The 57136-nt window shown below is 68.6% G+C and carries 54 protein-coding genes and 3 tRNA genes (1 of these 57 cut by a window edge); 18 read left to right on the top strand and 39 right to left on the bottom strand.

Annotated features, from left to right (window positions below):
* The 3 genes in view from U5K29_00300 to leuS are tightly spaced (at most 43 nt apart) and all read right to left on the bottom strand, a layout consistent with a single transcriptional unit that may run on beyond the window.
* On the bottom strand, positions 1-1112 hold the 5' portion of the coding sequence (locus U5K29_00300; protein MDZ7676976.1) for an AMP-binding protein. Its footprint begins 544 nt before the window's first position; only the first 1112 of its 1656 coding nucleotides appear in the window; its start codon is at positions 1110-1112; the stop codon falls past the left edge of the window.
* Positions 1113-1155: 43 nt separating this feature from the next.
* Entirely contained in the window at positions 1156-1728 is a 573-nt protein-coding gene (locus U5K29_00295) for a hypothetical protein (GenBank protein MDZ7676975.1), read from the bottom strand.
* Positions 1729-1744: 16 nt separating this feature from the next.
* Complete coding sequence (gene leuS, locus U5K29_00290; protein MDZ7676974.1) at positions 1745-4210, bottom strand: leucine--tRNA ligase; 2466 nt, start codon at positions 4208-4210, stop codon at positions 1745-1747.
* Between the two features lie 101 nt (positions 4211-4311).
* On the opposite strand from leuS, the gene U5K29_00285 reads away from it, so the two are divergent.
* A tRNA-Ala gene (locus U5K29_00285) sits at positions 4312-4384 on the top strand.
* A 50-nt stretch (positions 4385-4434) separates the two neighbouring features.
* Here U5K29_00285 and rsfS read toward each other — a convergent pair.
* From rsfS to nadD, 3 genes are all read right to left on the bottom strand, one after another.
* On the bottom strand, positions 4435-4770 hold the full coding sequence (gene rsfS, locus U5K29_00280; protein MDZ7676973.1) for a ribosome silencing factor: 336 nt from the start codon (positions 4768-4770) through the stop codon (positions 4435-4437).
* Positions 4771-4835: 65 nt separating this feature from the next.
* A complete protein-coding gene (locus U5K29_00275) occupies positions 4836-5996 on the bottom strand; it encodes an LCP family protein (protein ID MDZ7676972.1) in 1161 nt (386 codons plus the stop codon).
* Positions 5993-6595, bottom strand: coding sequence for a nicotinate-nucleotide adenylyltransferase (gene nadD, locus U5K29_00270; GenBank protein MDZ7676971.1), 603 nt, complete (start codon positions 6593-6595; stop codon positions 5993-5995). The genes U5K29_00275 and nadD overlap by 4 nt, the downstream gene beginning before the upstream one ends.
* Before the next feature lie 289 nt (positions 6596-6884).
* On the opposite strand from nadD, the gene U5K29_00265 reads away from it, so the two are divergent.
* Positions 6885-7715, top strand: coding sequence for a sigma-70 family RNA polymerase sigma factor (locus U5K29_00265; GenBank protein ID MDZ7676970.1), 831 nt, complete (start codon positions 6885-6887; stop codon positions 7713-7715).
* 41 nt (positions 7716-7756) lie between these two features.
* On the top strand, positions 7757-9106 hold the full coding sequence (locus U5K29_00260; GenBank protein MDZ7676969.1) for a 3-deoxy-7-phosphoheptulonate synthase class II: 1350 nt from the start codon (positions 7757-7759) through the stop codon (positions 9104-9106).
* A 1-nt stretch (position 9107) separates the two neighbouring features.
* Here the strand turns inward: U5K29_00260 and U5K29_00255 are convergent, their stop codons facing one another.
* From U5K29_00255 to U5K29_00235, 5 genes are all read right to left on the bottom strand, one after another.
* Entirely contained in the window at positions 9108-9830 is a 723-nt protein-coding gene (locus tag U5K29_00255; protein MDZ7676968.1) for an anti-sigma factor, read from the bottom strand.
* A complete protein-coding gene (locus tag U5K29_00250) occupies positions 9823-10452 on the bottom strand; it encodes a sigma-70 family RNA polymerase sigma factor (protein ID MDZ7676967.1) in 630 nt (209 codons plus the stop codon). Before U5K29_00250 ends, U5K29_00255 begins: the two co-directional genes overlap by 8 nt.
* 56 nt (positions 10453-10508) lie before the next feature.
* Positions 10509-11972, bottom strand: coding sequence for a VWA domain-containing protein (locus U5K29_00245; GenBank protein MDZ7676966.1), 1464 nt, complete (start codon positions 11970-11972; stop codon positions 10509-10511).
* Between the two features lie 25 nt (positions 11973-11997).
* Positions 11998-12888, bottom strand: coding sequence for a MoxR family ATPase (locus tag U5K29_00240; GenBank protein ID MDZ7676965.1), 891 nt, complete (start codon positions 12886-12888; stop codon positions 11998-12000).
* A 73-nt stretch (positions 12889-12961) separates the two neighbouring features.
* Entirely contained in the window at positions 12962-14221 is a 1260-nt protein-coding gene (locus U5K29_00235) for a glutamate-5-semialdehyde dehydrogenase (protein ID MDZ7676964.1), read from the bottom strand.
* 101 nt (positions 14222-14322) lie between these two features.
* Here U5K29_00235 and U5K29_00230 point away from each other — a divergent pair, with 101 nt between their 5' ends.
* A complete protein-coding gene (locus U5K29_00230; protein MDZ7676963.1) occupies positions 14323-15114 on the top strand; it encodes a hypothetical protein in 792 nt (263 codons plus the stop codon).
* A 114-nt stretch (positions 15115-15228) separates the two neighbouring features.
* Complete coding sequence (locus tag U5K29_00225) at positions 15229-16062, top strand: PspA/IM30 family protein (protein MDZ7676962.1); 834 nt, start codon at positions 15229-15231, stop codon at positions 16060-16062.
* Between the two features lie 327 nt (positions 16063-16389).
* On the opposite strand, the gene proB is transcribed toward U5K29_00225, so the two are convergent.
* From proB to U5K29_00205, 4 genes are read right to left on the bottom strand one after another with little or no spacing between them, the layout of a single operon-like run.
* On the bottom strand, positions 16390-17487 hold the full coding sequence (gene proB, locus U5K29_00220) for a glutamate 5-kinase (protein MDZ7676961.1): 1098 nt from the start codon (positions 17485-17487) through the stop codon (positions 16390-16392).
* Complete coding sequence (obgE, locus tag U5K29_00215; protein MDZ7676960.1) at positions 17484-18746, bottom strand: GTPase ObgE; 1263 nt, start codon at positions 18744-18746, stop codon at positions 17484-17486. The genes proB and obgE overlap by 4 nt, the downstream gene beginning before the upstream one ends.
* 41 nt (positions 18747-18787) lie before the next feature.
* Positions 18788-20569 (bottom strand): Tad domain-containing protein, encoded by a 1782-nt coding sequence (locus tag U5K29_00210; GenBank protein ID MDZ7676959.1) that lies wholly within the window; start codon positions 20567-20569, stop codon positions 18788-18790.
* A 14-nt stretch (positions 20570-20583) separates the two neighbouring features.
* On the bottom strand, positions 20584-21129 hold the full coding sequence (locus U5K29_00205; GenBank protein ID MDZ7676958.1) for a TadE family protein: 546 nt from the start codon (positions 21127-21129) through the stop codon (positions 20584-20586).
* Positions 21130-21436: 307 nt separating this feature from the next.
* On the opposite strand from U5K29_00205, the gene U5K29_00200 reads away from it, so the two are divergent.
* Positions 21437-22636 (top strand): HD domain-containing protein, encoded by a 1200-nt coding sequence (locus U5K29_00200; GenBank protein ID MDZ7676957.1) that lies wholly within the window; start codon positions 21437-21439, stop codon positions 22634-22636.
* Between the two features lie 84 nt (positions 22637-22720).
* Positions 22721-23131 (top strand): hypothetical protein, encoded by a 411-nt coding sequence (locus U5K29_00195; GenBank protein ID MDZ7676956.1) that lies wholly within the window; start codon positions 22721-22723, stop codon positions 23129-23131.
* 55 nt (positions 23132-23186) lie between these two features.
* Here the strand turns inward: U5K29_00195 and rpmA are convergent, their stop codons facing one another.
* From rpmA to U5K29_00170, 5 genes are read right to left on the bottom strand one after another with little or no spacing between them, the layout of a single operon-like run.
* On the bottom strand, positions 23187-23441 hold the full coding sequence (gene rpmA, locus U5K29_00190; protein MDZ7676955.1) for a 50S ribosomal protein L27: 255 nt from the start codon (positions 23439-23441) through the stop codon (positions 23187-23189).
* Between the two features lie 3 nt (positions 23442-23444).
* Positions 23445-23753 (bottom strand): 50S ribosomal protein L21, encoded by a 309-nt coding sequence (gene rplU, locus U5K29_00185; protein MDZ7676954.1) that lies wholly within the window; start codon positions 23751-23753, stop codon positions 23445-23447.
* Between the two features lie 45 nt (positions 23754-23798).
* A complete protein-coding gene (locus tag U5K29_00180; GenBank protein MDZ7676953.1) occupies positions 23799-25799 on the bottom strand; it encodes an Rne/Rng family ribonuclease in 2001 nt (666 codons plus the stop codon).
* Between the two features lie 15 nt (positions 25800-25814).
* Positions 25815-26528 (bottom strand): TIGR03936 family radical SAM-associated protein, encoded by a 714-nt coding sequence (locus tag U5K29_00175; GenBank protein MDZ7676952.1) that lies wholly within the window; start codon positions 26526-26528, stop codon positions 25815-25817.
* Positions 26525-28489: a TIGR03960 family B12-binding radical SAM protein gene (locus tag U5K29_00170; protein MDZ7676951.1), complete on the bottom strand. Its 1965-nt coding sequence runs from the start codon at positions 28487-28489 to the stop codon at positions 26525-26527. The genes U5K29_00175 and U5K29_00170 overlap by 4 nt, the downstream gene beginning before the upstream one ends.
* A 67-nt stretch (positions 28490-28556) precedes the next feature.
* On the opposite strand from U5K29_00170, the gene U5K29_00165 reads away from it, so the two are divergent.
* Positions 28557-29045, top strand: coding sequence for an SRPBCC family protein (locus tag U5K29_00165; GenBank protein ID MDZ7676950.1), 489 nt, complete (start codon positions 28557-28559; stop codon positions 29043-29045).
* 21 nt (positions 29046-29066) lie between these two features.
* Here U5K29_00165 and rodA read toward each other — a convergent pair whose 3' ends face one another.
* The 10 genes from rodA to tig form a co-directional block, all read right to left on the bottom strand.
* The gene (rodA, locus tag U5K29_00160) at positions 29067-30209 is read right to left on the bottom strand and encodes a rod shape-determining protein RodA (protein ID MDZ7676949.1); all 1143 of its coding nucleotides are present in this window, start codon (positions 30207-30209) and stop codon (positions 29067-29069) included.
* The gene (gene mrdA / locus U5K29_00155; GenBank protein MDZ7676948.1) at positions 30209-32224 is read right to left on the bottom strand and encodes a penicillin-binding protein 2; all 2016 of its coding nucleotides are present in this window, start codon (positions 32222-32224) and stop codon (positions 30209-30211) included. The genes rodA and mrdA overlap by 1 nt, the downstream gene beginning before the upstream one ends.
* Before the next feature lie 58 nt (positions 32225-32282).
* The gene (gene mreD, locus U5K29_00150) at positions 32283-32792 is read right to left on the bottom strand and encodes a rod shape-determining protein MreD (protein MDZ7676947.1); all 510 of its coding nucleotides are present in this window, start codon (positions 32790-32792) and stop codon (positions 32283-32285) included.
* 8 nt (positions 32793-32800) lie between these two features.
* Positions 32801-33670, bottom strand: coding sequence for a rod shape-determining protein MreC (gene mreC / locus U5K29_00145; GenBank protein MDZ7676946.1), 870 nt, complete (start codon positions 33668-33670; stop codon positions 32801-32803).
* A 16-nt stretch (positions 33671-33686) separates the two neighbouring features.
* The gene (locus tag U5K29_00140; GenBank protein MDZ7676945.1) at positions 33687-34724 is read right to left on the bottom strand and encodes a rod shape-determining protein; all 1038 of its coding nucleotides are present in this window, start codon (positions 34722-34724) and stop codon (positions 33687-33689) included.
* Between the two features lie 124 nt (positions 34725-34848).
* Positions 34849-35259 carry a nucleoside-diphosphate kinase gene (gene ndk / locus U5K29_00135; protein MDZ7676944.1) on the bottom strand — a complete coding sequence of 137 codons (411 nt, stop codon included), beginning with the start codon at positions 35257-35259 and terminating at the stop codon, positions 34849-34851.
* 47 nt (positions 35260-35306) lie between these two features.
* Positions 35307-36635 carry a Mur ligase family protein gene (locus U5K29_00130; protein ID MDZ7676943.1) on the bottom strand — a complete coding sequence of 443 codons (1329 nt, stop codon included), beginning with the start codon at positions 36633-36635 and terminating at the stop codon, positions 35307-35309.
* 20 nt (positions 36636-36655) lie between these two features.
* The gene (gene clpX, locus U5K29_00125) at positions 36656-37936 is read right to left on the bottom strand and encodes an ATP-dependent Clp protease ATP-binding subunit ClpX (protein ID MDZ7676942.1); all 1281 of its coding nucleotides are present in this window, start codon (positions 37934-37936) and stop codon (positions 36656-36658) included.
* 30 nt (positions 37937-37966) lie between these two features.
* Complete coding sequence (locus U5K29_00120) at positions 37967-38596, bottom strand: ATP-dependent Clp protease proteolytic subunit (protein MDZ7676941.1); 630 nt, start codon at positions 38594-38596, stop codon at positions 37967-37969.
* Positions 38593-40005, bottom strand: coding sequence for a trigger factor (tig, locus tag U5K29_00115; protein ID MDZ7676940.1), 1413 nt, complete (start codon positions 40003-40005; stop codon positions 38593-38595). The genes U5K29_00120 and tig overlap by 4 nt, the downstream gene beginning before the upstream one ends.
* 93 nt (positions 40006-40098) lie before the next feature.
* Between tig and U5K29_00110 the strand changes: the two genes are divergently transcribed.
* From U5K29_00110 to U5K29_00080, 7 genes are all read left to right on the top strand, one after another.
* Positions 40099-40175 (top strand) — tRNA-Pro (locus U5K29_00110).
* A gap of 27 nt (positions 40176-40202) precedes the next feature.
* Positions 40203-40277: transfer RNA gene (locus tag U5K29_00105), tRNA-Gly, on the top strand.
* A gap of 375 nt (positions 40278-40652) precedes the next feature.
* Positions 40653-41870: a sn-glycerol-3-phosphate ABC transporter ATP-binding protein UgpC gene (gene ugpC, locus U5K29_00100; GenBank protein MDZ7676939.1), complete on the top strand. Its 1218-nt coding sequence runs from the start codon at positions 40653-40655 to the stop codon at positions 41868-41870.
* 73 nt (positions 41871-41943) lie between these two features.
* Positions 41944-43287 (top strand): ABC transporter substrate-binding protein, encoded by a 1344-nt coding sequence (locus U5K29_00095; GenBank protein MDZ7676938.1) that lies wholly within the window; start codon positions 41944-41946, stop codon positions 43285-43287.
* Between the two features lie 85 nt (positions 43288-43372).
* Positions 43373-44539, top strand: coding sequence for a sugar ABC transporter permease (locus U5K29_00090; GenBank protein ID MDZ7676937.1), 1167 nt, complete (start codon positions 43373-43375; stop codon positions 44537-44539).
* Positions 44536-45501 (top strand): carbohydrate ABC transporter permease, encoded by a 966-nt coding sequence (locus tag U5K29_00085; protein MDZ7676936.1) that lies wholly within the window; start codon positions 44536-44538, stop codon positions 45499-45501. Before U5K29_00090 ends, U5K29_00085 begins: the two co-directional genes overlap by 4 nt.
* Positions 45498-46085, top strand: coding sequence for a hypothetical protein (locus U5K29_00080; protein MDZ7676935.1), 588 nt, complete (start codon positions 45498-45500; stop codon positions 46083-46085). Before U5K29_00085 ends, U5K29_00080 begins: the two co-directional genes overlap by 4 nt.
* A gap of 6 nt (positions 46086-46091) precedes the next feature.
* Here the strand turns inward: U5K29_00080 and U5K29_00075 are convergent, their stop codons facing one another.
* Positions 46092-46769 (bottom strand): MMPL family transporter, encoded by a 678-nt coding sequence (locus U5K29_00075; protein MDZ7676934.1) that lies wholly within the window; start codon positions 46767-46769, stop codon positions 46092-46094.
* 444 nt (positions 46770-47213) lie between these two features.
* On the bottom strand, positions 47214-49610 hold the full coding sequence (locus tag U5K29_00070) for an MMPL family transporter (protein MDZ7676933.1): 2397 nt from the start codon (positions 49608-49610) through the stop codon (positions 47214-47216).
* An 80-nt stretch (positions 49611-49690) separates the two neighbouring features.
* Between U5K29_00070 and U5K29_00065 the strand changes: the two genes are divergently transcribed.
* Positions 49691-50308, top strand: a complete 618-nt coding sequence (locus U5K29_00065; protein MDZ7676932.1) for a TetR family transcriptional regulator — start codon at positions 49691-49693, stop codon at positions 50306-50308.
* A 13-nt stretch (positions 50309-50321) separates the two neighbouring features.
* Positions 50322-51572, top strand: coding sequence for an MFS transporter (locus U5K29_00060; GenBank protein ID MDZ7676931.1), 1251 nt, complete (start codon positions 50322-50324; stop codon positions 51570-51572).
* A gap of 3 nt (positions 51573-51575) precedes the next feature.
* On the opposite strand, the gene U5K29_00055 is transcribed toward U5K29_00060, so the two are convergent.
* The 5 genes from U5K29_00055 to U5K29_00035 form a co-directional block, all read right to left on the bottom strand.
* Complete coding sequence (locus U5K29_00055; GenBank protein ID MDZ7676930.1) at positions 51576-53210, bottom strand: DEAD/DEAH box helicase family protein; 1635 nt, start codon at positions 53208-53210, stop codon at positions 51576-51578.
* Positions 53211-53263: 53 nt separating this feature from the next.
* A complete protein-coding gene (locus U5K29_00050; GenBank protein MDZ7676929.1) occupies positions 53264-53728 on the bottom strand; it encodes a hypothetical protein in 465 nt (154 codons plus the stop codon).
* 41 nt (positions 53729-53769) lie between these two features.
* Positions 53770-54303, bottom strand: coding sequence for a hypothetical protein (locus U5K29_00045; protein ID MDZ7676928.1), 534 nt, complete (start codon positions 54301-54303; stop codon positions 53770-53772).
* A gap of 172 nt (positions 54304-54475) precedes the next feature.
* Positions 54476-55012: a DUF6036 family nucleotidyltransferase gene (locus U5K29_00040; GenBank protein ID MDZ7676927.1), complete on the bottom strand. Its 537-nt coding sequence runs from the start codon at positions 55010-55012 to the stop codon at positions 54476-54478.
* Positions 54993-55310, bottom strand: coding sequence for a hypothetical protein (locus tag U5K29_00035; GenBank protein ID MDZ7676926.1), 318 nt, complete (start codon positions 55308-55310; stop codon positions 54993-54995). Before U5K29_00035 ends, U5K29_00040 begins: the two co-directional genes overlap by 20 nt.
* Positions 55311-55774: 464 nt before the next feature.
* Here U5K29_00035 and U5K29_00030 point away from each other — a divergent pair, with 464 nt between their 5' ends.
* Positions 55775-56017: a YgiT-type zinc finger protein gene (locus U5K29_00030; GenBank protein ID MDZ7676925.1), complete on the top strand. Its 243-nt coding sequence runs from the start codon at positions 55775-55777 to the stop codon at positions 56015-56017.
* A gap of 336 nt (positions 56018-56353) precedes the next feature.
* Here U5K29_00030 and U5K29_00025 read toward each other — a convergent pair whose 3' ends face one another.
* Together U5K29_00025 and U5K29_00020 are read right to left on the bottom strand one after the other, a co-directional pair.
* Positions 56354-56806, bottom strand: a complete 453-nt coding sequence (locus U5K29_00025; GenBank protein MDZ7676924.1) for a type II toxin-antitoxin system VapC family toxin — start codon at positions 56804-56806, stop codon at positions 56354-56356.
* Positions 56803-57054, bottom strand: a complete 252-nt coding sequence (locus tag U5K29_00020; protein ID MDZ7676923.1) for a type II toxin-antitoxin system Phd/YefM family antitoxin — start codon at positions 57052-57054, stop codon at positions 56803-56805. Before U5K29_00020 ends, U5K29_00025 begins: the two co-directional genes overlap by 4 nt.
* Positions 57055-57136 lie beyond the last annotated feature (82 nt).

Below are 57136 nucleotides of genomic sequence, written 5' to 3'. Positions count from 1 at the left end.
CCGGGAACGGGCTTGCCCAGCCTGGCCAGGCGACGGGCACCCGGCACCCCCGGCTCGACGGGGGCCGCGTAGCGCTCGGTCTCGAGGACGCGGAGGTCGACGGCGTCGGTGCGCAGACCGGCAAGAGGCGGCGGGAACGTCCCCGCGATGGCGATCTCGGCCATGCCGAACGCAGGGAAGACCGCGCCTGGCCGCATGTGGTGCTGGGTGGCTGCCTCGACGAACGACTCGACGGTGTCGGGGTCGACCGGCTCGGCACCGTTGAGGGCGATCCGCAGCGAGGACAGGTCGAGCCCCGAGGCGCGCCGCAGCGCGCGGGTGGCGAGAACCCACGCGAAGTTGGGACCGGCCGTTGCAGTGCCGCCGTAGTCGGAGATCCACTGCATCCACCGCAGCGGCGAGGCCATGAAGTCCTGCGGCGCGCCGAGAACCAGCTCGGTGCCGGTGGTCATGGGAAGGGTGAGCAGACCCACAAGACCCATGTCGTGGTAGAGGGGCAACCACGACACCAACACGTCGGACGCGGGGTCGAGCTCGGCTGCCGATGAGATGGCGTCGAGGTTGCTGGCCACCGCCCGGTGCGGCAGCGCGACCCCCTTGGGGTCGGAGGTCGAGCCGCTGGTGAACTGGAGGACGGCCAGGCGGTCGGGGTCGTCGGCGGGTCGCTCGAAGGTCGACGCGGTGGCCCGACCCGCTTCGGGGCGCAGCTCGTCGAAGCGGACCATGGGTGGGTCGCCGGGCTGCGGCTCGACGAAGGGAGCCAGCTCGGGATCGATGGCGAACAACGACACGTCGGCGCGGTGCAGGCGGCGTCGGGTGGCCCCGATGAACTCGTCCAACGACCCCATCCGCATGGGGATGGGCATCACGACGATCGTCGCTCCGGCCAGCCACACCGCGGCGATGGCGGTCACCAGGTCGCGGCTGGTCGGCCCGAGGAGCGCGACGTGATCGCCGGGCTCGACTCCTCGCGCCTGCATGACCGCCGCCATGCCCCTCGCCTCGTCGACGAGGCGGTCCCACTCGACCCGGTCGGGTTCGTTCCCGCTCATGAAGGTGACGGCGCCGCCACGCCCCGCTGACTGCTCGATCCGCGACGCAAGACTGATCATGCCGGTTCGACCTCCACGGTGACAGGCAGGTTACCGCCGGCGGTCACCGGCACAGGCCGGTGGAGAACTCCTGGTGCCCACGGCCGGGCTGGCATCGACTGGCCCACGACGCCGACTCGAGCACCAGATCGCCCGCCTCTCCGCCGATGAAGATCAGCTCGAAGCGCACGGCGGCGACCGAGTCGTCCTGGAGGGGACCGAGCTCGACGGCCACGATCGTTCGACCTCCGTCGGCGGGTCGGGACGAAACATCGGGTTCGACCTCGCCGTAGGCCTCGCCGAGCAGTTCGAGCGCGGCGTCGACGGGCCCTCCGCCGGTCGGGGGGCCGTGGTCGGCGAGGAAGTCCGCGTACTCGGAGACGTCGACCTCGCCGGACTCGGGGTCGACGTCGTAGCCACCCTCGTAGTCGGGTCGGGCATCGACCGGGTCCTCTCCCTCGTCGCCCTCGTCGGCCGGATCATCGTCGGGCGGTGGCGTCGTGGTCGAGGTCGTCGTGGAGGAGACGGTGGCCGACGTCGAGGTCGGGTCGTCAGCGGTGATCGTGGTGGAATCGTCGCCGCAGGCGGCCGCAGCCAGCGCGAGGACCCCGAGCAGGGCGAGCAGGCGCCACATCATGGTGGATCTCCCTCGTTCAGATGACGATGTTCACCAGCTTGGGTGGCCGGCAGATGGTTCGCTTCGGTTCCGCCCCACCCAGTTGTGCGCTCACCTTGTCGCGGGCGAGCGCCACTGCGACGGCGCCGGCTTCGTCGATGGAGGCGTCGACGTCGACCTTGTCGCGCACCTTCCCGTTGATCTGGATGACCATGGTAACGGTCTCGACCGCCGCCTTCGCCTCGTCGGCGGTGGGCCAGGGCTGGGCGTGGACGTCCTCGCCGCGGCGACGCTCGTACAGCTCGGCGGCGATGTGTGGCGTCATCGGCGCCATCAGCATCAGCAGGGTGTCGAGGGCCTCGTCGAGGGTCTCGCGACGGGGGCCGGGCTCGGACTGGGCGTAGCGGTAGAGCTCGTTGAGGAACTCCATGCAGCCGGCGACCGCTGTGTTGTAGGACCAGCGCTCGAAGTCGTCGGTGATCCGACCGATGAGGCGGTGCGTCGCCGACTCGATCGTCCGGTCGTCGGCGGTGGGATCGCGCTCGACGACGTCGGCGACCTGACCGGTGGCCAGGCGCCACAGGCGGGCCAGGAACCGTGAGCATCCTTCGATGCCGAAGGCCTCCCAGTCGACGTCGTCGGCGGGTGGGCTGACGAAGAGGTGGGCCAGGCGCAGCGCGTCGGCACCCTCGTTGTCGAGGATCTCCTCGGGGGCGACGAGGTTGCCCTTGGACTTGGACATCTTGGCGCCGTCCATGCGGATCATGCCCTGGGTGAAGAGCCGCTTGAACGGCTCGCGCAGCTCCTTCGGGGCGACACCCAGATCGGCCAGAGCCTTGGTGAAGAACCGCGCGTACATGAGGTGCAAGATGGCGTGCTCGACCCCGCCGATGTACTGGTCGACCGGCAGCCAGTGCTCGACCGCCGCAGCGTCGAAGGGACGGTCCTCGTTCCACGGGTCGGCGAAGCGCAGGAAGTACCAGGACGAGTCGACGAAGGTGTCCATGGTGTCGGTCTCGCGCGTGGCGTGGCCTCCGCAGCTCGGGCACGCGACCGACTGGAACCCCTCGTGGAGTTTGAGGGGAGACTCGCCGGTGGGCAGGAACTCGACGTCGTCGGGGGCCAGCACCGGCAGGTCGTCGTCGGGGACGGGCACGATGCCACACGATGGGCAGTGGACGACGGGGATCGGACAGCCCCAGAAGCGCTGGCGCGACAACAGCCAGTCGCGGAGGCGGAAGTTGACCGTGCCTTCGCCGATGCCCTGGTCCTCGAGCCACGCGGTGGCGGCGGCGATGGCCTCGTCCTTGCCCATGCCGTCGAGCCAGCGGCTGTTGATGCGGGGACCGTCGCCGGTGTAGGCCTTGCCCTCCCACCCCTCGGGCGGTTGGACGGTGCGGACGATGGGCAGGCCGTGGGCGGTGGCGAAGTCCCAGTCGCGCTGGTCCTCGGCGGGCACGGCCATGATGGCGCCGGTGCCGTAGCTCATGAGGACGTAGTCGGCGATGTACAGGGGCACCGGCTCGCCGGTGAAGGGGTTGTGGACGTAGGAGCCGGTGAACACGCCCCGCTTGTCGATGGGGCCCTCGGTGCCGAGGCGCTCGATGTCGGTCCGGGTGCGGACCTCGGCCGCGAACGCGTCGACCTCGGCCCGGCGGTCGTCGGTGGTGACCTGGGTGACGAGCGGGTGCTCGGGCGACAGCACCGCGAAGGTCATGCCGAAGCTGGTGTCGGGACGGGTGGTGTAGACCCGGAACGACAGGCCGTCGGCATGTGGCGTTCCGCCGGCGTCGACCACGTCAAGGGTGAACTCGGCACCCTCGGACCGCCCGATCCAGTTGCGCTGCATCGTCTTGACCCGCTCGGGCCAGTCGAGGGCGTCGAGGTCGTCGAGGAGCTGCTGGGCGTAGTCGGTGATCTTGAAGAACCACTGTTCGAGGTTGCGCTTGTCGACGGGGTCGCCGGAGCGTTCGCAGGTGCCGTCGGGCAGGACCTGCTCGTTGGCCAGCACGGTCTGGCAGCCCGGGCACCAGTTGACCGGGGCCTCGGCCCGGTACGCCAGGCCCGCCTCGAGGAAGCGTAGGAAGATCCACTGGGTGTACTTGATGTAGCCGGGATCGTGGCTCTTGACGGTGCGCCGCCAGTCGTAGACCGCCCCGATGCGACGCAGCGACGACGACAGCTCGTCGATGCGGGCGTCGGTGAAGGTGCGGGGGTGCTCGCCGGTGCGGATGGCCGCGTTCTCCGCCGGCAGGCCGAACGAGTCGAACCCGATCGGTGACAGCACGGCGTGACCCTGCATGGTGCGGAAGCGGACGATGAGGTCGCCGAAGGTGTAGTTGCGGACATGGCCCATGTGGGCCGGGCCACTGGGGTAGGGATACATCGACAGCACGTAGAAGCGGGGCCGCGGATCGTCGTTGTCGACCTCGTAGGCGCCCGAGTCGAGCCAGCGTTGCTGCCACTTGGTCTCGATGATCCCGGGTCGGTAGCTGTCGGTCATGGGCCGCATGGTAGTGACCGGTCGGTGTGGGCCCCGAACCCGTTGGGACATCGTGGCTTGTCAGCACCCGATCGCACCGCGATAGAGTGGCCCTTCCACTCGGGGCTATAGCTCAGTTGGTAGAGCGCTTCCATGGCATGGAAGAGGTCAAGGGTTCGATTCCCTTTAGCTCCACTCTCCGGGTGTGCGACCAGCTCGCGCCCGTTTCGGCGTCCCGGCCGTTGTCAGGCGTCGGCGGGGGCCCAGGCCAGGCGGGGCACGTCGGACCATAGGCGTTCGAGTTCGTAGAACTCGCGGGTCTCGTCGCTGAAGACGTGGACCACGAAGTCGCCGTAGTCGATCAGCACCCACTCGAGGCCGTCGAGCCCCTCGACCCGGCGCGGCTTGGGGCCACCAGCCTGGACCACGGCGAGCTCGACCTCGTCGACGATGGCCTTGACCAACCTCGAGTTGCCGGCGCTGGAGATGACGAACGCCTCGGTGATGGCGAAGATCTCGCCGACGTCGAGCACCACCGTGTCGATGCCTCCCTTCTGATCGGCCGCTCTGGCCGCGAGCAGTGCCCACTCGGCGGTGTCGGGGAGGGAGGTGGTGTGCGCGTCGATGTCGTGTCCTTCCGGGGCCTTCAGCCCGTGTAGTCCTCGCCGAGCACGATCACGAGCTCGGCGTTGTCGTCGATGTGGTCGACCTCCACCACGTTACCCACCCCGAGCGTCTCGACCACCGATCGCGCGAACGCGTCGAGCTCGGGATCGTCGTAGCGGATCTCGGTCTCGGCCACGCCGAACTCGTCGGTGTTGCCGATCAGGACCACCTGACCGCCGGCGACGGCCACCTCACGCACCACGACCGGGAGCAGCTCGGGTCGGGCCGATCCGTCGAGGACCCGCACGAGGGGCCGGTCCCCCGGTCGGGCGCCGGCGGGGAACGGCACGAGCTCGGGGATGAGCTCGGCGATGGCGTCGTCGTCGGGGTGGACCAGCAACGGCTCTCCGGCCTCGGGGACGACACCCTCGGTGGTCACCGGCAGCGTCTCGACCCGATGGGGTCCGGCTGCGACCGTCGGGGCGAAGCGGGCCAGTCCCCGGTCCTGCTCACCGGCGAAGCGTGGCGCGTCGGGCTGGTCTGCGAGCGCCTGTAACCAGGCGTTCCACACCAGCTCCTGGCGCAGCACGCGGTTGAGCGGGCTTTCACCGGGCGCCAACACCGACAGGTACGGCCCGACCTCCTCAGGGGCCAGGGTCACCTCACCGGCCTCGAAGGTCAGCGCGCCGTCCGCAGTGCTCAGCGCGTCGGGGTTGGTGATGGTGAGGCCCCCGAGCGGTTCCACCGCGTCGGCCCAGGTGTCGTGGTCGATCTCGGTCACCTCGTCGATGCCGATCCCCAGGACCCACTCCATGAGCGACCAGGTGGACTCCGTGCCGTTGATGTTCTGGATGTACTCGAGGGTGAGATCGCCCAGATCGGGCACCGACGCGACCGTGGAGGGCGCCATGAGCAGGACCGAACCGCCGGCATCGTCGTCGTCCTCCCCGGCGAGGGACAGCATCGCCGTGCCCACCAGCGAACCGTCGGGGTCGAGGTGCAGGACCGCCAGCGTCGGCGAGGGCGACACGAGTGCCTGGTAGCCGGGGAGGGTCGGATCGAGCACCGGGTCGATGATCTCGCCGTCGCGACTGTCGAGCAGGGCCTGGACCCCCACGATCGACAGCACGGGGATCGCGATCACCGCGATCGCGAAGGACACGCCATAGACCACCAGGTGGGCGCGGCGCCGCCGGGTCACCGGGGGGCTCCGTAGAGGCCGCGACTGCGGATGCAGTCGATGACCGCCGGCGTGAGCAGGTAGTCGAGTGGCCGCCCGTCGGCCACGCGGGAACGGACCTCGGTGCTGGAGACATCGAGCAGGGGCACCGACACCACCTCGTACCCGAAGCCCTCCGGCGGCCGCCCGCCCTCGGTGCCGGGCCGCTCGACCAGCACGACCCTTGCCAGCTTCCTCACCGTGTCGACACCCTCCCAGGTGGGCAACCCGACTGCGGCATCGCTGCCGAGGATGAGGAACAGATCGCGGGTCGGATCCTCGTCGTGGAGCTCCTGTAGGGTGTCGGCAGTGTAGGAGGGGCCACCTCGACGAATCTCGAGGTCGCTCACGTCCAACCCGTCGGCACCGTCGACCGCGGCGGCCACCATGGCCAGGCGATCAGCGGCCGGGGTGAGGTCGCGCGACCCCGACTTCTGCCATGGTTCGTTGGCCACGACCAGCAGCACCCGGTCGAGACGGGCCTCGTGGCGGGCGTTGACCGCCGCCACGAGGTGACCGACGTGCGGCGGATCGAAGGTCCCCCCGAACAGCCCGAGTCGTTCTGGTCTCCTCGCTCCCACTGCGGCGAGTGTACGGCCCGGCCCGAACCGACGTGACGCAGGACCGCCCTCGGGTGTAGACCGGACGGTCAGGAGTTCCGCTCCACCCTCATCTGACCGGCGTTATCGCCGACTGGTGGAGAACGACAACCTGTGCACGTGATTCGTGACCAAGTTCACGCGTCTGAGCGGAAGGCCTCGCGGGTAAGGGGCGTTGTACCCATCAGACCCCAGTCACCCCCCTATTCTTTCTCTCCCCCCACCCCACCCGGGAATGACGTCGCTGTCATTCTTGTTGGAGCTATGTGCCATGAGTGATTCAGTCGGTCAGTACCTCAACGAGATCGGAGCCGTCTCCCTCCTCACCGCCGAGGAGGAGCGCGAGCTCGCCCAGACCATCGAGCGCGGCGCCGAAGCCCAGGCTCGACTCGACGCCGGCGAGACCGGGCGCGAGCTCAAGCGGGCCGTGCGGGCCGCAGCCGCGGCCAAGGACCGGTTCATCCGGGCCAACCTTCGCCTGGTGGTCAGCGTCGCCCGGCGCTATCCCCTGCCTCCCAGCATGGAGCTGCTCGACCTCATCCAGGAGGGCAACCTCGGCCTCGAGCACGCCGTCGACAAGTTCGATTGGCGCAAGGGCTTCAAGTTCTCCACCTATGCCACCTTCTGGATCCGCCAGGCCATTGGCCGGGCCCTCGACCAGAAGGCCAGCCTGGTCCGCCTGCCCGGCGACCGCTCGGCCAGCCTCCGCGCCGCACTGCGCCAGGTGTCGGGCGATGGCGACGAGCTCGACGACGAGCACGCCCGCCTGCACCGGCTCACCACCCCCACCTCGATCGATCGCACCATCGGCGACGACGACAGCAACGAGCTGGTCGATCTGCTCTCCGATGGTGGACCCACCCCCGAACAGGAGATGGTGGCCCGGGCAGACGAAGCTGCGGTCACCGGACTGCTCGACGTGCTCGACGACCGTGCCCGCAGGGCGGTCGAACAGCGCTTCGGTCTCGATGACGGTCGCAAGAAGAGCTACCGCGAGGTCGGCGAAGAGCTCGGCGTGACCGCAGAGGCCGCCCGCCGGCTGGTCAAGCGGGCTGTCTCGGTGGTGCGGGAGCAGGCCGGCGCCAAGATCGACGCCGCGTAACCAGGTTGCATCAGCGGACACCCGCGGGTGACGCTGGTGAGGTGAACCAGCACATGTGGACCCCGTCGTCGTGGCAGTCACTTCCCGCCCTGCAGCAGCCCGAGTGGCCTGATCCGGCCGACCTCGAGCGGGTGCTCAAGACGATCGCGACCCTGCCGCCGCTCGTGTTCGCGGGCGAGGCCCGCAACCTCACCGAGCAGCTCGGTCGCGCCGCCCGCGGCGAGGCGTTCCTGCTCCAGGCGGGCGACTGTGCCGAGTCGTTCGACGAGTTCTCCGCCGACGCGATCCGCGACAAGCTCAAGATCATCCTGCAGATGGCGGTCGTGCTGACCTACTCGTCCGGGGTCCCGGCCATCAAGGTGGGCCGTATCGCCGGTCAGTTCGCCAAGCCTCGTTCCTCCCCCACCGAGACCGTCGACGGCGTCGAGCTGCCCTCGTTCCGTGGCCATCTGGTCAACGATCCCGGATTCACCGAGGCGTCGCGGCTGCCCGACCCCGAACGGCTCCTGGCCGCGTACCACCAGTCGGCGGCCACCTTGAACCTCCTCCGAGCCTTCACCCAAGGGGGCTTCGCCGACCTCACCCGGGTGCACCAGTGGAACCGCGAGTTCGTCGCCAGCTCGCCGGCCGGCCAGCGCTACGAAGAGGTCGCGGCCGAGATCGACCGGGCCTTGCGGTTCATGGCCGCCTGCGGCGTCGACACCGAGACCGACCCGCAGCTCCACCAGGCCGACCTGTGGACCAGCCACGAGGCGCTGGTGCTGGGCTACGAGGAGGCGCTCACCCGCCAGGACTCGCTCACCGGCGACTGGTACGACTGCTCGGCCCACATGCTCTGGATCGGCGAACGCACCCGTCAGCTCGACGGCGCCCACATGGAGTTCCTCGCCGGGGTCGGCAACCCGATCGGGTGCAAGCTCGGCCCCAAGGTCACTCCCGACGAGGCGCTGGCCATCTGCGAACGTCTCAACCCGAGCCGCATCCCGGGACGCTTGACCCTGATCAGCCGCATGGGCGCCGACCAGGTCACCGACACGCTTCGGCCCATCCTCCGCGCGGTCACCGACGCCGGTCATCCGGTCGTGTGGGCCTGTGACCCCATGCACGGCAACACCTTCACCAGCGAGTCCGGGCACAAGACCCGCCACCTCGAGGACGTCCTGGTCGAGATCAGCGGCTTCTTCGATGCCCACCGGGCGGAGAACACCTGGCCCGGAGGCGTGCACATCGAGCTCACCGGTGGCGATGTCACCGAGTGCCTCGGCGGCTCCAGCGAAGTGCTCTCCGATCACCTCGACACGCGGTACGAGACGGTGTGCGATCCCCGGCTCAACGGCCGTCAGTCCCTCGACCTCGCCTTCCGGTTGGCCGAACTGCTCCGCAAGATGTGAGTCAGGCCTCGACGAGCCCACCGCGCAGCACGCTGTTGCCCGAATGGGTGGGATCGCCGTCGTGGGGCTCGACCGACACGTCGACCACCGAGAACTCGGTGTGGTCGAGACCGTCGGGAAGCTCGTAGCGACCGTCGCCGCGGAGCGGACCGAGCGAGACCAGACCGTCGACCTCGGGGGTGAGCAGCCACACCTCGTAGTAGCCGTCGATCGATGCGAGCCCGTCGACCTCGAGCTGGAGCACCAGGTCATCGTGGTCGCGCACCAGGGTCGCCTCGCCGGCCACCTCGGTGTCGACCAGCACCTCGAGATCGGCGGTGGCGAGCCGTTCGGGACCGGCGACCCGGTTGGCGAAGATGGCCAGCGCGCCCACCGCGACCACCGCGACGACCACCACCGCGGCCGCCGCGCCGAGCCACCATGGCGGCGCCACACCGCGCATCCGCACCACGCGCGCACCGGGTCCACCCGTGCCACCCGCGGCAGTGTCGACGTCGGACTCGTCGCCATCGTGGTCGTCGCCCTCGGACGCGGCGCCCTGGGCGATGGCGTCCCACAGCCCTGGCGGCGGGGTCTCGAGTTGATCGTCGGGCCCGATGGTGTCGAGCAGCTCGAGCAGGCGGTGCATCTCGGGGTCGGCGATGAGCTCGTCGTCGCCGGGCTCGGGTTCGCCGAGGAGGCGGCGCAGGCGCTGGTCGGGATCGTGAGGGTGCTGATCAGACATTGGCCCCCTCCAGGTGTGTTCGTAGCGATGCCAACCCTCGCCGGATGTGGCTCTTGACCGTACCGAGGGGCAGGTCGAGCTCGGAGGCGATCTGGGGGTGGGTGAGGTCGGAGAAGAACGCCCGCTCGAGCACGGTGCGCCGCTCGCTGGGCAGGGTCGTGAGGGCGTCGACGAGCACCATGCGGTCGGCGAGCTGGTCGAGCGGATCGCGAACCGGCCCACCCTCGGTGTTGTTGGTGGCGTCAGTCACCGTGTCGCGCCGGCGACCGGCGGCTCGTTGCGCGTCGATGATCTTGAACTTGGCGATGCCCACGATCCACGCACCCAACGGGGCGCGCTCGGGGTCATAGCGGTGTCGGCTCTTCCACGCGGCGATGAAGGTCTGCTGGGTGATGTCCTCGGCGTCGGCTTCGGCGCTCACGCCCCGCTTGCACAGCGAGTACACCAGCGCGCCGTAGCGGTCATAGGCCAAGCGCAGAGCCTGCTCGTCGCCCGCCGCGAACAGCACGCCAAGCTGGTCCTCCGACACCACACCGGCAGCATACCGACCCGTCGAGGAGGCGGTGGTGGACCCGGAGGCGGTGACCGGGTCGGGCGGGGCGTCCGCGAGGGCGATGCTCATCACCCATGCTTCGTCGTGGCGACCCCGATTGGATGCGTGGCCGGGGCCGTCGCGGGTCAGGCCAGGTTCTCGACGAAGCCCTCGAGCTGGCGCAGGTTGCGCACCTCGAAGGTGCCGTCGCAGTGGGCGCTGTACTCGCCGACGATGGAGTCGCCGGTGTCCCAGTACGAGTGCGGCTCCGGGTTGAGCCAGAACACGTTGCGGGCCTTCTTGCCGATCTCCTGGATGACCCACGCCTGGGACGCGTGGTAGTTGTTGCGGGCATCGCCGAGGACCAGCACCGTGGTCTTGGGACCGATCTCTTTGCCGTAGGTCTCCCAGAACGCCTCGAAGGCGTGCCCGTAGTCGCTGTGGCCGTCGACCCACACCACATCGGCCTCGGTGTTGACCCGGTGGATCGCCTGGGTGATGTCCTCGACCCCTTCGAAGTAGGTGGTGACCTCGTCGAGGCCGTCGATGAACACGAACGAGCGCACCTTGGAGAACTGGTTGCTGATGGCGTAGACGAGGTGCAACGTGAACCGGGCGAAGGCCGCGACCGAGCCGGAGATGTCGGCCACGACGAAGATCTCGGGCTTGGCGGGACGCGGGTACTTGAACTTGGGCTCGGCGGGGACACCGCCATAGCTCAGCGAGTGGCGGACCGTGTTCCGGAAGTCGAGCGGCCCCTTGCGGCCGTGGCGACGCTTGCGGGCGAGTCGCACCGCCAGCTTGCGGGTGAGCGGGTAGATGGCCTTGCGGAGATTGGCCATCTCCTCGCGGCTGGCGTGCATGAAGTCGACGTCCTCGGGCAAGGGCTTGCGCAACGTCTTGGCCATGGCCTCGACACCGCGGTCCGCGACGAGACGGCGTCGGATCTCGGCCTCGACCTCCTTCTTCAGCCGGTCGATGCGAGCCTCGTACTCGTCGCGCTCCAAGCGCTCCTCGAGCGACGTGAGCCCAGGATCGGGAGCCTGTTGACGGGCCTGTTCCATCAGCTTGTCGAGCACGCCGTCGAGGTCGAGGTTTCGCAGCGTGCGGTACAGGTAGTAGGTACCACCGACGGGGCGACCCGGCTCCATGCCGGCGAAGCGTTGCACCGACTGGCGGGCGATGGCACGCATCATGGCGTCGTCACCCCGCATGAGCGCCTGGTACAGCATCTCGGCCAGCTCTTCGGCGGTCATCTGCGACCCGCCACTGCCGTCACCCTGACCCTGTTGGGCGACGCCTTGCATGTCGAGGCTGTCGCTGTCTCCCTCGCCCTCGCCTTCCTCGGCGATGCCGTACTCCTTGCCCCGCAGCGAGAAGTAGACCTCGAACACGGTCTCGAAGGCGCGCCAGTGGCTGTCGTTCTTCACCATGGTGGCGGCCAGCGCGTACTTGAGCGCTTCGCGGTCCTCGAGGGGGATGTGGCGAACCGCTTCCATGGCGTCGATGTTCTCGCTGAGGCTGACCGGGATCCCGGCCTCGCGCAGCTCGCGGATGAACCCGCCGAGCAGTTCGAGCATCGGCGACGGTTCACGGGTGGTGTCGGTCATGGCGACCCCCTCGGCCCCTTCCGGGTCAGGACTGCTGGGCGAACTCGGCACCGTTGGAGCTGAACTCCTTGATGGCCTTGTCGATGTCGCTGCGGTACTTCAACAAGATGTTGATCGTCTCGCTGGCGTCCTCGGCGCTGACCTGGTTGATGTTGAGCAGCATCAAGGTGTTCGCCCAGTCGAGGGTCTCCGACACCGACGGCGCTTTCTTCAGCTCGAGCGCACGGATCGACCGGACGATGCGGGCGACCTGATCGGCGAGACTGTCGGTGATGCCCGGCACCTTGGCCAGCACGATCTCTTTCTCGCGGTCGAGGTCGGGGTAGTCGATGTGGAGGAACAGGCACCGCCGCTTGAGCGCCTCGGACAGCTCCCGGGTGTTGTTCGAGGTGAGGAACACCATCGGGATCTGGGTGGCGCTGACGGTACCGAGCTCGGGGATCGAGACCTGGTAGTCCGAGAGGATCTCGAGCAGCAGGGCCTCGGTCTCGATCTCGACCCGGTCGACCTCGTCGATGAGCAGCACGACCGGGTCCTCGGCCCTGATGGCTTCGAGCAGCGGGCGGGTGAGGAGGAAGTCGTCGGAGAAGATGTCCTCTTCGATGTCGGACCAGGTGCCGTCGGTGTTGCGCTCGGCCTGGATCCGGAGCAGCTGCTTCTTGTAGTTCCACTCGTAGAGCGCCCTGGACTCATCGAGCCCCTCGTAGCACTGCAGGCGGATCAGGCGGGCGCCCATCATCTCGGCGACCGACTTCGCCAGCTGGGTCTTGCCCGTCCCGGCGGGCCCCTCGACCAGCACCGGCTTCTGGAGGCGGTCGGCCAGGTAGACGACGCCGGCGATCCCCTCGTCGGCCAAGTAGTTGACGTTGTCCAGCCCCTCACGGACCGCGGGCACCGACTCGAAGCGATAGTCCATGGGAGCGACCCTAGCGGCCGCCTTGACCGCGGAGTCAATCTGGTCGGGACCCTGGTCGGGGCTCGATGGGGGCTCAGCCCCGGGTCTGGCCCTCGCCTCGAACCAGGTACTTGGCGGTGGTCAGCTGACGCAACCCCATGGGCCCGCGGGCATGGAGCTTCTGGGTGCTGATGCCGATCTCGGCACCGAACCCGAACTCCTCTCCGTCGACGAATCGGGTCGAGGCGTTCACCACCACCGCCGCCGCGTCGACCTCGGCGCAGAAGCGGTCGGCGGCACCCAGATCGGTGGTGATGATGGCCTCGCTGTGGCCCGAGCTGTGGGTCGACACGTGGGCGATGGCGTCATCGAGGGAGTCGACGACCCGCACCGACATCTTCAGGGCGAGGAACTCGGTGTCCCAGTCCGCATCGGTGGCCTCGCCCATCGTCGGGACCAGCGCGCACGCCCGCTCGTCGCCTACCAGCTCGACCCCGGCCAGCGCCTCCGCGACGGTGGGCAGGAAGGTGTCGGCCACCTGGGCGTGCACCACGAGCGACTCGGCGGCGTTGCACACCGAGGGCCGCTGGGTCTTGGCGTTGACGACGATGTCGCGGGCCATGTCGAGGTCGGCGGAGGCATCGACGTACACGTGGCAGTTGCCGTCGCCGTCGATGACATAGGGAACGGTGGCATGGTCGAGGATCGCCTGGATGAGCGACGGGCCACCACGGGGGATGAGACAGTCGATGACACCCCGGAGCTGCATGAACTCCACCGCCGACTCCCGGCTGGCATCGTCGACCATCACGAGGCTGTCGGCGGGCAGGCCGACCTTGGCGACGGCGTCGCGCAGCACCGCGGCGATGGCCAGGTTGGACGACAGCGCACCGGAGGACCCCCGCAGGAACGCGGCGTTGCCCGACTTGAGGCACAGGCCGAAGGCGTCGCTGGTGACGTTGGGTCGGTTCTCGTAGATGATGGCGACCACGCCGAGCGGGACCCGCACCTGGGAGATGCGCAGGCCGTTGGGCCGCACCCAACCGCCGATGATCTCGCCCACCGGATCGGGCAGCGTGGCGACCTGGCGCAGGCCGTTGGCCATGGCGTCGACCTTGGCTTCGGTGAGCCGCAGCCGGTCGATGACCGTCGCGGTGGCGCCGTCTCGTTCGGCCCGAGCCACATCGGTGGCGTTGGCGTCGAGGATCTCGGGCGCGCGGGCGACGAGCAGGTCGGCGGCCGCGACCAACGCCGCGTCTTTGGCCGCGGTGGAGGCGGTTGCCAGCACGCGGGCGGCCACCTTGGCCCGTGCCCCGAGCTCGGCCACCGGCGTGGGGGTGGAGTGCGTGGTCATCGCCGCCCAGGCTATCCGGCGACACCCTCGCGGTTCACCGGAACGAGGCCGATCGGCGGGGTGCTCGTGGCGTTGCCGGGCCCAGCCGCGATACTGGGGAGGTGAACCTTCCGGTCCCTGCCTCTGCCTCCGCGTCCATGCCTGCGGTGTTCAGGGCGTCGCTGTCGCCGCTCGCCGCGGGTGGGGCGTTCGGCGGGTTCGTCGTGGCGCTGCTCGCCGGCACCGGAGTGTTCGGCATCGTGGTGCTGGTGCTGCTGGGTTGGCTCGGCGGGTCCGCAGGTGGGTATCTCCTCGGCCGGCGGGGTACCGGGGCCGGCCGTCAGGACCGGATCGACCCGTTCGCCGTGAACGAGCCGTGGCGGTACTTCGTCCGCGACGCCGTCACCGCCCGCAACCGCTTCGACGAGGCGCTGCGCAACACGCGTCCCGGTCCGCTGAAGGATCGTCTGGTGCACATTCGCGGCTCGGTCGAGTCCGGGGTCCGCGAGTGCTGGGAGGTCGCCAAGCAGGCTCAGACGATCTCCGATGCCCGCAAGGTGATCGACGTGCCGTCGCTGCGTCGCCGGCTCGAGTCGCTCGAGTCCCGCGACGCCGACACCACCGCCACCGAGCGGGCGGTCAGGTCGCAACTCGAGTCGGCCGCGCGACTCGACGCGGTGCTCGGCGACGTCACCAAGCGTCTCGAGGTCCTCGAGGCCAAGCTCACCGAGGCGGTCACCCGGGCGATCGAGGTCAGCGCGCTGGCGGGCCACGACGACGAGCTCACCGGTGTCGGCACCGCGGTCGACCAGGTGGTGATCGATCTGGAGTCGCTGCGCGCCGCGCTCGACGAATCGAGTCAGTCCTCGGCGCGGGGGTCGGGCTCGTGGGAGCTGCCACCGTCGGACGGGTGAGCTCCGATGCGGGCATCGACGACCTCCGGTGTGAGCACCGGTCGCTGGAGGCCGGCCCGCTTCAAGTCCTCGACCCCCCGACCCGTGCCCACCTGGGCCGATAGGCTCACCCCCATGATCAAGCTCTTAAAGCGCTGGTGGCGGTACACGACGACCCGGCTCACCGGGAAGTTCGAGGAACGCGCCGATCCCAAGGTCCAGCTCGAGCAGGCGATCCAGGAGGCCCAGGATCAGCACCGCCGGCTCAAGGAGCAGGCAGCCAGCATCATCGCCAACCAGAAGCAGACCGAGATGCGCCTGTCGCGCACCCTCGAGGACTACGAGAAGGTGAGCAACAACGCCCGCCAGGCGGTGATCATGGCCGACGAGGCCAACCGCTCCGGCGACACCGCAAAGGCCGCGGAGTACACCTCGGCCGCCGAGGCGTTCGCCAACCGCATGATCGGTCTCGAGCGCGAGGTCGACGATCTCAAGGAGCTGCACGGCCAGGCCGGACAGGCCGCCGAGCAGGCGCGGGCCGCGGTCGAGCAGAACTCGGCGGCGATGCAACAGAAGCTGGCCGAGCGCCAGCGGCTGATGGGCCAGCTCGACCAAGCCCAGATGGCCGAGCAGATGAACACCGCCATGGCCTCACTCTCCGAGACCGTCAGCGACGAGACGCCCTCGTTCGACCAGATCCGCGAGAAGATCGAGATGCGCTACGCCAAGGCGCAGGGGATGGGTGAGCTCAGCGAAGGGTCGCTCGACTCGAAGATGTTCGAGATCGAACAGGCCGCCATGAACAACGAGGCCCGGGGGCGTCTCGACGAGATCCGTGGCCAGTTGGGGCTGTCGGCTCCCGAGCCCGCGGGGGCGAACGAGCTGCAGCACAAGATCGAGGAACTCAAGGCCGCCACCGGCGAGGGCGAGGCCGCCGGGTCAGAGCCGTCCTCCGACGACGACACCTAGCCGCCGGATCGATCGGGCCGGATCAGCGTTGGTTGAGCACCGTCGTCTGCGGTGACTTCTTGTCGCGCTTGGCGGCGCGCTTCTCCTTGAGGGACTTGCCCGCCTTCTTGCCGGCCGGCTTCTGTGGGGACTTCTCAGGCATGGTCTGCTCCTCGTGGTGGTGTCCTCACGCGCCCACATCGGGTGCTGCGAGGTTGCATCGCACCAGGAGAGTTCGAGGCGTCGGGCCTGCACGAGGCGACAGCGCTACTGACCGTCCAGCCCAAGCGAGGCGACTCGTCCTCAGCTGATGGACCCAGGATACCCCAGCACTGGATCGCAGCGTCGCTACCCGGGCAGCATCACGAGGTCGTCGCGGTGGATGACCTCGTGGTCGACCCCGGCGGGGAGATCACCGGTGCGACGGCCCTTGTACTCGGCGAGCATGGCGCTGCCCATCCGCACCAGCCCCTTGGCGAACACCCGACCGTCGGCGGTGGCCAGCTCGACCGCGTCGTCGGGAACGAAGTGCCCCTCGACCGCGACCACCCCTGCCGGCAGCAGCGACCGGTTGGCATCGACCAGCGCGGCGCGGGCGCCGTCGTCGACGACGATCTGACCGGCGGAGCCCACCGCGAACGCGATCCACAGCTTGCGGGCGCCGAGGCGGGTGGCCCGGGGCTGCACCACCGTGCCCACCCCGGGTACGCCGTCGACGGCGTCGACGAGCACCCCGTCGCGTCCCGCGGCAGCGATCACCGACCGAACACCGCTCCAGGCCGAGATCTTCGCGGCGGCGATCTTGGAGGCCATCCCACCGCTCCCCCGGACGGTGCCCGCTCCCCCGGCGAGGCCCTCGAGCTCGTGGTCGATCTCGACGATCTCCTCGATGAGCGAGGCCGAGTCGTCGAGGCGCGGATCGGCGGTGAGCAGGCCTGGCGTGTCGGTGAGCAGCACCAGCAGCTCAGCGTCGACGAGGTGGGCGACGAGGGCGGCGAGGCGGTCGTTGTCACCGAAGCGGATCTCGTCGTCGGCGATGGCGTCGTTCTCGTTGACCACCGGCACCGCGCCGAGCTCGAGCAACCGGGTGAGGGTGCCGCGGGCGTGGAGGTACTGCTGGCGGATCATGAAGTCGAGCGGCGCGATCAGCACCTGGCCGCCGACCAGCCCATGCGAGCCCAGCACGTCGTCGTAGACCCGCATGAGACGACTCTGGCCGACCGCCGAGACCGCCTGGAGGGTGCGGGCGTCGCGGGGCCGGTCGTCGTCGCCCATGCCCAGCGCCGGCAGTCCGGCGGCGATCGCCCCCGAGGTGACGATCACCACCTGGTGCCCGACGGCCCGCAGCGTGGCCACCTCGGTGCAGAGCCGCTCGATGGCCGCGCGTGACACCTCGCCGCCGCTGTCGGTGATGGAGGAGGTGCCGATCTTGGCGACGACGATCACCGGTCGTCCTCGTACTCGAAACTGACCGCGCCGATGCGGACGAGATCGCCGGGCTTGGCTCCGGCCTTGGCCAGTGCCTTGTCGACGCCGAGCTTCTTGAGTCGTCCCTGGGCGTAGTCGAGCGCCTCGGGGTTGGTGAGGTCGGACAGCGCCACGGCCCGTTCGGCCTGGCGTCCGATCACCACGTAGGCGCCGTCGTCGTCACGCTCGATCCTGATCCCCTCGCCGGCTGGACGATGCACCACGAAGCCCTCGGGTTCGGCCTCGGTGGTGCGGGCCGCGTCGACCATCTCGCGCATCGCCCCGAGCAGCTGGGGGATCCCCTGCCCGGTGACCGCCGAGATGCGCAACCCGTCGAACCCGGAGGTGTCGGCGGCACCCTCGACGATGCCCTCGAGGTCGGCTCGGGACCCGACCACGACGCGGAAACGTTCGACCAGGTCGGGCTGGTAGCTGGCCAGCTCGCGGAGCAAGACCGCTTCCTGCTCCGCGGGGGTGTGTCCGCCGAGGTCGGCCAGATCGGCCAGCACCACCAGGGCCCGGGCCCGTTCGACGTGACGGAGGAACTGGTGCCCGAGCCCACGACCTTCGCTTGCCCCTTCGATCAAACCGGGGATGTCGGCGACGACCATCTCGAAGCCGTCGTCGAGGCGAACGACCCCGAGGTTGGGTTCGAGGGTGGTGAAGGGGTAGTCGGCGATCTTGGGCTTCGCGGCCGAGATGCGGGCGATGAGGGTGCTCTTGCCCACGTTGGGGAAGCCGACCAACGCCACATCGGCCATGAGCTTGAGCTCGAGGCGGAGCCACCGTTCCTCGCCCACCTCGCCCTGCTCGGCGAAGGTCGGCGCCCGCCGGCGCTGGGAGGCAAAGGCGTAGTTGCCGTGGCCCCCTTGGCCTCCCTGGGCGGCGAGCCAACGGTCGCCTTGGTGCACCAGGTCGGCGAGCACCTCGGTGCCGGTCTGATCGAACACCTGGGTGCCGACGGGCACAGAGACCTCGAGGTCGGTGCCGGTCGCGCCGTGCTTGCGCTTGCCCGACCCGTGGGTGCCGGACTCGGCCTTGCGGTGGGGATGGTCCCGGAACGCGATCAGCGAGGCGACGTTGTGGTCGGCGACGAGCCACACGTTGCCGCCGTGACCGCCGTCGCCGCCGTCGGGGCCGCCGAGGGGCACATGGGCCTCGCGTCGCATCGACACGGCGCCCGCGCCGCCGTCACCACCCTTGACGTTGAGACCACACTCGTCGACGAAACCGGACACGGCCGCTCATGCTACGGCAGGCTTGGTGCGGGTCCGACCCGTTACTCGACGAGGCGTACCGGATCACCGACGATGTCGGCGGACCAGGTCGTCGTGTCGTTCACCGAGCCCCCGAACGGCGCCTCGACCTTGATCCAGCAACCGAACGGGTTGCTCTCGGCACAGCTATAGCCGTCGGGAAGGGGGATCTCCACCTGCATCAGCTCACCGTTCAGGGCCCCCGCGCCGAAGGTGAACGAGCAGTCACCAGGACTCGGTGCATAGCTGCCCCCACTGCTGCCGAAGGCGCAACCCGAGAAGTTCGACAGGCCGGAGTCGGGCGGCGGAACCACCCGCATGGAACCCGAGCTGCCTCCATCGGAGATGTCCCACAACGAGATGTTGAGCAGCCGTTGCGTGGTACTCGGCGTCACGCGAGCGAGGAAGAACTCGGTGTCGGCACCCGATGCGTTGACATAGATGGGTAGCCGTCCGTTCCCGAACAACCGGACACCGCTGTCCCAACCCGGGTCCGACGGCGCACCGTTGCCGACACGTAGCGAGAAGCGGTTGTGACCCCAGGTGTCGATGGCGGTGTTGGTCGCGAGCGGGTTCCCGAGCGGAGCGTTGCTCTTGATCTGGAGTAGATAGCGACCCGGCTGCGGGTTGGCGATCTCACACACGGTGACCCACCGACGGAACGAGTTGGCAACGGTCTGCTCCCAAGCTCCGGGAGGGAAGGTGACCCGTCCCTCGTCCGGGTCGGTCAGCTTCCCCTGCAGGCCTCCCGAACCACGCAGCCACCCGTTGTCCCGTCCCTCGAACTGGCGAGGTTGGCAGGTGGCGGTGTTCACGACGGGGTTGTCGGTATCGATCCAGGGCGAGTTGTCGGGTGAGCGGACGATGAAGGTCGACACGAGCGGGGCGGAACCACCCGATGCGCCGGCGCGGTGGTCTCCTGGACACCATGTCGGGCTGGCGCCTCCGACAAAGCGACTGTCGGCGTCGTCGTACCAGTCGTCGGGAACGTCAGGGTCGCCTGCCGCGTGGGCCTGAAGATCCCCGGTGCCGGTGTTGAAGACATCGCTCTGGTTGGTGGTGCAGGTGTCGCCCACCTCGTAGAACCCGGGATCGAACACGTCGACCCGGAGAGGCCCTGCCGTCCCTGGCGCCACCTCGATGGCGAAGATGTGACCGTTCGGATCGTAGCTGGGGTTGTTGATGCTTGGATTGGGGTTTCCGCAGGGGCCGAGGGCGCCTCCGGATGGACACAACCCGGCGGCGAACCGATCACCGTTCACCGCGTTGTTGCGGACCGAAGCCAGGTTCATCCAATGGTCCGGGCTCTCTCCGAGCTCGGGGTCGTTCCCCAAGAAGTTCTCGGGGCTGCCCATGGGGACCGGACCTTCGAACTCGGCCATCGCGCTCCGAGTGATGCTCGTCGTGTCGATCCCGAAGATCCCGACGAAGAAGTTGTCGACCTCCTTCGTCACGCTGACCTCGAGCTGATTGGGCCGCTCGCCGGGTGCCACATTCACGTCGCCGGAGGGATATCCGTGCCCCTCGGCCAGATCCCAGGCGACCTGCTCGGCCTCGGACATCTGATCCGGCAGGAAGACCACCCCTCCGAGCGCCGACGCGTCCGCTGCGTTCTGGACTCGCGACGCCGTCAGATACCAGTGCCCGATATCGACCGCGAACCCAGCGAAGCCGACCAGCACGACGAGCATGAGCGCGAGCCATGCCAGAACGAATCCTTGGTCGCGCAGGCGTCGTTCGTCGGGACGCTCGTCGGCGTCCTCTGGCGCTGATTCTTTGTCCGGCACTCTTGGTTCAGGCGACATCGTTCCGCTCCCCGCTAGGCCGGCGCACAGGTATCGGCCAAGGGCAAGGGTTCCAGTCGCATGACCGAACGCTCCTGCATGGTCATGCTCTCGCCGAAGAACCCGGTGATGAACGTGTAGTTCGCCCGGACGTAGACCCCGAGAAAGTCGGTCTGATCCTGGGATCCACACGCGAACTGTGAGCTTGCCTCCCAGGTGGGACTGCTCGGAGCCAGGTCGAAGCGCTGGTCGCCCGCGTTCCACACGAACTTCCAGCAGTCGGCGGTGCAGTCCTGGGGCGCGCCTCCCGCGACGGTCTGACCGGTGGTGGGATTGGCCTTGTAGATGACCAGCTCCTCGATGTCATCTGCCGGGATCCCTGCGGATGCGAGGGCACCGGAGACCGCTGCCGCTGCCGAGTCCTCGTAACCTTCGACCCTCGGTTGGGCCACGGCGACGCGCGCCCCGGCTCGCGTCGACTCGCTGATCGAGAGCGTGGTCCGAAAGACCAGGCCATACTCGAGGATCCCGAAGACGATGAGCAGGAGCAGGGGCATGACGATGGCTGCCTCGACCAGCACAGCACCGTCGTCGTCCCGCGAGAGCGAACGTCGCCACCTGGGCGTGCGCCGCGCCGTGGACCTATTGGTCGTGGCGACTCTGAATGCTCGATTCGTCATGATGGCACTCCGCCCGAGGGTCGGCTCTGGGGCACCTGGTGGGCCCGTATCCTTTTCATCGGCACCAGCGATTGCTGAATTGAGGTATTGGGCCCACTCAGGGTGGGTCCCAGGACCCACGTTCTACCACTATCGGTGGCCGCTGCGCGCACGCGCCCCGGTTTTTCTCGCCGCGGAGAATGTCACAGGCGTGTCCTACGCTGGCACCGTGAGCCAACACCGACCCCCGCCGGCACGACCCGAGTCGGTCGCTGCCGCCGGCCCACCCACCGAGCGCGCCCGGCGGTGGGCAGCCACCATGCACAGCCATCGCAGCGGCACCGTTCACCGTGCCCACGGCGACAGCGCGGCCGACATCGAGGCCACTCCCCCACTCGAGCGGACCGAACGCGAGGCCCTCGAGGACCTGCACCTCGCCGTCGGAGCCACACGGGCGGTCGATGCCGGCAACCGGGCCCTCCCGGAAGCGCCCGATCCCGCCCGCACCTGCTTCGAGCGCGACCGCGACCGCATCCTGCACGGCACCACCGCCTTCCGCCGGCTGGCAGGCAAGACCCAGGTGTTCATCTTCCCCGAGGACCACCAGCGCACCCGACTCACCCACGCGCTCGAGGTCGCCCAGGTCGCCACCGCCATCGCCCGGGCATGCCGGCTCAACGTCGCCCTCACCGAAGCCATCGCCCTCGGCCACGACTGTGGCCACGGGCCCGGTGGCCACGCCAGCGAAGACGCCTTCAGCCCCTACGTCGACGGCGGCTACGACCACGCCGTGTGGGGCGCCGACGTGGTCCTCGCCCCGCTCAACCTGTGTGCCGAGACCCTCGACGGCGTCCGCAACCACTCGTGGTCACGACCGGCACCGGCCACTCCCGAAGGCGAGGCCGTGTCCTGGGCCGACCGGATCGCCTACGTGTGCCACGACTTCGAGGACGCCGCCCACGTCGGGATCGTCTCCTTCGACGACCTGCCCGAACTGGTGCGCGAGCGCGCCGGAGCGACCCGCCGCGCCCAGCTCGACTCGTTCATCGGTGCCGTGGTCGACGCTGCCACCTCCACCGGCACGATCGGCATGGCCGAGCCCATGGCCGAGACCCTCGCCGTCTTCCGTCGCTTCAACTACGACCACATCTACATGCGCCCCGAGTCGGTGGCCCAGGCCAAGCTCGTCATCGACGTGCTGCGCAACCTCGTCGAGCACTACGCCGACCTCCCCGAGCCGCTCCCCCTCGACGGGATCGGCGCCAGCACCCCGATCGATCGGCCGCCCGGCAGCCCCGACGCCCTGCACCAAGCCGTCACCTACGTCGGCGGCATGACCGACCGCTACGCCTTCACCCAGGCGGTCACCCTGCTCGGCTGGGAGCGCACCCGGCTCCCCATGGGAATCGACCTGCGCGAGCTCATCTGATCGCCCGTCACACACGCTTGAGCCACTCCCCAGATCGGAGTCACCGCTCCCGTCGCCTTCCGCATCTGACCGGAGTCTCGTACCATGTCCATTGCAGAACCCGCTCGACACCAACTGCATCAGCGGCTCGAGGAGATCCTCGGCCCCGACGAGGCGAACACGCTCATGTCGCATCTCCCACCCTTCACCTGGTCCGATCTGGCCACCAAGGACGACCTGGCGCGCCAGACAGAAGAGATCGAACTGCGGCTGGGCGCACGCATCGGCGGCCTCGACCACAAGATCGATGCTGAGGCCAGCACGCTCGACCACAAGATCGACGCATTCGGCGAGCGGCTCGACCACAAGATCGACGGCGTGGAGAGTCGGCTCCTGGTCGAGCTCGCTGACATGCGCACCGACTTTCACGCCACTATGCGCACCAATGCATACCTCACCCTCGGCGGGGTGTCCGCGCTGATCACCATGCTGGCTGCGATCACCACCCTGGCCTGACACGCGTACGAGGCGGCCCGCAGGCCGCCTCGTACGGATCGGTTGGTGCGACTGGTCAGTCGCCGGGAAGGACGTCGACCAGCTTGCGGCCCTTGCGCGACCCGAACTTCACCTTGCCCGGGGCGGTGGCGAACAGGGTGTCGTCGTGGCCACGACCCACGTTCTCGCCCGGGTGGATGCGGGTACCGCGCTGGCGCACGATGATGGCGCCGGCGTTGACGGCGCCGCCATCGAACACCTTGACGCCGAGGCGCTTGCTCTCTGAATCGCGGCCGTTCCTGGTGGAACCGCCACCCTTGGTCTTCGACATGGCTCAGCCCTTGGTGATCTTGGTGATCTCGATGGTGTCGTACTGCTGGCGGTGGCCCCACCGCCGGCTGCTGTTGGTCTTGTTCTTGTAGGTGAAGCCCGTGATCTTGGGGCCCTTGGCGTCGCCTACGACCTTGGCCGAGACGTTGGCCTTGGAGAGTTGATCGGGCGTGGACAGCACCGTGTCGCCGTCGACGAGCAGCACCGGCGCGAGCGATACGTCGCCCTCACCCGCACCCAAGCGCTCGATATCGAGCGTCTGTCCCTGTTCGACCCGGTACTGCTTGCCACCGGTCTTGATGACTGCATACATAGGGATGCGACTCTATCGCGGCGCGGGTACCGCACGCTATTCGGGTCACTCCTCGAGCAGGTCGGTGTTGACGACCAGGGCCCGTCCCTCGCACTCGGGGCAGCGGATGGTGAGCGACTCGAGCAGTCCCTCGCCGATGCGTTTGCGGGTCATCTCGACCAGTCCCAGATCGGAGATCTCGAACACCTGGGTTCGGGTCTTGTCGCGGGCCAGCGCGTCGCGGAAGACCCTGGTGACCTCCTCGCGGTTGGCCTTGATCTCCATGTCGACGAAGTCGATCACGATGATGCCGCCGATGTCGCGCAGCCGGAGCTGGCGGGCGATCTCCTCGGCCGCTTCCAGGTTGTTGCGGTAGACGGTCTCTTCGAGGTTCGACTTGCCGACGTTCTTGCCGGTGTTCACGTCGATGACGGTGAGCGCCTCGGTGTGCTCGATGATGAGCGAGCCGCCCGACGGCAACCACACCTTGCGGTCGATCGCCTTGTGGATCTGCTCGTGGACGTGGTGCTTCTCGAACAGCGGCAGCTTCTCGGCCTCGGGGTCGTAGTAGTCGACCCGGTCGGCCAGAGCCGGACTGATGGCGGCCACGTAGTCACGGACCTCTTCGAACAGCTCTCGGTCGTCGATGACCACCGACCGGTACTCCTTGTTGAACTCCTCGCGGATGACCCGCACGGCCATGTCGGGTTCGCGGTAGAGCAGCGCCGGCGCCTTGGACGACGACGCCAGCTTCTCGATCTGCTGCCACTGGCTGGACAGGCGTCCGACGTCGCGCTCGATCTCCTCGGCGGTGACGTTCTCGGCAGCGGTGCGCACGATGATCCCGTGCCCCGCCGGCTTGACCCGGTCGAGAATCGAGCGGAGGCGCTTGCGCTCGTTGTCGGGCAGTCGCTTGGAGATGCCGTAGGTGGTGCTGTTGGGAATGAGGACCACGAACCGGCCGGGCAGCGACACCTCTTGGGTGAGGCGGGCGCCCTTGTGGGCGATGGGGTTCTTGGTGACCTGGCAGATGATGGTCTGGCGGGCCTTGAGCATCTGCTCGATGCGGGGCTGGTCACCCTTGGTCTCGATGTCGTCGGGGTCGTACTGCACGTCGCCTCGGTAGAGCACGGCGTTCTTCGGAGTGCCGATGTCGATGAAGGCGGCCTCCATGCCCGGCAACACGTTCTGCACCTTGCCCAGGTAGACGTTGCCGTGGATCTGGGTCTCGTTGTCGGAGGGGCGCGACACGTAGTGCTCGATGAGGTTGCGGCCCTCGAGCACCGAGATCTGGGTGGCGTTGGGCCCCTTGGACACCGCCATGAGGTAGCGGCCGACGGGCCGACCCTTGCGCTCGCGTCCCCGCCGCCGCTTCAGGGTGGCGGCGTCGAGCTCGATGGGGTCCTCGTCGCCGAGGACCGCCTCGACGGGAGACGGTTTGGCGCCCTGTCCGCCCCCGCTGCCCTGGTTGCCCTGTCCGCCCCCGCTGCCACGGCCGCGGCCGCCACGGCGTCGCCGCCGACGGCCAGAGGACCCGGACCCAGAGCTCGATCCAGAGCCCGAACCGGAGCTGGAGGACTCGCCTCCGCCGGATCGGCCGCCGCCCTTGTTCTGCTTGGACGAGCCTGATCCCTTCGATCTCGCCGAGCTGGCCGCTTCCGGCGCCGGCCTGGTGTCGCCGATCTTGGGCTTGCGCCCCCCTCGGTCCGCCTCGTCGCCGCCACCGGATCGGTCCTCGCCGGCGAGACGCCGAGCGTCTCCCTCATCGCCGGCGTTGCCGCCGCGATCGGTGTCGTCGGAACCTTCCCCCTGGGTTCGGTTCGGTCGGTTGCGGCTCCGTCCGCCTCGAGAACCCCGGCGCCGCCGGTTCCCCGATCCCTGGCGGGAGCCTTGGCCATCGGCCGAGCGGTCGCGGCCGTCGGCGACATCGTTCGTTCGCGGTTCTGGTTCGGGGCTGGTCTTGGGATCGGGGTCGGTCTTGGCTCGCTGGGGAGGTGGTGACGGATCAGCTCCGGTCCGGCCGGAGCCGGAGGAGTCGGGTGCGCCGCTCGTAGCGGGATCGGACATCGGGATGGTCCCTTCTCATGACGCACGCTCGCCGTCGTGCTGGGCGGACGTCGCGTCGACCGGGAGCAGCTCCCGGCGCGCGCCGTCGTGTGTCGTCCATTGGTGGGTTCTGCGGACCAGGCCCTCGGAGAGCGGAGGGTCGAGCGCGGCGAGCAGCTCGGCAGGTCGCAAGGTACGTGGTTGGGTGCCCAGCTCGGCAGAGAGCCGGGCACCGGTGGGCGTCGGACCGATGATGGTGAGGTCCAACAGGTAGGGGCGGAGGTCGTCGGTGACCTCTTTACCCTTGCGCTCGCGGGTGTGCATCAGGTGGGGAGCAGCGAGCGCCCGGTCGACCGCGTCGGTGGCCTCGGCCACCGTGGTGTCGACCACGTCGATGAGCCATGAGCAACTGGTGACGGCCTGCTGGAGCGAGGGCTCGCTCCGGCTCACCTCACAGACCGCGGTGGTGTCGATGCCCTCGGGGAGGAGGGCCGAGAGCCGCCCGGGGAGAGCGGCCAGGTGGGGCGGGGGTGCCGACGGGGCCAGGTCGAGGTCGAGGTACTCACCCTCGGATTCGTAGCCGGTGGACAACGCCAACCCGAAGCTGAGCTTGGGTCGGGGGGAGAACCCCTCGGAGTAGGCGACGTCGAGCTCGGCGCGTCGCAAGGTGCGCTCCCAGATGCGGGCCAGGTCGCGGTGCCCCAGGAACCGGACCTTGCCGTGCTTGGTGAAGCGAATGCGCAACCTCATGGCGCACCCACTCCCGCGGGACGGCGAACGCCGTCGATGGTGACCGGGACGATCCCGCCGGTGGCGAGGTCCTGGCCCGTGCCCTGACTGCCACCCGCCGGCGGGGTGGCCGATGCGACGATGTGCTCGATGCCGTATCCGGTGCACGCACCACAGTCGTAGCAGGGGGTCCACCGGCAGTCCTCGAGGCCGACCTCATCGAGCGCGTCACGCCAGTCCTGCCAGAGGAAGTCGCGGTGGAGCCCGGCCGAGAGGTGGTCCCAGGGCATGACCTCGTCCTCGGTGCGGTGGCGGTGCACGTACCAGTCGACCGACAAGCCGTGGGCAGCCATGGTCTCGACCCAGAGGGTGTGGTCGAAGTACTCGGACCACTCCTGGAACGTGCCGCCGGAGCGCCACACCGCCTCGATCACCGGGCCGAGACGGCGATCGCCGCGACTCATGATGCCCTCGATGAGGGTGGCCTTGGGGTCGTGCCACTTGAGCTGCACGCCACGGGTGCGCTTGGTGGCGTCGCGCAGGAGCCCGATCTTGCGGTACAGCTCGGACACCGTGTTCTGCCCGAACCACTGGAACGGGGTGAACGGCTTGGGCACGAACCCACCGACCGACACGGTGACCGACGGGTTCTTGTGATGGGCCCGCCCCAGCTCGACGCAGTTGGTGGCCAGCTCGGCGATGCCCAGGGTGTCGGGGTCGGTCTCGGTGGGGAGACCGGTCATGAAGTAGAGCTTCATGCGCCGCCAGCCCTGGGAGTAGGCGGAGTCGACCGCACCGTAGAGGTCGTCGTTGCGGATGAGCTTGTTGATGACCTGACGCATGCGCCAGGTGCCGGCCTCGGGGGCGAAGGTGAGCCCGGTGCGACGAGCCTTCTGGATCTCGGCGGCGATGCCGACGGTGAAGGCGTCGACCCGGAGGCTGGGCAGCGACACCGACACCTGGCCGCAGTTGGAGGGGTCGTTGACGGTGTCGGCGACCACCTTGTCGATGCCGCTGAAGTCGGCGGTGGACAAGCTGGTGAGGGCGACCTCGTCGTAGCCGGTGCGGCGCAGTCCGCCCTGGACCATGTCGCGGACCTGGTCGGCGGGACGCTCGCGCACCGGACGGGTGATCATGCCCGCCTGGCAGAAGCGACAGCCGCGGGTGCATCCTCGGAAGACCTCGACGTTGAGCCGGTCGTGGACGACCTCGGTGAGCGGCACCAACTGGTGCTTGGGATAGGGCCACTCGCCCAAGTCGGCGATGGTGCGCTTCTCGACCACCTCGGGCACGTCGGGGTGCTTGGGGAAGACCCCCACCAGGTGCTCGCCGTCGAACTCGGCCTCGTACAGCGACGGTACGTAGACGCCGGGAACCTGGGCCAGCGCCCGCAGGACATGCTCGCGCGACCCGTCGGTTCGGCCCGACGACTTCCATTCGCGGACGATGTCGGTGATCTCGCTGACGACCTCCTCGCCGTCGCCGAGGACCACCAGGTCGACGAAGTCGGCGAGCGGTTCGGGGTTGTAGGTGCAGTGTCCACCGAGGACCACCAGCGGGTGCTCGGGACGTCGGTCGGTGGCGCGCACCGGCACGCCGGCGAGGTCGATGCAGTTGAGGACGTTGGTGTAGACGAGCTCGGCGGAGAGGTTGAACGCCAGCAGGTCGAACTCCGCTGCCGGACGGTGGGTGTCGACCGAGAACAGCGGCAGACCGTGGCGACGAAGCTCGCCCTCGAGGTCGACCCAGGGAGCGTAGGAGCGCTCCGCCCAGGCGTCGTCGCGCTCGTTGACGATCTCGTAGAGGATCTGCAGCCCCTGGTTGGGCAGGCCGATCTCGTAGGTGTCGGGATAGGTGAACAGCCATCCGACCTGACCGGCGCGTGGGTGCGGATGCAGCGATCCGTCCTCGCAACCGATGTAGCGGGCAGGCTTCTGCACCTTGGATAGCAGCGGTTCGAGCTGTGTCCACAGGGTGCTCATCCCTGGCCATCCTACCTGATGAACCTTACGCTTCTGGTACCGCGCCGTCACCTGGCAGGATGCAGGCATGACGAACACCGAGCGATTCGAGGTGCAGCGCACCATCGCGGCGCCGCCCGCCGAGGTCTTCCGCGTGCTCGCCGACCCCCAGGGTCACGTGGCCATCGATGCGTCGGGGATGCTCATGGACGCCACCGGCGACCCCGTCACCGCGGTCGGCGACACCTTCGTGGTGCACATGGACCGCGAGGCACTCAACGACTATCCGCTCGGCCGCTACGACGTGACCGTGGAGATCACCGCCTTCGAACAAGACCACGAGATCGCCTGGACGATCACCGGCCAGATCAAGCCCCAGATCGGCCACATCTACGGCTACCGGCTCGAACCGATCGAGGGCGGCACCCTGGTCACCTCGTACTACGACTGGTCGAACATCGACCCGAAGTGGCGAGAAGCCGACATCTTCCCCGTCATCTCCGAGGCCGCGCTGAGAGCCACGCTCGGAATCCTGGCCCGCACCGTCGTTCGAGGCGGCGTCCACCCATCCGCCTGACCTGGTCGGGTCCGAACAGGCTCAGCTGAACCGCCGCATGTGGACGTTGACGACCAGGCCGGCCATGGCGAACATCATGAGGATCGACGATCCGCCATAGGACATGAACGGCAGGGCGATGCCGGTGACGGGCATGATCCCCATGGTCATGCCCACGTTCTCGAAGATCTGGAAGAGCACCACGGCGAACACCCCGACACACACGAGCGTGCCGTACAGGTCACGCGACAGCTGGGCCGCCCGCAGCATCCGCCACAGCAACGCCCCGTAGAGCAGGAGCAGGGTCGAGGCACCGAGGAAACCCAGCTCCTCGGCCACCGCGGTGAAGATGAAGTCGGTCTCCTGGGCCGGCACGTAGCCGTTCGCGGTCTGGCCACCCTGCAGCAGACCCTCGCCGGTCACTCCGCCGTTGGCGATGGCGATCTGGGACTGCTCGACGTTGTACCGCTCGGCGATGTCGGATGCCTCGGGGTTGACGAACACCATCAGGCGCTCGCGCTGGTACTCCTCGAGCACCGGCGAGGTGACGAGCAGCGTGCCGCCCACCACCGCCAGCACCAGCAGCACCAGCATCTGCTTGCCCGGCACCCCGGCCGCCAGCAGCACCGCCAGGGTGATGGCACCGAACACCATGGCCGTTCCCAGGTCGGGTTGGGTCACGATGAACAGCACGGGGACCGCGACCAGCCCGAGCGCCGACAGCGTGCGCTTCCAGGTGCGGTCCTCGGCGTCGGCGGTCAGGTAGCCGGCCAGCGCCACGATGACCGCCAGCTTGACGAACTCCGACGGCTGCGCCTGCAGCCCACCGAGCTCGAACCCCCGCTGGGCGCCGCGCGCTTCGGACCCGAAGAGCGCCACCATGATCAGCGACACCACGGCAGCGCCGTAGAGGATCCCCCACCACTCGCCGATCTTGCGGTAGTCGATCGAGGCGACCGCGGCCAGGACGCCCCAGCCGACCACGATGTAGAAGCCCTGGCGGACCATGAAGAAGGTGTCGTCGGTGGTGGTGCGGGGACCGTGGGTGGCGGCCAGCACGGTGACCACGCTCAGGATCGACAGCGCGGCCAGCACCACGACGAACACACCGTCGATGTGCTGCCACGGTGACGTGGATGCCCGGCTGAGGCGCCGCCGACCTGGGGGCGATGCGGTGATGGCCATCAGTCGAGCGCGCTGCCCACGTCGATGTCGGGCCGCTCGTCGTCGACGGTCTCGCCCCGGAGGGGAGCGGGGGTGAGTGCCACACCCTGGAGGTCGCGTTCGGCCAGCGGCTCGAGGATGCGCCGGGCCACCGGAGCCGCCACTCTCGACCCGAACCCGGCCTCTTCGACGACGACGGCCACCGCGTAGCGCGGAGCAGGGGCGGGGGCCCAGGCTGCGAACAACGACGTGTCGCGGCGGTCGCCTCCCACCTGGGCGGTGCCGGTCTTGCCGGCGACCGGGAACCCGCTGTGGGGGAACCCGGCGAAGACCGACGACGCAGTGCCCTCGGATCCCTGGGTGACCCGGACCAGCCCATCGGTGATGACCTGCTGGATCGACGGGTCGAGATCGACCTCGTTGGCCACCCGGGGGGCGTTGGACCTCAGCACCTCACCGGTGAGCGGGTCGATGATCTCGAGCACCACGTTCGGTTGATGCAACGTGCCCCCGTTGCCGAAGGTGCCGTAGGCGTTCGCCAGCTGCAGCGGGGTCACACCGATATCGGCCTGACCGATCGCCATGTTGACGTTGTCGCCCGGGAACCAGGTTCCGTAGGGGAAGGCCTCGGGGTTCTCCTCGTGGCGACTGGCCTTGAGGTCGGGATCGGGCAGCAGGCCCGGGTGGTCGAGTGGCAGCGCGACGCCGGTGCGCTGACCGAGCCCGAGCTCGGCGGCGAAGTCCTGGATGGGCCGTTCGCCGTAGACGTTGCGCTGTCTCCAGAAGTCCTCGCCCACGCGGTAGAAGTACACGTTGGAGGAGACCTCGAACGCCCGGAGCAGATCGACCCGGCCGTGGGGCTGGCGGCCGGCGTTGTAGAACGTGCAGCGGTCTTCGCAGTCCTGCAACCGGTAGTAACCGGGGTCGTCGATGGCGAACCCCGGCGAGCGCAGGCCCGAGGCGACCGCCGCGTAGCCGGTGAAGAGCTTGAACGTCGAACCGACCTGGGAGGGGTTGCGAACGGCACGGTTGGTGAGCGGGCTGTAGTGCTCGCGGCTGCTCAACTCCTCGTAGCGGGCCTGCGACACACCTGAGGTGAGCTCGTTGGGGTCGAACGCGGGTGCCGACGCCATGGCGAGCAGCTCGCCGTTGCGGGGATCGACCACCACCGCCGAGCCGGCAGGAGCAGGTGGAGCGGCGCGTCCGCCCTGGGTGCGGGTGCGGGCCAGCGCCATCTCCTCGTGCAGTGACCGCTCGACCACGCCCTGCAGATCGATGTCGAGCGCCAGTCGCACGTCGGCTCCAGGCTCGGGTTCGACCCGCTCGCGGATCCCGACGACTCGCCCCACCGAGTCGACCTCGAACACGATTCGGCCCGGAGTGCCCCGGAGGAACTCCTCGAAGATCTGCTCGACCCCCGCCTTGCCGATCGAATCGCCACCCCGATAGGGCTTGGGCGAGTCGCGCACCTGCATGAGCTCCTCGCCGTTGATCTCGCCCACGTACCCCACCACGTGGGCCGCCAGCGTCCCGTAGGGGTAGTCGCGCCGCCACGAGGGACGCACCGCGACCCCCGGCATCATCGCCGTGCGCTCGTTGATGGTGATCCACAGGTCGGGATCCACGTCCTCGGCCACGACCACCGGCTGGTGCGGCTCACCCTGCCAGCTGTCGATCCGTTGCTCGAGCTCGTCGACGGTGACCGGTGTGCCGCTGCGGGACAGCTCGGTCGAGAGCATCTGGAGGGTCTCGGCCCGCTGACCGGGCTCGTCGCGTTCGGCGGCGGCGACCGCCTCGAGGTCGACGACGACCTCCATCGACTCGCGGTTGTCGGCGAGGACCTTGCCGTCACGATCGAGGATCCGGCCCCGCGGACCTTCGACCACGATGGTGCGCGTCCGGTTCGTCTCGGCTTGGGCCGAGTACTCGGGGGCCGCCATCACCTGCAGGAACCACAGCCGGGAGACCAGGGCGGTGAACAGTGCGATGGCGACGATGGCGAGGATGCTGAGGCGCAGGGGCTGGGAGTCGTTCATGGCCGCGCACCAGTCCAGCAGATCGCCCCGGTGTGCGTGGGGCGGGCTCCGCTGCGGTTCACGCGAGGTGCCTCACCCGTCGGTGGGGATCCTCGACCGCCCACCGGACGACGGGGAACACGACCCAGATGGTCGCCAACGCCACCATGGCGTTGGCCGCCGCGATGCGCATCAGCGGCGCGTCGAGCAGGTGGCTCTGACCGAACAGGGCTCCGACGACCGCCCACAGCAACACCGAGACCGGAGCGACGACCACGGCGAGCGCGACCACCGCCAGACGCGAGCTGCGAAGCAGGTTGGTGGCCACGATCCCCGACACGTAGCCGACCCCGGTGAACACCAGCGCGGTGAGCCCGAGCGGGGTGGTCAGCACCAGGTCGACCGCCAACCCCGCGACGAAGCCGACCACCGCACCTCGCTCGCGTCCGAGCGTGAACCCCGACGCCACCGCGATGACGACCATGACGTCGCCGGTGGCCCCGAACAGCTCGATGCGGTTGAGGACCGCGAGTTGGACCACGAGCGCGACGAAGAGGACCACCCCCACCCGCACCGGGACAGGGACCATCTCCGTCATCAGCTGGGCGACCAGAGCAAGACGGTGATGAAGGTGAGCGCATCGAGGTCGGCCGCCAGCTCCACCGCCTGTCGCTGGCTCACCACGGCATCGAGCTCGGGCAGTTCGCCCTCACCGGTCTCGTCATCGTCGGGCGCCTCGCCGGTCAGGGGACCGACCCTGCCCACCGGGATGTCGGGCGGATACAGGCTTCGGTCGAGCCCGCTGGTCTGCAGCTGGGCGCCGTCGGCCAGGACGAGGGAACCGGACACGACCAGCTCGGGTTCGGCGCCACGTCCCTGCCCCTCGACCAGACCGGGGGCCCCGGAGGGGATGAGCCGGACCCCGACGCTCATCCTCGGGTCGGTGAGCAACTGGATCACAGCCTCGTCTGGGGTCACCCGGTGGACCCGTCCCACCAGGCCGGCTCCGGTCACCGCGGGCATTCCGACCTCGATGCCATCACTGCTGCCCTTGTCGATGGTGACGGTCTCCTCGAAGTTGCTGACCGGACCGCTGACGACCCGGCCGAGGACGTTGGGGATGTCCCCGGCGAAGGTCAGGTCCGATTGGGTGTAGACCTGCTCGAGCACCTCACGGGCGGTCGTCTCGCGGAACTCCTGTCCCCGCAGCTCGGCCAGCTCTGCCCGCAGCCGGGCGTTCTCGTCCTCGAGCTCGCGATGGTTCCAGATGCCGTCCCACGCCGACCGTGCCGGACTCGTGGTCCAGTCGAGCGCGCTCCGGAACGGCGACAGCACGGTGAGGGCCGCGCCTCGGGCGGTCTCGACCGGACCGAAGCCACGCGCGTCGAGGGTGACGAGGGTGATCGCCGTGAGCACCAACAGGGCGAGGATGAACCGGGGGCGACCGCCGCGCTGAAGCGACAACACGTCGGCGCGAAGGCGACTAGTGGTTGCCCGACGAGAACAGGATGTCCTTCAGCGCGTCGAACTCCTCGAGCGACTGGCCCGCGCCCATGGCCACCGCGTAGAGCGGGTTCGCGCACACCTTGATGGGCATACCGGTCTCGTTGGCCAACCGCTGGTCGAGCCCGTTCAACAGCGCGCCACCACCGGCGAGGGTGATGCCCTCTTCCATGATGTCGGCCGCCAACTCGGGCGGGGTCTTGTCGAGGGTGACCTTCACGGCGTCCACGATGGCAGACACCGGCTCTTCGAGGGCGTCGCGCAGCTCCTCGGTGGAGGTGACGATGGTCCTGGGGAGTCCGGTGACCAGATCGCGGCCCCTGATCTCGGCGTAGAGCTCCTCGCGGAGGGGCCATGCCGATCCGAGCTGGATCTTGACCTCCTCGGCGGTGCGCTCGCCCAGCGCCACCGAGTGCTCCTTCTTGACAAAGGCCATGATGGCGAGGTCGAGCTCGTCGCCACCCACGCGGACCGACTGGCTGGCCACGATGCCGCCGAGGGAGATGACCGCCACCTCGGTGGTGCCGCCTCCGATGTCGACGATCATGTTGCCCGTGGGATCCTGCACCGGCAGGCCCGCACCGATGGCTGCGGCCATGGGCTCTTCGATGATGTGGGCCGGCTTGCGGGCACCGGCGTACTCGGCGGCTTCCTGCACGGCACGCTGTTCGACACCGGTGATTCCCGACGGCACGGCGATGATCATGCGCGGCTTGGAGAACTTGCGCTGGTGCACCTTGTGCAGGAAGTAGCGCAACATCTTCTCGCAGATCTCGAAGTCGGCGATGACGCCGTCCTTGAGTGGGCGGATGGCCTGGATGTGGCTCGGGGTGCGCCCGATCATCTTCTTGGCCTCGAGCCCGACCGCGAGCGGCCGGCCGTCATGGATGTTGATGGCGACCACCGACGGTTCGTTCAACACGATGCCCTGGCCACGTACGTAGACCAGGGTGTTGGCCGTGCCCAAGTCGACGGCGATGTCACGACCGACGATCCCTGAGAGCATGTTGTCGGCCATGCGGCGTGCCTCCCCCATCAGCGGGATGTGGTGGGAGCACGGCCTGTGCCGTGACAGCCCCTACTCCGGCACCAAGATTGGCCCACTCGTAACAAGAATGCAACCTTGGGCACCGAGAGGCCGGTCAACTCAGGCCCGGAAAGAAGAGTGCGATCTCTCGCGCGGCCGACTCGGGACCGTCGGATCCGTGGATGAGGTTCTCGCCCAGCTCGGTGGCGAGGTCGCCACGGATGGTGCCCGGAGCGGCATCGAGCGGGTTGGTGGCGCCCATCATGGAGCGGACCACCTGCCAGGTGTCGTCGGGCCCCTGGACCACCATGACCATCGCCGGGGAGCGGCCGATGAAGCTCACCAGGTCCTCGTAGAAGGGCTTGCCCTCGTGCTCGGCGTAGTGCGCGGCGGCGGTATCACGATCGATGGTGCGCAGGTCGGCGGCCGCGACCTGAAGGCCCTTGCGCTCGATCCGGCCGATGATCTCTCCGACCAGACCCCGCTCGACGGCGTCGGGCTTGCAGATGACGAGAGTGCGGTTCATGGCCGGAACGGTAGGCGACCGAGGTTCGGTGGGTCGAAACCGCGGACCTACAGGAGCTCTTCGTCGGCCTTGGCCAGCGCCGCTTCGGCCGCCCGGGTGTACTCGGCCCTGACCTCGCCGACGACGTAGATGGACCCTGCCACCACGATGAGGTCCTCCTCGTCGGCCAGCGCCACGGTGCGCGCCACCGCCTCGACGGGATCGGGGACGATCTCGACCGCCACTCCGGCACCCTCGACGACCGGTGCCAGCTCGGCGGCCGAGCGGGCCCGGGGGGAGTCGGGACTGCACACCACGACGAGGTCGAACGAGTTGACCTCGAGGGCGGCCAGCATCTCGGAGGGATCCTGCTGGGCGAGGCAGCCGAACACCAGGTACCGGCTGCCGATGACCGAGAAGCTCTCGGCCAGCGCACCCGCCAGCGAAGCCGCGCCATCGGGGTTGTGGGCACAGTCGAGCAGCACCGACGGGCTGTGAGCGACCGCTTCGAGCCGGCCCGGGATGGTGAGGTTGGCAAAAGCCTCGGTGACCAGGTCGGGGTCGAGCGACCGATCGAAGAAGGCTTCGACCGCGGTCACCGCGCAGGCAGCGTTGTCGGCCTGGTGCGCTCCGTGGACGGGGACGAACAGCTCGTCGTAACGCCCGTGCGGCGTGCGGAGATCGACCAACCGACCTCCGACCGCCAACTGGTTCGACACCGTCTCGAAGTCCTCGCCACGGACCCACAGCCGGGCTGCACCCGCCGCCTCGAAGATGGGCCGCAGCTCGGGATCGGCTTCGCCCAGCACGAAGGTGCTGGACGGGGTGACGATGCCCGCCTTCTCCTCGGCGACGGCGGCGCGCCACCCGATGGCGCCGTCGGTGTGGTCGGCGGCGACGCGGGTCAGGACGGCGACGTCGGCGTCGGCGATGTTGGTGCAGTCGTAGCGACCGAGCAGGCCGACCTCGAGCACTGCGACGTCGATGGCCACGTCGGCGAAGTGGGCGAAGGCGGCCGTGGTGAGGATCTCGAAGTGCGACGGCGGGCCGTCGATGAGTGACTCGATCGTGGCGACCGAGCTGATGGCGGCGGCCAGCTCATCGTCGGCGATCGGCTCGAGGTCGACCGAGATGCGTTCGTTGATGCGTTCGAGGTGGGGGCTCGTGTAGGTGCCGACCTTGAGTCCGCTGGCGGCGAGCAGGTTGGTCACCATGCGGGCCGCCGACCCCTTGCCGTTGGTACCCGTGAGGTGGATGACCGGGTAGGCCTGGTGCGGGTCGCCCAGTACCCGCGCCATCTCGCGCGTGCGCTCGAGCGACGCTCCCTGCGGACGCCCGGCGTTGGCTTCGAGGTTGATGTGGCGATCGAGCCAGGCGAGGGCCTCGCGGTAGTTCACCGGCGCACCTGGGTCATCGGTCAGGAGGCGGCGCGGCGAGGCCGCTGCTGCTGCTCGCGGGGAGCCTCTCCCCTGGGCACCAGCGTGGGGTTGACCTTGTCGAGCACGACCGTGGCGTCGATGACGCACTTCTCGATGTCGTCGCGGCTGGGCAGGTCGTACATGACGTTGAGCAGCACCTCTTCGAGGATGGCCCGAAGGCCACGCGCCCCGGTACCCCGCAACAACGCCTGGTCGGCCACCGCTTCGAGGGCGTCGGTGCTGAACTCGAGCTCGACATCCTCGAGCTCGAAGAAGCGCTGGTACTGCTTGATCAGCGCGTTCTTCGGTTCGGACAGGATGCGGATCAGCGCCTCCTGGTCGAGGTTGGACACCGGGCCGATGACCGGCAACCGACCGACGAACTCGGGGATGAGCCCGAACTTGAGCAGATCCTCGGGCAGCACCTGGGCGACCAGCTCACCAAGGTCGGAGTCGTCGCGGGTGCGCAGCTCGGCACCGAAGCCCATGCCCTTCTTGCCGATGCGGTTCTCGATGATCTTCTCGATGCCGGCGAAGGCACCACCACAGATGAACAAGATGTTGGTGGTGTCGATCTGGATGAACTCTTGGTGGGGGTGCTTGCGCCCGCCCTGGGGCGGCACCGAGGCGGTGGTGCCTTCGAGGATCTTCAACAGGGCCTGCTGCACGCCCTCGCCCGAGACGTCGCGGGTGATCGAGGGGTTCTCGCTCTTGCGGGCGACCTTGTCGACCTCGTCGATGTAGATGATGCCGGTCTCGGCCTTCTTGACGTCGTAGTCGGCCGATTGGATGAGCTTGAGCAGGATGTTCTCGACGTCCTCGCCCACGTAGCCGGCCTCGGTGAGGGCGGTGGCGTCCGCGATGGCGAAGGGCACGTTGAGCATGCGGGCCAGGGTGCGAGCCATCTCGGTCTTGCCGCAGCCCGTGGGCCCGATCAACATGATGTTCGACTTGGACAGCTCGACCTCGTCGTCACGTCCGCCCGAGTGCTGCACCCGCTTGTAGTGGTTGTAGACCGCCACCGACAGGATCTTCTTGGCCAGTTCCTGTCCGATGATGTAGTCGTTGAGGAACTCGTAGATCTCTCGGGGCTTGGGAAGCTGGTCGAACGACAGGTCGGCGCCCTCGGACAGCTCTTCCTCGATGATCTCGTTGCAGAGGTCGATGCACTCGTCGCAGATGTAGACACCCGGGCCGGCGATCAGCTTCTTGACCTGTTTCTGTGACTTGCCACAGAACGAGCACTTGAGAAGCTCGCCTCCGTCTCCGAACTTGGCCACTGCTACATCCCCCGATTCGGGTCGTTCCGGCTAGGCGCTCGCAGCGCGAATCGCTCCAGTGTTGTCGACATCGGCCCTCGAGGTGAGGACCTCGTCGATGAGCCCGTACTCCTTGGCCGCGTTGGCGTCCATGACGAAGTCGCGGTCGGTGTCGGCCTGGATCTTCTCGACGGACTGGCCGGTGTGGAACGCCAGCACGTCCTCGAGTGAGCTCTTGAGGCGCAGGATCTCCTTGGCCGCCAGTTCGACATCGGAGGCCTGGCCCTGTGCCCCGGAGTAGGGCTGGTGGATGATGATCCGTGAGTGCGGGAGCGCGAGGCGCTTCCCGGGTGTCCCGGCGGCGAGCAGCACCGCGGCCGCCGACGCGGCCTGGCCCAGACAGATCGTGTTGATGTCGGCCTTGATGTAGGACATCGTGTCGTAGATGGCGAACATGGCGTTGATGTCGCCACCAGGGCTGTTGATGTAGAGGTTGATGTCCTTGTCGGGGTTCTCCGACTCGAGGAAGATCATCTCGGCGCACACCACGTTGGCGACGTCGTCGCTGATGGGGAACCCCAGGAACACGATGTGTTCGCGCAACAGCTTGCCGAACAGGCTGGAGCTGCGTTCACCCCGGTTGGTCTGCTCCCAGATCTCGGGGTTCGGGATGTAGGTCACTGCTCGTCCTCGTCGTCTGGGTCGGTGTCGTCTGGGTCGGTGTCGTCTGGGTCGGTGGCATCCTCGGTGGCCGCGGCGAGCACCGCGTCGAGCTCGGACCGATCGATGGGCTTGCCCTCCTCATCGACCACCTCGACCTGCTCGATGAGCCAATCGAGGGCCTTCTGCTTTGCCAGATCCGAGCGTATCGCCGCCAACTGGCCACTGTGCTCGAACTGTTCGCGAACCGCCTCGATCGACTCACCGACCCGCTCGGCGACGTCGGCGAACTCGGCCTCGACGTCGTCGTCGGAGACCTCGATCGCTTCTGCCTCGGCCACCCCCCGCAACGCGAGATCGACCAGCACCGCCTGGCTGGCGGTGTCGCGCAGCCCGTCGACGAAGGACTCCTGGGTCTGGCCGGTCATGGCCAGGAACTGGTCGAGCTCGATCCCTTGGGCCTGCAGCCGCATGGCCATGTCCTGGACGCGGTTCTGCATCTCCGACGACACCAGGGCCTCGGGAGGTTCGAGGTCGACCAGCTCGGCGACCGCGGCGGCGGTGTTCTCGCGGATGGCCGACTGGGCCTGGGAGGCCCGGGTCTCGACCAGTCGGTTCCGGAGGTCGGCGCGCAGCTCGTCGAGGGTCGGGAACTCCGACGCCTCGGCCGCCCACTCGTCGGTGAGCTCGGGTAGGACCTTCTCCTGGACCTCGGCGACCTCGACCACGAAGTCGATGGGACCGTGATCGGGTTCGTCCTCCTCTTCGTGGGAGTGGTCGTCGCCGGTGAAGGTGAGCGTGTCGCCGGCGGATGCTCCTCGGAGGTTCTCGTCGATCTCGGGGATGACCGATCCCTGACCCAGCTCGTAGGTGTAGCCGGTGGCGGTGAACCCCTCGAGCGGTTCGCCGTCGCGGGACCCCTCGATGTCGATGACGATGTGGTCGCCGTCCTGGGCGGGGCGGTCGACGGTGACCAGCTCGGCGTACTGCTCCCGCATGCGCTCGAGCTGGGCATCGACGTCGTCGTCGCTGGGTGTCGGTGACGGAACCTCGACCCGGAGGTTGGCGTAGCCGGCCACGTTGACCACGGGTCGGACCTCGACCACTGCGTCGAAGCTGACCGGACCGGTCTCGGCTCCGTCGGTGATCTCGATCTCGGGCGAGGCGATGACGTCGACCTCGTGGGTGGCGACCGCTTCGGCGTAGTAGCCAGGCACCGCTTCTCGGAGGGCCTCCTCGCGTGCCACCCCCGGCCCGAGGCGGGCCTCCAGGAGCTTGCGCGGGGCCTTGCCCGGCCGAAAGCCGGGCAGGCGGACCTCGCGGGCGATGCGCTTGAACGCCTCGTCCATCGCGGGTTCGAGCTCGGACTCGTCCACCTCGATCGAGAGACGGACCTTGTTCCCCTCGAGGGGTTCGACAGTGCTCTTCACAGATTGGTGAGTGTACCGGTCACCCCGACCGCCCTCGCGCGGATGCTCGTGTCCGATCGGGCCGGCGGAGCGACTACCATCGCCACGTCGGACCGGGGAGTGGCGCAGCTTGGTAGCGCACCTGCTTTGGGAGCAGGGGGTCGTCAGTTCAAATCTGGCCTCCCCGACCAGTGCCGCTCCTCCGGGAGCGGCCACCCGCGGGTGTAGTTCAACGGCCAGAACCTCAGCCTTCCAAGCTGATGATGGGGGTTCGATTCCCCCCACCCGCTCCAGTCCCCACCTCCAAGCCGCGGCCGCCAGCAGTGGACCGGCCCGAGGTTCGGGCGATCACCCCACCGGACAGCGAACCGCTCACCGGGTGCGAGGTGAGGAAGGAATCGACCGAGCGCCGAGGTCGGCCTGCGGGGTAGACGATCTCGTAGCCGTGTCCGGCTCGATCGCGCCACGATGTACTTCGACCGGGACGGGTGTTCGGTGCACCTCGATCCCGAGCCACCGACCCGCGAGCTGTGGGAGGATCTCCTCGCTCGCCCGGCCAAGCGGTGACCGGACCCGGCCCGGGACCTTTGCCTCTGTCCGTCATCGGCTCTACTAGGTAAGTATCATCATAGTGGGTCGTTCGACCCCGACCAGATGGGGAGTTGTCAGTGGCAGAGATCGTGCTCGAAGACGTCTGGAAGGTGTTCGCCGACGGAACCGAGGCGGTCCGATCCGTCGACCTCGACATCAACGACGGTGAGTTCATCGTGCTGGTCGGCCCGTCGGGCTGTGGCAAGACCACCGTGCTGCGGATGATCGCCGGCCTCGAGACCGTCACCAAGGGCGAGATCCGCATCAACGACCGCGTGGTCAACGACATGCCGCCCAAGCAGCGCGACATCGCGATGGTCTTCCAGAACTATGCGCTGTACCCGCACATGAGCGTGTTCGACAACATGGCTTTTGGTCTCAAGCTGGCCAAGGTCCCCAAGGACGAGATCGACCAGCGGGTCAACGAGGCAGCATCGATCCTCGACATGGGGGATCTGCTCGAACGAAAGCCGGCGGCGTTGTCGGGCGGTCAGCGTCAGCGGGTGGCCATGGGCCGCGCCATCGTGCGCCACCCTCAGGCCTTTCTCATGGACGAGCCCCTCTCCAACCTCGACGCCAAGCTCCGGGTCCAGATGCGCTCGGAGATCTCCCGCCTGCAGGACGAGCTCGGCGTCACCACCTTCTATGTCACCCACGACCAGGTCGAGGCCATGACCATGGGCGACCGTGTCGCGGTGATCCGCAAGGGCGACCTGCAACAGGTCGACGCACCCGAGCAGCTCTACGAGCGGCCGACCAACCTCTTCGTCGCCGGGTTCATCGGGTCGCCGGCGATGAACCTGCTCGAGGGCACCATCGAGTCCACCGGCGACGATCTCGTGGTCACGTTCGGTTCGCACGAGCTGGCGATCCCCGACGAGGTGCTGGCCGACCGACCCGCGCTCCGCCGCTACGACGGCCGCAAGGTGGTGCTCGGCATCCGGCCCGAGGACATGGAGGATGCATCCCTGGTGGCCGAAGCCCCGCCGGATCGCCGCATCGCCACCGAGGTGGTCCTGCGCGAAGCACTCGGATCCGATGTCGTGATCCACTTCGAGATCGACGCCGCACCAGCGATCACCGAGGACATCAAAGAGCTGATGGTCGACGTGAGCAAGGACGCGCTCGATCAGGTCGAACGACGCGCCGGCACCAACACCGAGATGCTGGCCCGGCTCAACCCGCGGTCCCAGGCCCGCGCCGGCGACCGCATCGAGCTGGTGGCCGACACCCACCGTCTCCACTACTTCGACTTCGACGACGGCAAGGCGATCTACCGCGATCCCACGACCTGACACCCGGCCGTGGCCACGACGGCTCCGGTCCCGATCCAAGCAGCACCCAACACCCACATGAAGGGGTACACACATGCGACTACGACGACTATTGGTCCCACTGTTCGTCCTCGCGTTGCTGGCAGCAGCCTGCGGCAACGACGATGACGGAGACAACGGCGGCAGCGACCAAGCGGAGAACACCGGCAACGTCAACCTCCTCGCTGCGGTCGAGCCCGAGGAGGGCGAGGCCGTCCAGGAGATCTTCGACGAGATGATCAACTCCGAGACCGACTACACCGCCGAGATCGAGTCCTCGGGCAACTTCGAGGAGCAGTTCCAGATCCGGGCCCGGGCCGGCGACCTCGACATCGCCGCCGTGCCCCAGCCGGGGGCCATCCCCGACCTGGTCGAGCGGGGCGAGATCGTCTCGCTCGAGGACATGGGCTTCGACATCGACGAGCTGAACGACACCTTCGGTGAGTCGTTCGTGGCGCTCGGCGAGTACGAGGGCCAGCACTACGGCCTACCCACCAACATCAACCTCAAGTCGATGGTGTGGTACCCCAAGGACGACTTCGATGCGGCGGGCTACGAGGTCCCCGAGACCTGGGACGAGCTGATCGCGCTCAGCGACCAGATCGTCGAGGACGGCGCGGCACCGTGGTGCATCGGCTTCGAGAGCGAGGGTGCCACCGGCTGGCCGGCCACCGACTGGATGGAAGACATCATGCTCCGCACCGCGGGGCCCGAGGCCTACGACCAGTGGGTCGAGGGCGAGCTGGCCTTCACCAGCGACGAGGTGCGCAACGCCGCCGAGGTCTTCGGCGACATCCTCTTCACCGAGGGTTACGTCCTCGGCGGGGCCGAGGCCACCGCCGACATCGCCTTCGGCGACGCACCGGCTCCCATGTTCGAGGATCCGCCGAACTGCTACCTGCACCGCCAGGCGAGCTTCATCAACGCCTTCTTCCCCGAGGACACCGAGGCCGGTGTCGACTACGACTGGTTCCCGCTGCCCCCCATCGACCAGGAGGGCATCCTCTACGCCGGTGAGCTGACCGTGGTCGGCCAGAACGCCAACCGTCCCGAGGTCGTCGACTTCCTCGAGCGGTTCATCGCCCAGGACGTGCAGTGCGCCATGGGTGGCGTCGAAGCCTCGTCGCGCATCTCACCGCACGTCGAGGTCGCTGCCGACTGCTACGGCAACGACATCCTCGCTGATGCATCCGCGGTGCTGACCGAGGCGCTGGCCGAGGACACGGGACGCTTCGACGCCTCGGACCTCATGCCCGCCCAGGTCGGCAGCGACGCCTTCTGGGTCGGCATGATCGACTACGTCCGTGGCGGACCCGACGTGCTCGACGACGTGCTCGCCAGCATCGACGCCGCCTGGCCCGAGGGTGGCGCCGACGGAGGCGACGAGGAAGACAGCTAGCAACGTTCGTCCGAGTCGAGGGGGGCGGCCCGCTGGGCCGCCCCCCTGATTCGCTTCCCCCGGGAGACCAGCGTGGGCGAATGCCGTGACTGACACCGCTCCGACCGACACCGACCAAGAACCCGACACACCGGGCGACGACGATCTCGACACCATGCTCGAGACCCGTCGCGATCCGTGGGCGATCGCGCTCCGGGTCGGCGGCACCCTCGCGGTCCCGATCGTCGCGTTCGTCGTGTTCACCTGGGCCTTCGGGTTCCTGCGCGATGACGACGCCAACCGCATGGTCATCGCCGCCGTCGCCATCGCCTTGGGAGTGGCGGGAGTGTTCGCCCTGTTCTGGGCGATGGACCGGCTCGTCAACTGGTTGCCCGAGCGCGTCGGCGAAGGACTGCGGCCCTACATCTACGTCGGCCCCGCCCTCGTCGTGCTCGGCGTCTTCTTGATCTACCCGGTCATCAACACCGCCCTGCTCAGCTTCCAGGACTCGCGCGGCCAAGCCTGGGTCGGACTCGAGAACTACGAGTTCGTGTTCACCAACTCCTCGATGTTGCGCTCCATCCGCAACACCGTGGCCTGGATCATCGTGGTCCCCGCGGTGGCGGTCACCATCGGGTTGGTGTTCGCCACCTTGGCCGACCGGCTCCGTCGAATGGAGGCCGTCGCCAAGTCGCTCATCTTCTTGCCGATGGCGGTCTCCTTCGTCGGTGCGTCTGTCACCTTCCGGCTCATCTACAGCTACCGGCCCGAAGGGTTCGGCAGCAATGTCGGGCTGCTCAACGGTGTCATGGACGTGTTCGGACAGGACCCTGTCGCCTGGTTGTCCCAGCAGCCGTGGAACAACCTGCTGTTGATGGTGATCATGATCTGGATGCAGACCGGCTTCGCCATGGTGGTGCTGTCGGCGGCGATCAAGGCCATCCCCGACGACATCCTCGAAGCCGCCCGCATCGACGGTGCCACCGAGTTCCAGCTGTTCCGCAGGATCCTGCTGCCCAGCATCCTGCCCACCATCGTCGTGGTCACCACCTACATGGTGGTCAACGCGCTGAAGGTGTTCGACATCGTGTTCGTGATGGGCAGCCCCGAAGCCAACCAGACCGAGGTCATCGCCGAGCGGATGATCCGGTGGTTCTTCCTGGCCAACCACGACGGACGTGCTGCGGCCATCGCCATGGTGCTCTTCGTCGCCGTCATCCCGGTGATGGTGTGGAACGTTCGCAAGTTCCGGGAACAGGAGCAGATGCGATGACCCTGACCACCCCTGTTCCCGCCGAGCTCCCCGAGGCCTCCCGGCCCGACCGGCTCAACACCGCGCAGGGCACCGTCGGCACCGGCGGCGGTGGTGGCTGGTTCGTGCGCATCACCATCTTGGTGACCGTCGTCATCTGGCTTATCCCCATCGCCGGGGTGCTGGTCACCTCGTTCCGACCGCCCGACCTCGCCAACACCTCCGGGTGGTGGACCGCGCTCGCCAGCCCGTTCGAGGCCGGAGCGTGGACCATCGAGAACTACCGGCAGGCACTCGACGCCGGCGGGTTCGGAAACGCCTTCCTGAACAGCGTGGCCGTGGCCGTCCCGTCGACGGTCATCCCCATCACCATCGCCGCCTTTGCGGCCTACGCCTTCTCGTGGATGAAGTTTCGCGGACGCAACATCTTGTTCGTCCTCGTGGTGGGTCTCATGGTGGTGCCGCTGCAGATGGCGCTGATCCCGATCCTCACCCTGTACGTCGAAGGCGCACAGCTCTGGGGTGTGACGGTGTTCCCCGACCTCAACCTCAACGGCAGCTTCCTCGGCGTCTGGTTGGCCCACACCGGATTCGGCCTGCCCCTCGCCACCTACCTGCTGCGCAACTACATCGGGTCCCTGCCGTCGTCGATCATCGAGTCGGCCAAGATCGACGGGGCCGACCACTTCACGATCTTCTGGCGTCTCATCATCCCCCTGTCGGTGCCGGCGCTCGCCGCCTTCACCATCTTCCAGTTCCTGTGGGTGTGGAACGACCTGCTCGTGGCCTATGTGTTTCTCGGCGGCACCAGCAGCACCCGAGTCGTCACCCTGGCGCTGGCCAACCTGTCGGGCTCGCGCGGCCAGGACTGGCACCTGCTCACCTCGGCCGCGTTCATCTCCATGGCGCTGCCCCTCGCCGTGTTCTTCTCGCTGCAGCGCTACTTCGTCCGAGGGCTCACCGCCGGCTCGGTCAAGGGGTGACGCTGCGCCAGAACCCGCGCCGGACCAAGCGTCGCGAGGCCACCATCGTGGCCGAGCCGCTGTCACCCCGGCGCAAGTGGCGAGCCATCACCATCGCCACCCTGGTGCTGGTGCCGGCGTTCTGGTCCATGCTCGCCGGGCTCATCAGCCTCGCCTCCGACGAAGCCCAGGGGGGCCCCGACCCAGCTGCTGCGTTGGCGCTGGGGTTCGCACTGATCCCGTTCGTGTTCATCGTCCTGGCGTTCCTCTCATGGAACCCCAACGCCCCCATGGCCGTGGTGAAGGCGATGGGACTGTCGCTGCTCGTCGGTGGTCTGGTGTCGGCCCTGGCCGCCGATGCGGTCACCGGTCTCGTGGCCGGCATCGGCGCCGGTGGCGTGGTCGCACTCCGCTCCGACGCCGCGCACCACTGGCAGTGGCGGGCAGCGGCGGTGGCCTTCGCCGCGGTCTACACCTTCGTCCTGGTCCGCACGGTCGGCAACCTGGTCCTCCTCCCGGCACCGGTGTTCCCGTTCACCGCGGTCGGCATCGCCGACCACCTGCGCGAGTGGCACCTCGAGCGGCAGCCGGCCGAGCGGGCCTGAGCCAGATCACACCGACTCGAGCGTCGACTCCTCGGCAGCGGAATGGGATCCGGCGGTGCCGATCGTCTCGGTGTTGCCGCCCTCACCCTCGACATCGATCGTCGGCAGGACACGTCCCAGCCACCGGGGCATCCACCAGTTGCGGTCGCCGAGCAGCTCCATGGTGGCGGGCACCAGCAGCGACCGGAAGACCACCATCAGCAGCAGGAACGACAGCAACAGCACGGCCGCGAAGAAGATCGGCAGACGTTCGCCCAGGTAGTCGGTGAAGTCCACGTTCATCGCCACCGGTCCCGCCACCGAGACGTCGAGGCCGGTCCCGGCCACGACCGGTGGCAGCACCTCGTCGCGCAACCGGTGCACCAGATCGCTGGTCTGGCTGTCCTGTGGGGCCGTCGCCGGCACGACCTGCCACAGGACCGCGGTGGGTGCCTGGGGGTCGTTCATGATCGGTCCCATGGCCAACGCCACGCCGGGATCGTCGTCGAGTGCTCCCGTGATCGCCGTCAGCGACGCCTCGTCGATCCCCTCGACCATCTCGGCGGCCAGTACCAGTCGCCCGTTGTAGCCGGGACCGAAGCCCTCGGCGACCAGATCGTAGGCGCGGCGGGTCGTGGTGCTCTCGGGATAGTTCCCCTCGTCGGCGAACCCCAGGCGCAGTCCGAAGAGGGGGACGGCGAGCACCAGGAGCAGCGCGGCGCCGGCCAGCGCCGCGGGCCAGGGACGGTGCTGGATGACCCGGCTCCAGCCCCTCGATGTCGGGGGTGTTGGCCTCGATCACCTCGCGGATCTCCTCGGCCTCCTCGAGGGTGGTGTCGGCGGGCAGCTCGATCGACGCGTAGGCCACCTGGCCGGCGAGCGGTCCTTGTCGTGAGATCTGGTTCGCTCCCTCGGGGTCGTAGGGGCTCACGACCCGGGCGTCGTCGAGCGAGTCCACCGAAGCCCAGGCGGCTCTCGACCTCGGGCAGGGAGAACTCGGTCCGGGTCTGGGTACCGGCGACGCTCAGGAGCGCGCCACCGACGATGGCGGTGAGCAGCCACAGACCGAGGACCGTGAAGCGGTGGTGGAAGCACCACCGCCCGAGTCGTGCGAACACCTGCGGCCTCCGTGGCGACCTATGGTGCGGTTCAACCTACAGGTTCGGGCACCCGGTGATCGTCAGCGTCGTCCAGCTCGACCACGTCGCCCCGGCGGGCCCTCCACTCGGCCCACAGCTTGAGACAGGAGGGCTGCACCAGCACCGCGGCGAGGAACGAGTACAAGATGGTGATGGCCACGATCGTGCCGAATTGCTGGATGGGCACGAGGGACGCGAACACCAGCACGCCGAACCCCGCAGCAGTGGTGGCGGCCGACCCGGCCATGGCACCGCCGGTGTGGGTGAGGGTCTGGCGGACCGCCTCGTCGAGGGTGTCGTAGCGGCGACGGTCCTCGAGGAACCGATGGGTCATGTGGATGCCGAAGGGGACACCGATGCCGATCCCGAGGCTGGCCACCATCGCGGTGAGCACGTTGAAGCTGTAGCCCAACAGCCACATGGTGCCCAGCACCCATGCCACCACCGCCACCGAGGGGATCATGGTGATCACCCCGATGACCGGCCGGCGCTCGGCGATGCCGTAGTAGCTGACCAGCAGGGCCAGGGCGGCGACCAGGGTGAAGGCGATCCCCCGGGCCTGGGATGCGGCGAGGGCGTTGAGGGTGTCGTCGATCACCAACAGCTCGGATGTGAGTCGGGTGTCGACGCCGGCGCCCGAGAGTGGCTCGACGGCCGCGCTCATCGACTCGGCCAGATCGCCCACGTTGTCCTGCCCAGCCTGGGTGGAGACCGAGAGCACCCCGAGGTCGTGTCCGGGATCGATCACCGTCGACATCTGGGCAGGTGCGGCGGAGAACCCGAGCTCGTACATGGCGGCGACGTCGGCATCATCGGCGACACCCTCCGTCGCGCTGAAACCGAGCTCGTCGAGCTGGGCTGCCAACTCGGCATCCGACCCGGCCAGGCCGGCCAACACGGTGAACGGCGACTGCACCTGGGCCACCCCGCCGGCGACCCGCACGTACTCCACGTCGGCGAGGTCGGCACCGACCGCGGCCACGGCGTTGAGCGCAGCCGGGTCGGCCAGGTCGCCCGCCATCACCACGAAGGTCGACTCGGCGATGTCGCCGCCGAACAGGGTCTCGATCCGGGTGAGGAGCTGACCGATCTCGGATTCTTCGGGGATGAAGTCGTCCTGGCTGAACGAGGTCCGGATCTGGGTGGCGGCCAGCCCGGCCAGGACGGTGACGACCAGCGCTGCTCCGATCACCGCCTTCGGCGCGCGGTCGGCCAGGACCGAGGTCTTCGCCATCACCCGGCCCAGGGGATCGACATCGGCAGTCGATCCGGCCCTCGCCCAGCGGGGAGTGCGACCCCGGCGAACCTGGCGGGTGTCGAGGAGGTTGCGGGCCGAGGGGATCAGCAGCCCCATCACGACGAACGCCGAGATCACACCGACGGCAGTGAAGATGCCGAAGTCGCCCATCGGCGGCAACGGCGAGATCACGTTGGTGAGGAACCCGAGCATGGTGGCCACCGTGGCCAGCGCCAGCGCGCCGCCGACCGTGCGGACCGCGGCGCTGGCGCTGCGATCAGCGGCGAGGCCGTGCCGACGTTCCTCGCGGTAGCGCGAGGTGAGGTGGATCGAGTAGTCGACCCCGAGGCCCACCAGCAGGACCGGCACGATGATCGAGACCTGGGTGAAGTACCCAACCACCCCCAGGTAGTCGGGCCCGAGCAGGACCCCGATGCCGAACATCCAGGTGATGGAGGCCAACAGGCCGACCAGGCCGAGGGCCACGTCGCTGGCGGTGCGGAACTGCAGGGCGAGGATGCCGACGATGAGGAGGATTGACAGGCCGAGCAGGCTGCTCATCTCGCCCTCGGAGCCGGATTCGAGCCGGTCGTTGAGGATGAACTGGCCGAACGCCTCGACGTCGAGCCCGTCGGGTGGGTCCATCCCTTCGACGATCTCGCCGACCCGCAGCTCGGCCTCGGCGGCATCCGCAAGCTCGAGATCCGCGTCGAGGTTGACCACCACGAGCCCTGCCCTGGCAGAGCTGGCGTCGGCGTCGTCCTGCGACAGCAGTTCCGGAGCCATCGGAGCCCCGGACTCGGCAAGTCCGGCGGTGAACGAGGCGAGCGCCCGCTCGCCCGCGGCGAGCGCCTCGGACACCTCGGGGTCGCCGGCCAGCGCGGCGACCAGCTCGTCGGCAAACGCCACGTGGTCCGGCGCAAGGACGTCGCCGTCCTCACCGGCGTCGAAGATGACCTGGGTCGAGACCCCACCGGCGGCGAACTGATCCTGCACCAGCTCGAGCGACTCGGCGAGTTCGCCTTCGGGGGCGAAGGCGGTCGGGTCGGTGTCGGTCTGTTGCTGACCGGCGAACCCGCCGAGTGCGACGGTGACGAGCGCGAGGGCGAGGAGGACGCGGCCGGGTCGACGTTGCGCGCCGGTGGCCATCAAGCGGAGGATGCGGTGCATGCTGGGGATCGTATCGGCAGCGACCGCCGCATTGACAGTCACTGACACATTTCACAGGTGGGTCGGTACACTTGGCGGCGATGACCGCCGCCGAGGTCGATCCGGCCGACTCCGACACCCGCGCTCGCCGCCGCGCTCGCCTCCGCAACGAGGCGCAGGACATCGCGCTCGAGATGTTCGCCGAGCGAGGATACGAGCACGTGACCATGGCCGAGATCGCCGAGGCCCTCGACGTCGCCGAGCGCACCCTCTTTCGGTACTTTCCGACCAAGGAGTCGTTGCTCGACCCCGCCCACGAGGAGCTGGTCGAACAGCTCGTCAGCGAGCTGGCGGGACGCCCGCCCTCCGAGTCGGCGTTCACTGCCGTCCGCGAGTCCCTTCGGGCCCTGGGCGACGAGCTCACCCACGATCAGGCTGCCATGATCGCCCGCACCGAGATCATCAACAGCCACCCTTCGCTGCAGGCCCACATGCTGCGCCGCCAGGGCGAGCTCGAGGACGCCATCGCCTCGGTGGTCGCCAACCGCTCGGGGATCAACCCCGAGACCGACATTCGCCCCACCCTGTTCGCCGCGACAGCGGTGTGCGCACTGCGGGTGGCGGTCGATCGCTGGGTCAGCGCCGACACCGACCAGGACCTGCTCAGCTACATCGAGGTGAGCCTCGACGCGCTCGCCGCCGGTCTCGGCGACCTGTAGACGCTCGCGTCCGATGACCCTCGACCACCGGTCACCGCTCACCAACCGCGCCCCTTGGCGGCAGTCGCCGTGGCTGATCCTCGGCGCGGCGGTGGTCCTGCAGGGTGTGACCGCACCCGGGCAGACGCTGGGGGTGTCGGTGTTCATCGACCCCATCGCCGCCGATCTCGACCTCTCACGATCCGCCGTCTCGGCCGCGTACCTGGTGGGCACGCTCACCGGCGCGCTCAGCATGCCCGCCGCGGGGAGGCTCATCGACCGCAAGGGAGTGCGCTTCGCCACCCTGCTCTTCGGCGGCGGCTTCGCCGTGATGCTGGTCGCCATGTCCGGCGTCGTCGGGTTCGTCACTCTGGCCATCGGCTTCGCCGGCACCCGGGCCCTGGGCCAGGGTGCGCTGACCCTCACCGCCACGACCACCGTGGCCGTGTGGTTCGACAAGGCGCGCGGCACCGCCAACGGGATCAAGACCGCGGCCGGCGGTGCGCTGATGGCCCTGGTGCCCATCGTCTCGACGTCGCTCATCGCCGCCTTCGGATGGCGGACGAGCTGGGTGGTCCTGGGGGCAGGTGTGCTGGTCGTCGTCGTGGTGGTGGGCGTCCTGGTCGTCGCCGATCCACCGTCTCGCTACGCGGCGACGGTCCCCGCACCCACCGGCGACGAGGCGACCACCGCCCACCGGGCGCACCAGCCGGACTGGGAGATGGCAGCGGTGGTCCGTCATCCCGCGTTCCTCATGATGACCGCTGCCACCGCACTGTCGGCGCTGATCAGCACCGGGTTGATGTTCCACCACGTCGACCTGCTGGCCCAGCGGGGACTCACCCCGACCGAGGCCGCAGCGACGTTTCTCCCCCTCACCGTCTCCAGCGCGGGGAGCGCGCTGCTCATCGGCCCACTCGCCGACCGCGTGCCCGCGAAGCTGTTGACCGGGGCCTGTCTGGTGCTGCTCGCGGGCGCGCCGGTCATGGTCCAGACCGTGCACCCCGGGATCACCGCCGCTGCCTACGGGTTCGTGCTCGGCTCGAGCGGTGCCTCCATCCGCACCCTCGAAGCCACCGCCCTCCCCCGTTGGTTCGGGATCGTGCGCATCGGCCAGATCCGCGGGGTGGTCATGGCCGCGGGGGTCGGTTGCAGCGCCGTCGGTCCCCTGATCGTGTCACTCGGCGCCGACTGGTTCGGCTCATACTCGGCGGTGCTCAACGTGCTGGCTGCGGTGGCGCTGGGCTTGGCCGTGGTGGCGCTGTTCGTACGACCCCCTCGGTAGCGGTCAGAGGTTGGCCAGCCACTTCTCGGCCCGCTCGACCCGTGCCTCGAGCTGCTCGGCGCTGGCTTCGGAGATTCGCAGGATCGACACCTCGCGATTGAGGCGGCCGTTGACCTCCTGGTGGCTGAGACCGGTGTAGCGAGCGAGCTGGCGGGCCATCTCGGCGTTGGCAGCACGCAGCTCCTGCTTCACCTCGGCCAGCGGACGACCACCGCCGTCGCTCCACCGCTCGTGCCCGCGAGGCGGGGGAAGCGGGAGGTCGATCGGCACCGTGGTGTCCTCGTCGTCCTCGTCGAAGTGCTCGGCGTCGGGATCGTCGTCGAACACCGATGCCGCGCCGGCGCCTTCGACCACCTCGGCGGACAGCACCTGGAACAACGACAACTGCTCCTCCTCCCCTGGCACCTCGTCGAGCGCCTCGGGCTCGTCGGCCTCCTCGGGCCGCTCGCCGTCCTCCCAACTGCGTCGCAGGCTGTGCCGGCGCTGCTCGGCGATGGTCGCCGCGTAGCGCCGAAGGCGGGGTTCGTCGGGGATGAACAGCCACGCTCGCTCACGCCGTGCCGGTCCCCCGGTGTGGCGCACGAAGCGTCCCACCACCTGCCGGAAGAACAGCTCGGTGGTGGTGGTCGTCGCGAACACCCCGAGCCGCAGGCGGGGGATGTCGACCCCCTCCGACACCATCCGCACCGCGACCAGCCACGGCAGGTCGCCGTCGGCAAAGGCGGCGATGCGTCGCGACGCGGTGGGGTCGTCGGAGGTGACGACCATGGCGGTGACCCGCTGGCGGGCCCGCAACAGCTCGGCGATGCCGCGTGCATGGTCCTGATCGGCGGCGATGACCAGACCGGCGGCGTCGGGTTGCACGGTCCGCAGCTCGAGTAGCCGTTCGTTGGCCTGGGACAACACGGTGGGCAGCCACTCGCCGTCGAGGCTGAGCGCGGTCCGCAGCCGTTGCGAGGCCCGTGTGCGGTCCAGGGCGTCGTCGAAGCTGGCCGCGTTGAGCAATCCGTCGGGCGCGGTCCACTCCATGAACCCGCCGATGGTGGGGAAGTAGACGGGCCGCACCACCCGGCGGTCGGTCAGCGCCGCCTGGTAGCCGTAGTCGAAGTCCGGCTCGGCCTCGTCCTGCACGTAGCGGACGAAGGGGATGGCGTGGGTGTCGGAGCGAAACGGGGTGCCCGACAAGGACAGTCGCTGTGGGGCGGCGTCGAAGGCGTGGCGGGTGGCGTCGCCCCATGCTCGCTCGTCGCCGGCGTGGTGAAGCTCGTCGAGCACGACGATGCAGCGTCGCGCGTGGCGGCGCAGCACGTCGGGGTTGGCGGCGACCTGCTGGTAGGTGACCGCCACGCCGTGCATGTCCGACGGGAGCTCGCCCGCAGCGGACGACCACGACGGCTCGAGGTGGATGCCGAGCTGGGCGGCGGCTCGGGCCCACTGCAGCTTCAGGTGACTGGTCGGGGCCACCACCACGACCTGGTGCTGGGGGTTGGCGTGGAGGTGGCGGACCACAGCGGCAAGGGCGAAGGTGGTCTTGCCCGCCCCCGGGGTGGCGACCGCGAGGAAGTCGGGATCGGGATGGCGTTCGAGGAGGTCGAGAGCCTCCTTCTGCCACCGGCGGAGGCGGATCGGGCGGGACATCGGCCCACCGACGCTAGCGGGGGTCGGCGGCGGTCCGGTCCGTGCAGCAGGGATCAGCGGTCGACGACGGGTAGCACCCGTAGCTCGCCGGTGAGGTCGAGACGGGCGCGGACCGACGCGACCGCGCGATCGGCCTGCTCGGCGTCGAGCGGCCGGCCGTCGGCACCGACCGCCAGCCCGGTGTCGCCCGAGTTGGCCCCCAGGAGCACGGCGAGCGACACGGTGCCGTCCTCGGCGCGGTACCCGATCGGGGCGAAGGGGGCGAAGGGCCCGTCGGGCCCGGATGGGCGGACCAGCCCGGTGTCGGGATCCTCGTCCAAGCCGGCCTCGATGCCCGAGTCCCGGAGGAAGTGGAGCTGCGCGTCCACCACCACCGGCGAGAGGACACCCGCCAACCCGTCGACCAGGTCGAGGGTCTCGTCACCGGTCTCGGTCGTGGGTGCGGGCCGACCGAGCGTCTGGGGGAACAGTTCGTCGAGCTCCGAGAGCGGGACGTCGAGTGCGAGCACACCTGCCATCTCGCCATCATGGCCGCTCACCGGAGCCGGTGCTGCATGCACTAGCGCTCGTCCTTGCTGTCGAACAACCCACCCAGCTTGCGGAGAAGCTCGGCCGCGGTCGGTGGGCGGTGGACGGCCACATGCTCAGGGACGAGCCCCTCGTCGTGTGCCGCGGAGAGCGTCTGGGTGATGCGACGCGCGCTGCGGCCGGTGGCGGCGATCGAGGTGACGCGCACCGGGCCGTGCGAGGTGACGGCCACGAGCCGGTAGGTGTTGCGCTGCTGCCCGCCGCCCGAACCCGACCCCGACATCTCCCACTCGAATGCCGATACGTCGTCCCAGGGAACGGTCTCGTCGCCGAGCTCGTGGGTGTCCGACAGGCCTTCCGCCGACACGACGAAGCCCGACCGCAGCACCGTGCGCAACGTGAACGCCGCCACGGCAAGTCCCGCGACGGGGAGGAGCCACAAGAACCACGGGACCTCACCGTCGCTCGTGACCGTCGTGACGACGGGGAACGCCACGAGACCGGCGGTGACGATCGCCCCAATCACCCCGTGGACGACCCACCGCTCCGACACCTGGCGTTGCATGACATCTCCCCTTCAGCGTCGTCCGACGGGTCCGACGGGATGGTCTTCCCCTCCGCCGACCCTATGCCCATGAGCGCCAGCTGCGCAGCACCGCCGGCCGACCGCCCCGCAGAGTAGAAGAACTGCAGAAGCGCTACCGCTCCTCCCGCGAGAGATGCGGTCGTCGGGGGGCTCACCCCGACTGCCACGAGCGCAGCATCGAGGTGATGGCATCGCGCCGGTCGGGATCGATCTCGGTGAGCCCAAGGCGCGCCACGACGGTGTCATGTTCGGCGAGGCGTTCACGCAGGGCCGCTCGGCAGAACTCCAGATCCTTCTCGCGGCCTGCGGCCAGCTTCGAAACCACCAGATCGTTCGCTTCGAGACATAGACCGCGCACGCCGTTGGTGTTGTCGTTCACATGCTCAATGAGTCGATCACGCCAACCTTCGGGCAGCACAGGCGTGTGCTCGCTGACCCCGTCACCGTGGTATCCGTGCAGTTCGTCGAAGCTCGATCCTGCGCCGAGCACTCCATCGATGAGGTCTGCCTTGTCGCCGTGCGCGTCGTCGAGAGGAAGCAGGTCGGCCTCCATCGACCGAGTCAGCAACTCGTCGTCGACCATCGGCGCCGTCGCGAGGATCGCCTGGCTTCCGACCACGATGACCGTGTCCTCGCCCAGGAGCGCTCCCGCCGCCCGGATGAGGTGTTCAAGCTGGGAGACGTTCATCCCGGCACTCTCGGAGAGATCGGATCACGTCGAGGCGCTCCTGGTCAGAGAGCAGCCCCGCGAACGGTGTGTGCTGGCGCATCTCACAGCCCCGCTGGCTCGGATCCAACAGCACGGCGACGATGTCGACCAGTGGCCGTTCGATCACCATCTTCCACTCGGTGAGCCACCGTCGCGACGCTCGTGGTGTCACTGGGTCCTCGAGTTGGTGTTGCAGACGTCGACGGGCGCGGTCCAGCGCCGCCTCTGGATCGCGCAGCACCTCAGCAGCAGTCAGCCTGCCGAGTGCGAGGCTCACCTTCTCCTCACGGGTGGGCTCACCACCACGCTGGTCCAGCCGGATGGAGTCAAAGAGCGCCGCGAGCGTCGATGCACTCGGGTCAGCCCGATCGGTCTCGATCCGCCACACCGTCGATGGGGCCACACCAGCCGCAGCAGCCAGCTCACGAATCGACATCCCCCGAAGCTCACGCACCCGACGAACCTCAGCCCCAACCGTCATAGTGTAAGCGTACACGAATACACCCGCCGAACCTAGTTCCTCCGCCACGGGCTGCACGGCCCGTGAGCGCGATCGCGACGACCTCCGACGACACCGTCGCTGTCACCTACCCGGGTGGTCCGGACCGAACGCTTGCAGTTGCCTCGTGGCGCCATCGAGTACGAGGAGATCCCTGAGGAGGCGGCGACCCGCTCCCGGTTGATCACCGTGTACGAACCATCCACCGATCGTTGGTCCGACGACTACAGGACGAGACGCTGATGAGATGTGAGACATGTGACCAAGCCGATCGAGTGGCCGTGCACCGAGCCAAGATGGTCGAACGCGATGGCCGGGTCGCGGTGGTGACCGGTGTGCCCATGGAGGAATGCCCCGCGTGTGGCGAACGCTGGATGTCGCTCGACATCGCCGAGACCCTGGATGGGATCTTGCGCCGACTCATCGCCAGCGGGGCCGAGACCGCCGCAGCGCATTGGGACGATCTCGCACCGTCCGCGGCGTGAGCCCATCCCATAGGCCAGGTCACCTCCCGATCAGTTCACCGCGCCGCACAGCACGATCGACGTTCACGCACTCTTGTGCTCGTTGGCGCCCCCGGCAGGATTCGAACCTGCGACCATCGGATGAGAAGTCCGGTAACACCCATGCCAACCCGTCACGTTCCGTACCAGACAGTGCCACTGAGCTGGGCATTCGCGAAACCGAGATGCCGTCGCGTCACGTTCCGCGTCGGTCCGTACCAGCCCGCACAGTAGAAGAAGTGTAGAAGCGCTACCGCACCTCAGCCGGACGTGGGGGGTCAGCCGACTTGGGGGCCATCGGCCTGTGCCGTCGGGTTGCTATGGATAAGCCACCGGGTCGTAGGTCCGAAAGCCGATCTGCTCCGCGACATCGCGCATGGCCTGATCGTGGGTGACGATGATCAGGTCCTCGAGTCCGGATCGCACGGCGGAGGCCAGATGGATCGCATCGAGTGAACGAAGGTGAGGGACGATGGCCTCAGCCTCGTTCAGCACCGCATGATCCAACGGGATGGTGCCGATGTAGGAGAGCAGCTTGTCCCGCTCGCTGACCGGCAGACCTTCTCGGCGCAGCACCCGGGTGATCTCGGTCCGAAGGAGACGCGATGACACGACCATCGACGTGTCGTCGCTCGTCGCGTGATCGAACCATGCTGCCGCCGACGGAGACTGCCCGAGGATGATCCGCACCCCGACCGAGCTGTCCAGGTAGTACATCCCACTCGGCGGGTCAGGCGCCTCGAAACCGGGCTCCGCCGCGGGCGAGCTCACCACTCGCCCTTCTCGTCCTCCAGCAGTTCATCGACCGAACCCGCCGTGCGGAGCTCGTGGCGCGCAATGGACGACGTGTCCGCCGGTCCCCCACGCTTCGGGGCGATGATCGTCGTCGACGACGCGACCGGGATGATCGTCCCTACCGGTCGGCTGTGCCGAGTCAGCGTGTACGGCTCACCCTGTTCCAGATCATCGATCATCGCCGTGGGGTTCTGGCGCAGTTCACCAACCGAGACCGTCTTCATGCCAGCCATGGTATCCCGAAATGTCTACAACTATCTAGTCTCCCCGACGGCTTCCCCTAGACCCTTCTCCTCGACGACATGC

The sequence above is a fragment of the Acidimicrobiales bacterium genome (genome assembly GCA_034521975.1).
Taxonomy (GTDB): Bacteria; Actinomycetota; Acidimicrobiia; order Acidimicrobiales; family SKKL01; genus SKKL01.
The sequence above is the reverse complement of the archived record's forward strand: the minus strand, read 5'-3'. Positions and strand labels throughout refer to the sequence as shown.

What these genes read in the sequence shown, in the direction of transcription:
- U5K29_00175 (MDZ7676952.1), bottom strand. Translation starts at nt 26,528, where the DNA reads ATGAGGTTGCGCATTCGCTTCACCAAGCACGGCAAGGTCCGGTTCCTG.
- U5K29_00020 (MDZ7676923.1), bottom strand. Translation starts at nt 57,054, where the DNA reads ATGAAGACGGTCTCGGTTGGTGAACTGCGCCAGAACCCCACGGCGATG.
- U5K29_00140 (MDZ7676945.1), bottom strand. Translation starts at nt 34,724, where the DNA reads ATGGCCGACAACATGCTCTCAGGGATCGTCGGTCGTGACATCGCCGTC.
- U5K29_00210 (MDZ7676959.1), bottom strand. Translation starts at nt 20,569, where the DNA reads ATGTCGCCTGAACCAAGAGTGCCGGACAAAGAATCAGCGCCAGAGGAC.
- U5K29_00170 (MDZ7676951.1), bottom strand. Translation starts at nt 28,489, where the DNA reads ATGAGCACCCTGTGGACACAGCTCGAACCGCTGCTATCCAAGGTGCAG.
- U5K29_00295 (MDZ7676975.1), bottom strand. Translation starts at nt 1,728, where the DNA reads ATGATGTGGCGCCTGCTCGCCCTGCTCGGGGTCCTCGCGCTGGCTGCG.
- rpmA (MDZ7676955.1), bottom strand. Translation starts at nt 23,441, where the DNA reads ATGTCGAAGACCAAGGGTGGCGGTTCCACCAGGAACGGCCGCGATTCA.
- U5K29_00225 (MDZ7676962.1), top strand. Translation starts at nt 15,229, where the DNA reads ATGATCAAGCTCTTAAAGCGCTGGTGGCGGTACACGACGACCCGGCTC.
- U5K29_00095 (MDZ7676938.1), top strand. Translation starts at nt 41,944, where the DNA reads ATGCGACTACGACGACTATTGGTCCCACTGTTCGTCCTCGCGTTGCTG.
- U5K29_00070 (MDZ7676933.1), bottom strand. Translation starts at nt 49,610, where the DNA reads ATGCACCGCATCCTCCGCTTGATGGCCACCGGCGCGCAACGTCGACCC.
- U5K29_00065 (MDZ7676932.1), top strand. Translation starts at nt 49,691, where the DNA reads ATGACCGCCGCCGAGGTCGATCCGGCCGACTCCGACACCCGCGCTCGC.
- U5K29_00085 (MDZ7676936.1), top strand. Translation starts at nt 44,536, where the DNA reads ATGACCCTGACCACCCCTGTTCCCGCCGAGCTCCCCGAGGCCTCCCGG.
- U5K29_00045 (MDZ7676928.1), bottom strand. Translation starts at nt 54,303, where the DNA reads ATGCAACGCCAGGTGTCGGAGCGGTGGGTCGTCCACGGGGTGATTGGG.
- U5K29_00250 (MDZ7676967.1), bottom strand. Translation starts at nt 10,452, where the DNA reads ATGAGCATCGCCCTCGCGGACGCCCCGCCCGACCCGGTCACCGCCTCC.
- U5K29_00195 (MDZ7676956.1), top strand. Translation starts at nt 22,721, where the DNA reads ATGTCCATTGCAGAACCCGCTCGACACCAACTGCATCAGCGGCTCGAG.
- leuS (MDZ7676974.1), bottom strand. Translation starts at nt 4,210, where the DNA reads ATGACCGACAGCTACCGACCCGGGATCATCGAGACCAAGTGGCAGCAA.
- U5K29_00055 (MDZ7676930.1), bottom strand. Translation starts at nt 53,210, where the DNA reads ATGTCCCGCCCGATCCGCCTCCGCCGGTGGCAGAAGGAGGCTCTCGAC.
- ndk (MDZ7676944.1), bottom strand. Translation starts at nt 35,259, where the DNA reads ATGAACCGCACTCTCGTCATCTGCAAGCCCGACGCCGTCGAGCGGGGT.
- mreD (MDZ7676947.1), bottom strand. Translation starts at nt 32,792, where the DNA reads ATGGTCCCTGTCCCGGTGCGGGTGGGGGTGGTCCTCTTCGTCGCGCTC.
- U5K29_00255 (MDZ7676968.1), bottom strand. Translation starts at nt 9,830, where the DNA reads ATGTCTGATCAGCACCCTCACGATCCCGACCAGCGCCTGCGCCGCCTC.
- U5K29_00050 (MDZ7676929.1), bottom strand. Translation starts at nt 53,728, where the DNA reads ATGGCAGGTGTGCTCGCACTCGACGTCCCGCTCTCGGAGCTCGACGAA.
- U5K29_00030 (MDZ7676925.1), top strand. Translation starts at nt 55,775, where the DNA reads ATGAGATGTGAGACATGTGACCAAGCCGATCGAGTGGCCGTGCACCGA.
- U5K29_00245 (MDZ7676966.1), bottom strand. Translation starts at nt 11,972, where the DNA reads ATGACCGACACCACCCGTGAACCGTCGCCGATGCTCGAACTGCTCGGC.
- rplU (MDZ7676954.1), bottom strand. Translation starts at nt 23,753, where the DNA reads ATGTATGCAGTCATCAAGACCGGTGGCAAGCAGTACCGGGTCGAACAG.
- U5K29_00180 (MDZ7676953.1), bottom strand. Translation starts at nt 25,799, where the DNA reads ATGTCCGATCCCGCTACGAGCGGCGCACCCGACTCCTCCGGCTCCGGC.
- U5K29_00235 (MDZ7676964.1), bottom strand. Translation starts at nt 14,221, where the DNA reads ATGACCACGCACTCCACCCCCACGCCGGTGGCCGAGCTCGGGGCACGG.
- U5K29_00060 (MDZ7676931.1), top strand. Translation starts at nt 50,322, where the DNA reads ATGACCCTCGACCACCGGTCACCGCTCACCAACCGCGCCCCTTGGCGG.
- U5K29_00265 (MDZ7676970.1), top strand. Translation starts at nt 6,885, where the DNA reads ATGAGTGATTCAGTCGGTCAGTACCTCAACGAGATCGGAGCCGTCTCC.
- U5K29_00165 (MDZ7676950.1), top strand. Translation starts at nt 28,557, where the DNA reads ATGACGAACACCGAGCGATTCGAGGTGCAGCGCACCATCGCGGCGCCG.
- rodA (MDZ7676949.1), bottom strand. Translation starts at nt 30,209, where the DNA reads ATGGCCATCACCGCATCGCCCCCAGGTCGGCGGCGCCTCAGCCGGGCA.
- U5K29_00040 (MDZ7676927.1), bottom strand. Translation starts at nt 55,012, where the DNA reads ATGAACGTCTCCCAGCTTGAACACCTCATCCGGGCGGCGGGAGCGCTC.
- mrdA (MDZ7676948.1), bottom strand. Translation starts at nt 32,224, where the DNA reads ATGAACGACTCCCAGCCCCTGCGCCTCAGCATCCTCGCCATCGTCGCC.
- U5K29_00240 (MDZ7676965.1), bottom strand. Translation starts at nt 12,888, where the DNA reads ATGGACTATCGCTTCGAGTCGGTGCCCGCGGTCCGTGAGGGGCTGGAC.